Source organism: Microtetraspora malaysiensis (assembly GCF_001528665.1).
GTDB classification, from domain to species: Bacteria; Actinomycetota; Actinomycetes; order Streptosporangiales; family Streptosporangiaceae; genus Microtetraspora_A; species Microtetraspora_A malaysiensis.
Map to the genome: position 1 here is coordinate 1 of NZ_BBYJ01000023.1, position 55033 is coordinate 55033.

A 55033-nucleotide genomic window follows, 5' to 3' on the forward strand; every position below is an offset into this window, starting at 1 on the left:
ACAAGGAGCACACGATGCAGAAGTTCGCCACCCCCGCCCCGATCTCCGCCGTCCTGGACATCCCCGCCGGACGCGTCCAGTTCATCGCCGCCGACCGGGCCGACACCACCGTCGAGGTCCTGCCCGCCAGCCCCTCCAAGGGCCGTGATGTGAAGGCGGCCGAGCAGACCACGGTCGAATACGCCGACGGCGTCCTGCGGATCGAGACCTCGATGAAGCACCAGTACCTCGGCCCGACTGGGGCCATCGAGGTGACGGTCAAGCTGCCCGCCGGCTCCCGCATCGAGGCCAAGACGGCCAGCGCCGAACTCCGGACCGTCGGCCGCCTCGGCGACGTCGCCTTCGAAGGCGCATACCGCCAGATCAAGATCGATGAGACCGCAAGCCTCCGCCTCACCGCGACCGACGGCGACGTCGAGGTCGGCCGCCTGGGCGGCCCTGCGGAGATCAGCACCGCAAGGGGCGACATCCGGATCGCCGAGGCCATGGGCGGCAAGGTCGTGCTCCGCACGCAGTCCGGCGACATTTCGGTCGGCGCCGCCGCGGGCGTCTCGGCTTCCCTGGACGCCGGCACCACCCACGGCCGTATCACCAACGCCCTCAAGAACGATGGCACCGCCGAACTCGAGATCCACGCCACCACCTCCAACGGCGACATCACCGCCCGCAGCCTGTAAGAGGGGCACCCCTCAGGCGCGGCGACCCTGTCCGCTCAGTTGAATTTCGTAACAGTTCTAAAGGAGCACACCACCATGTCCATCACCCATACCGACCAGGACCGCCCGGAGCTGCAGAAGGCCATCGAGGAGATCGTCGATTCTGGTTTCACCGGGATGACGATGCGCGTGCACGATGAGCGGGGCGAGTGGGTCGGCAGTGCCGGGGTGGCCAAGCTGGGCGAGAGCGCCAAACCGCCGACCAACGGGCGGGTCCGGATCGGCAGCAACACCAAGACCTTCATCGCGACCCTGGTGCTGCAACTGGTGGCCGAGGGCAAGGTCGGGCTGGACGCCCCGGCGGACGGCTACCTGCCCGAGTTCGGGTTGGACCGGCGGATCACGGTGCGGATGCTGTTGCAGCACACCAGCGGGGTGTTCAACTTCACTGGCGAGTTCTACGACGACGGGACGGTCGTGCCGGGGATCCCCGCCACGACCGCGGGCCAGGAGTGGGTGGACAACCGGTTCACGACCTACCGGCCGGAGGAGCTGGTACGGCTGGCCTTGTCCAAGCCGGCGCGGTTCGCGCCGGGGACGGACTGGAGCTATTCCAACACCAACTACGTGCTGGCCAGGCTGCTGATCGAGAAGGTCACCGGCCGTTCGGTCGCCGAGGAGATGCAGCGGCTGATCCTGGGGCCGCTCGGGCTGACGGGCACCGTGGCGCCGACCACCCAGTCGGAGATCTCCGAGCCGCACGCCCACGCCTACTACCGGTACGAGGAGGCCGGCCAGCAGAAGACGGTCGACGTCACCCGCCAGAACCCCTCCTGGATCTCCAGCGGCGGTGACATGATCTCGACTACCCAGGACCTGCACACGTTCATCTCCGCGCTGGTGGGCGGCAAGCTCCTGCCGGCCCCGCTGCTGGCCGAGATGTGCACGCCGGAGCCCAAGGTCGGCTACGGCCTGGGAGTGTTCGTGCAGGACGCGGGCGAAAACGGCGGCACCATCATCACCCACAACGGCGGCATGGCGGGCCACGGGGCGCTGATGTACAGCACGCCCGACGGCAGCAAGACTCTGACCGCCGCGTTCAACTATGTCGACGACGCCGCACTGTCCCTGGGCGAGGCGTTCCAGAAGGCGACGCAAAGGCTCGTCAAAGAGGTGTTCGGCGGCGGACAGGCCGGGTCGGTTGGCGTGGCCGAGCCGGCTCAGTAGACAGGGTCGAGCGGCGTGGACCCGCACGAGCCAAGCCAGCTCGCTCATCCTGGCCGACGCTCGCCGGCATGCACGACCAGGTCCACTCGGACCACGCGCTGCGCGATGCCGACAAGATCAACGCCACCACCATGCTCGGCGCAGGCGGCGTGGTCTCCACCGCGCGCAACGTCAGCGCCTTCAAGCGCGCCCTCCGCCCGGGCGGGCTCCTGCTGGAGTCCCTGAACAGACTGCTCGCCGACCCGCCGCCTGGAATGCCGCCGCAGCAGCCCTCGGGCGGCCCGTGCGCGGGCAACCCCGAGTTCGCCCCAGGAGGCGGGGGCAGCGCCCCGGCTTCTTCGCCTCGACCCATACCTCCTCTGATGGCCGTCTACAGTTCGCCGTGTCCATGACACTGGCCATGGACAATGACGAGCGCACACCGCGGACCAACGCAGCACCAACGCCCTCAAATCGGTGTTCTGCCCCGCGACTTAAGCCGCACATGACACGTTGCAGGTCTTGGGCATGATCGCCGGGCCATTAGCGGGCCATCAAGGGCGGTCAACAGGGGGCAGTCACGATCCCTCGCGGACTGTCTCTCGCCCAGGTAGCGGCGGTTTCCCCTGAAGATCAGGCCGATTTGCAAGCAGGATTCAGGAGTTCGAATCTCCTAGGCTCCACCGCACGTTTCGCCACCCGGTGCCCCGCTTGTCGGTAGCGTGCTTGTAGATGATCGCGGCTCTTGTGCTGGAGTGGCCCGTGGCGATCTTGTCGTGACCCGCGCGTGTGCTGGGCCCTACGATGTCCATCACTGTTCGGGGCGGCACCCAGGGCGAGCCGGGCGGCGCCTGCCGTACCAGGTTCCTTGCCGTCTCCGTGTCACAGAGGAGATGGTCACGTTGACCAAGTATGTGATCGGGCCGGACGTGGCCCTTCGATTGGCCCATAACGAGACCGTGATCCCCGACGAACACCAGATCCTGGCTCCAACGCTTCTTCGCTCACAGATGCTGTCGCTTCTCTACCAAGCAGTTTGCTGCGGTGAGATGACCAAGAAGGACGCCGATCGCCGGCTCAATTACGTGCGAGGGCTACGGATTCGGCTGCTCGGCGACCGCGTCCTTCAGAGCACCGCGTGGAAGATCGCCGACCAACTCGGGTGGCCGGACACGTTCGCCGCCGAATACATCGCCCTGACCCTGCTGCAAGCCGACGCGTTCATCACACTCGACGCGGAGCTCGCTCGGGCCGTGCAGGAGCTGGTGACCACGGCACCCATCGAGGCCCTGTCTTAATCGGGCACCGGCACGGTCGGGGTGTAGCGCCAGGTGACCGACTCATGGCGAGATCCGGCGCTTGTTCGTTCGTCTACTCGACCGGGCCGCCTGCATTGTGCTCGAATGCTTCTCGGGCCAGTGCGGACACCGTTTTTCCTTCTTGCTCGGCTCGAGCCTTCGCGCGTTCGCGTAGTTCTTCGGGGGGCGGCCGGTCTCCACCGACCGGCTCGTCGACGACCTGTGGGGCGAGGAGCTGCCGGGAAACCCCGCCAACGCCCTTCAGGCCAAGGTCTCCCAGCTGCGCCGGGCTCTTGACCGTGACCGTGGCGCCGGGGCATCCCGGCCCTCCGCCTCGGAAACCGGCCTTCGTCAACGGCAGGCCCGCCGAACGTCCTGATGTGATGAACCCCGGTGATGACAAAGTGGTCTACTTGATCGTATGAGGCTGAAGGAGTTCTATCCGCCGATTGAGCCGCATGAGTCCGGTCTGCTCGATACCGGCGACGGCAACGAGATCTACTGGGAGGTCTGCGGGAATCCCGCCGGAAAACCCGCGGTCTTCCTGCACGGCGGTCCCGGTGGGGGCCTCCTGCCCGGCTTCCGCCGATTCTTCGATCCGGAGGCGTACCGGATCGTGCTGTTCGACCAGCGGAACTGCGGCGCCAGTCGGCCGAGCGCCGGAGACCCTGGGGTCTCGCTGGAGCGCAACACCACCCCGCACCTCGTCGCCGACATCGAACGGCTCCGTGAGCACCTCTCCATCGATAGCTGGCTGGTCTTCGGCGGAAGCTGGGGCAGTACGCTCGCCCTCTCGTACGCCCAGGCCCACCCCGGCCGCGTCACCGAACTGGTGTTGCGCGGCATCTACCTCGTCCGCCCGTCCGATGAGACCTGGAGCTTCACCCCCACCGGCGCCGCCCGCCTCTTCCCGGCGGAGTGGGCCGCGTTCCGCGACGCGGTTCCCGCCGCCGAGAGGCACGACCTGATGACCGCCTACGGCCGCCGCATCGGTGACCCGGACCCCGCGGTCCACATCCCCGCGGCCCGCGCCTGGATGGGCTGGGAGTTCTCGGCCAACACCCTGCTCCCCGTCGATCCGCCGGCGGTCGGCGATGCCGACATCCTCACCTTCGCCCGCATCACCCACCACTACATCAGCAACGGTGGTTTCCTCCCCGAGGAGGGCCTCCTGGCGGGCATCGACCGCATCCGACGCATACCCGCTGTGATCGTCAACGGCCGCTACGACATGAAGACCCCGCCCGATCAAGCGTGGGACCTGCACCAGGCGTGGCCTGAGGCCGAGTTCCATATCGTCGAGGACGCGGGCCACGGCGGCTCCGAACCGGGGATCCGGCACCGCCTGATCGACACCACCGACCGGTTCCGGCCCTGAACGCCCGTGGGGCGTCCGTGGGACGCCCGCGGAGTCGAGCAGGTGAGCCAGGATCATGGGGCCACCTCCCCTATGACCGGCACGCGGGTCGCGATGGACGTGGAGTCCAGGGCCGCCCCGTGGTCCGCGACCGGCGCGGTGTCCACAGGCTGCGTGTACTCGGCGACCATGGTGCGGAGTCGAGCCGGGCGCGATTTTGTCGGGGAACAGGTTGCGGATGTTCATGACCTCATTGCGCGGGTCCTGCAACGCGGCCATGACTCCGACGCCGACCGCCCGCCCCTGGGTGGTGAGCGTGGCGAGCGCGGCCGTGATCCGCTGACCGCAGGTCAGCCGTGAGGACGGATCAGAACTACGACGTATGGTCCCCTCCGGCGATCCGCTGGGCGGAGAGGCAGCGCGTCACCATCGCCGAGTAGCAATGCCAGGACCTCTGCCTTCTCCAGGCATACACCGGTGAAAGGAGGCCGTCAGTGCTTCACACCTGGGTCGAGACCGCAGGAGGGCCGCTAATCGTCGTCCCCAAGTCCGAGCTGGACCATTGGGCGGGCGTAGACCACAACGACGGGCCCGTAGAGACCTGGGGTGACTACGGTCGCGCGTGTGCCGCTGAGGGCTACATCGGCCTCGTCACCGTTGGGGCGCAGCAGGCCCTGGTTCTCGGTGATGAACCGGCCATGACGACCTACCTGACGACCGAACGCCTCTTCTTGCGCTGGGCCGCCGCATACTCCGAAGCCGAGCTGGTTGCGGCGGGCAGGCGAGCCCTCGCGGGGCAACGGGATTGGGACGATGACGAAGATCTGAACTGGGAGGTACGGGAGCAGGTCATACTCTTCGACTCTGCAATTCCCGGTGCTGAGCTGGAGTCTGACGAACGACTCACTATTGATCTGGAGCCTGGCCTGTACAGGGTCCGCGCCACCTACAAGAAGGACGAGGATAATTGGATGATCCTCGTCCAACTCCAGCCGACAACTTGAGCCTGGCGCACTCCGCTCCGACTGGAGACCCTCCGGTGGAACGGTGTTGGGTTGTGTGGTCGATCGGGGGCATTTTTGGGGCACATGGCTTCGGAAAACGCTGGCAGGCGACACTCTAGGACGAAGGTGTGAAGGACGATCGCAGGCTGCGTCGCCTCGTCGACGGCGACACCACATGGCTTTGGTCGGTGCGCCAGAAGCTCGACAGGAATCGGTATGACAACTGCCGTCTGACTCTGTCGCTCTGGCGGGAGGGCTCACGTTCCTGTCTGTCGATCGTCTTTCGGCCCGGCCCGGACAGGATCATTTCCAATACCTATTTCGAGGCCGGCACCGTGGTAGCGCTCCCCGAACGGGACTGGTTGAACCTCTACGAGCCTAAGACGGTTCGCAGCCTCCTGCAGATTGCAACAGCGCGCGGAGAGTTGCCCAGGGGGCCCGGCACCAAGGAAGTCGACGGATGGCATCTCTTTGAAGCTTTGATGGCTGTCCAGAACGCCGAGGCTTGAGGACGTGACCGCTGCACAGCAACGAAGTACATCAACCGGGCCGCGCAAAGGGACCCCTTAAATCGACAGGCGCCACCACACGTTACAGGCCACCACCTCTCGCCACGGTGTAGCACGATTCGATGCCCGTCGTTGAGGCGCGAAAGAAACCGCCATGTGCGGTGATGCTCGGTCCGCCGAGGTCGCCGGAGGCCGGACGTACGCCAAAGGCCCCGTACCCGGAGGATACGAAGCCTTTGACATGCCCCCGCCGCTAGATCACCACCGATGTGGCATCCGGCTCTCTCAGCAGGGGATCTTCATGCGCGAGACCTTTGTCGAGAGCGGCGGCAGGGCGTCCGTCAGGTCGACCTTGACCACGGCGGAGGAGCCGATCACCGCACCCCGCGGCTTGAAGATCGTCGCCGGCTGCTTCTTCTTCCGCAGGGACTCCAGGGTCTTGGTCGCCTCGGCGGGATCCGTGCCCTTTGCCACCATTTGCCGCTTCAAATCGTCAAATTCCTTATCGGAGATCGGCGGCGGGGCGGGCACTGTGGTGGTCTTGTCCTTGGTCGCCACTTCTCGCTCGCCTAGATAGTGGTAGGTCTGCTTGTCGAAGATGAGCTCCGACCGGACGCCGTCGTTCTCCAACGCGACGGCGATGCCCCGGCGGCCGGCGGCGTCAACCGCGTCCGGTACAAGGGTGATCCCGGGGATCTCAGCGGTGATCTGGTAGAGCGCCGCGGTGAGACCGGGGCGGAACACAGTCGAGCGGAGCAGGGTGCCGACCGCCTCCCACTCGCGGAGCTTCTCCGGCACGGCCGTGTACTTGGCCGCCTTCGCCTGAACCTGCTTGCGCAGGAATGCCACATCGGTCGGCCAGTCGCTCATCTGGGCCTCGGTGATGGCGTCCTTGGAGCCGGCGGCACAGGACGACTCGTACAGGGAGTCCTCTGTCTCCATGGTCACTCCCGGAATGGGCCGCTGCGACGGCATCGGCACGCCGGGCACCGGCTCGGCCTTGGTCGTCTGCTCCCGCGTGAGCCACTGCTTCGCCCCGTCGGCGGGAACCCACCGCTCCTCGGTGCGGCTGATGTGCGCGCCGGCGGAGCCGAAGGACCAATAGTTCATGACCCGAGTCTCGGTGTGGATGTACTGACCAGGCCCAGGACGCAGGTCCGGCTCGGCCGCGGCCGCGTGCGCGGCGACCTTCAGCAGCTGCTGGGCGTTCGCGGGCGGGGCGGCGAGGAGGCCCGCGATGCCGTCCGATCCCTGCGAGTCGCCCAGGCCGACCTGGACGACGGTCACGCCGGCGGCCATCGCCGCGGCCAGGCCGCCGGCTATCCCGATGCGCAGGCCGTACCTCCGAAGCCGGGGCACCCGCACCGTCGGCTTCCCCTGAGCCGGTGTGCGGGCCGCTTCCAGCAGCGCGGTGCGCGCGCCCGCGAGATGCTCCTGTGAGCCGGGGGGCACCTCCTCCCAGAGCCGCTTGATCTCGGTCAGGTCATTCATCGTCTTGTCCCTTTCAGTGAGTCGCATGGTTCCGGTCCAGTGCCTGACGGACCTTCTTGCGGGCGCGGTTGAGTCGCGAACGTACGGTGCCGAGGGGGATGTTCAGCGCCTGCGCGACCTCCTCGTAGGTCAGTTCGACCCAGGCCACGAGCAGCAGCACGTCACGATCTCTCGCCTTGAGCGCCGCGAGCGCGGAGACGAGCGGGAGGTTCACCGCGAGCGTCGTCACGCCGTCCTCGACGAGGCCGCCGGCCACCTCCGCCGGATGCACCCCGCTCCGTACGTACGCCCGATAGCGGGTGGTCTCGGCCCGCCGCCGTTTGCCGATCACGTTGGAGGCGATGCCGTAGAGCCACGGCCGGACATCGCCCTGCTCGACGTCGTAGCGGTGACGATGCTGGAAGGCGGCCAGGAAGGTCTCCGACACCACATCCTCGGCGGCATCGGGACCGAGCCGCCGGGCGGCGTACCGATGCAGCAGCGGCGCGTGCCGATCGAAGACGCCGGCGAAGAACTCCGGTTCCTCCCAGGACAGCTGTATCAGCGCCGTGTCGGCGAGCTGCTCATCTGTCGCGGGTAGCCCGAGCATGGATCGCTTGCTCCTTCATTCGATGCCTTTCGACGCGTGATCACGGTCGCCTGTACTTACCGCTGATTCCGGGAATGGTTCACGTCAGGTTTGCGGCCGTCGCCGGCCGGCTCGGGGTGCATCGAAAGGCGTTGCGCGGCTGGGTCCGCCAGGCCGGGATCGACGACGGCGGCAGTCCGGCACCTCCAGTACGGACGCTCAGCGGATCGCTGAGATTGGCCGGGGTCTGCTCCGTCGGCGCACGCGGAGACAGATACGACAAGGCCCTGGCAGAGAGCGTCATCGGCCAGTACAAGACGGATGGGAAGGGTGTGAATGATGCGGAGATCGCCACCATGGAATGGGTGGACCGGTACGGCAACCGGCGGCTGCACAGCCCTTGCTGGGATCTCTCGCCTGCCGATTTCGGAGCGCTCTATCGCGCGGGGATCAACCTGGCGCAGTTCAAGTGGCGGGACATTCGCCAGGAGGGGACCACCGGCTCAGCGGCCTGCCCCGGCCCGCTACCTCGGACTGGACATGGGCAGAGGCGTCTGCCACAGCGGCTTTTGAGCCGGATGGTTTTCGTGCCAGATCACGGTGCCTGCCTCGTCGTAGCCGATGAGCTGGAATCCTTCGAGGTAGATGTCACCGGGCCGCTGGTAGGTGCCGGAGAACAGCCGGACGCCGATTTTCCAGCGGTCGGCTTGTGCGTTGACGGTCACCCGCCGACCGTCTTTGAAAACCAGTGCGACCCGGACTGTCTGGGGAGTGGTGAGGCCGAACCAGCGGCCGTCACGGTCTCGGAAATCAACCGGGTATTTGTCGCCGCCCATGTCGGTCATCAGGTCCTTCGACCGGACCAGGTGCATGCCGACCTCCTGGCCGTCCAGCGTCCAGATCAGCGTCTTGTCGGGAGTCTCGTAGACGTTCGCGATGAGGCCTCCTGGCATGTGCATGGCCGAGCCGAGGGGTCTGCCGTTGGCTTCAGGCCCGACGTGGTTGGCCTCGTCTTTCACCCGCTCGATGACCCGCCCTTCGGTGTCGGTGAACTCGAATGCCGTTATGCGCGTCTCCGAGGGCATCGTTACTGTCCAGATCGACAGGGGCGCGCTCGCGGGCCGCTGGAGGGTACCCGCGATTGTGGAGCCGTCCTTGGCGATGGCCGAGACCCCGGCCACACCGTCACGGGCGCTCCCGTAATACAGCACCGTCTCCGGCGGCGGCCATGACTCTGTCGACCCCTCCGCCCAGGCCCGTTCCTCCTGTGGTCGGCTCTCGACGAGAACGTCGTTACAGCCTCCGCCACCTCCCCCGTTTCTGGACTGCGTGGCCGTACAGAACACCGCACCGGCGACACCTCGCGCGTCCGTCGTCCTGGCGAACCACAGGAGCATCGGTCGGTGTTCTGAAGGGTTGTCGAGGATCAGCCGGTCACCGAGCGGCGTCTTGTCCCGCATGACATCCGTGTAGACGTCGCCACCGCTTTCTTTGGTGGGGTGGGCGGTGACCACACCGGTGCCGATGCCATTCGGTCCGCTCCCTGCGGCCAGGAAGAACGGCAGGGCAGTCGTGGCCGCGGCCGTTGGGACGAGCGCGAGCAGCCAGAACCGTCGGCGCTGCGAACGCAGAGTGCGCCTGCGTACCTTGATCCACGCCTGTGGGCTGGCTTCGTAGGTGTGGGCGCGGGCGTCAAGTGCCGAACGCAGACGGTCTTCAAGCTCATTCATGACGTCTCCAATGCCTTGCTGAGGGCGGCGATGCCGCGGCTGGCATGCGTTTTCACCGAGCCCGGCGATACCCCCATCGCCTCGGCGATCTCACGTTCGGATAGATCCAGCCAATAGCGCAGGACAAGCACCTCGCGCTGACGGCGCGGCAGGCGGTCGAGGGCGGAAAGCAACTCACGATGCTCCTCCGCAACGAGTGCGACGTGCTCGCTGCTGGGCATCGGACTGGGTGGCCCGGTGCGATACAGCCGCGCCACACGTAGGTGACGCAGCCGTTTACGGGTCAGGTTGCAGACGGTGACTCTCAAGTAGCCGAGCGCGGCCCCGTCGTCGCGTAGTCGCCGGGAGTGCAGGCGGGCGAACGCCTCCTGGGCGATGTCCTCCGGATCATCCGCGCCGAGCAGCCCGGCAAGCCGTACCAACGACTGGTACTGGCCGGCGAACAGCTCCGCGAATGCCGAGACCTCGCTCGTCATCGCCGATGTATCTATCACGCCTTCAGGACCCTCGAATGAGCTGGTCGTTGACACGTTGAGAGAAGAAGAATGCCGGCGGCGCCGGAGATAGTGGCGACGGGGATTTCGACGTATGGCCGGACGGCTTGACCCCTACGTGGCGTCAGGCGGCACCGTGGTGGCATGAGCACGGAGGAGTACACAGTCGGCGTCGTCGCCAAGATGGCCGGAGTGTCGGTACGCACGCTGCACCACTACGACGAGATCGGCCTGCTGGAGCCGGAAGGGCGCAGTTCCACCGGTTACCGGCTCTACACCGGCGACGACGTGCGCGAGCTACAACGCATCCTGTTCTACCGGGAGCTGGACTTCGACCTGGAAGCGATCCGGGCGCTCCTGGCCGACCAGGCATCCACTGACGTCGACCGGCTCCACCAGCAGCGGCGCCTTCTCACCGAACGGATAGCACGACACCAGGCCATGGTCGCCCTCATCGACAAAGAGCTGAACGCGCGCACGCTCGGCATCACGCTCACCTCTCATGAGCGGCTGGAAGTCTTCGGAAGCTCCGTCTTGGAGGAGAACGCCGCGCGTGCCGAGGAGAGGTGGGGCGGATCCGAGTTGTGGCAGCAGCGGAAGCTCCGCGCCTCGGCCTACTCGGCCGAAGACTGGCTGGAGATCCGCGCAGAACAGTCCCGCATTCATCTACGTTTTCTCGAATCCATGAACGCGGGAATCCCAGCCACCGACCCGATCGTCATGGATGTGGCCGAAGAGCATCGGCTCCACCTCCACCGGCGTTTTCACGACTGCGACTACGGCACTCATCGATCAGTCGCCGAGTCCTACCTCGCTAATGAGCGGATCGGGCTCAATTTCGACGACGTGGCTCCGGGCCTGTCGCGTTACGTCCATGATGCGATCATCGCCAATGCCGAACGCATGATGGACGTGTAAACGCTACAGATCCGGTGCTCACCTCTGGCTCCCGCGCTCTTCAGCCCTGTCGGCTCTCCCCGCGGCGTCGCGGGCCGCCCGGTAGTCGGCGAGCGGGCTTGAGGCGCTGTGGTCACGATGTCCGAGACGGGCAGCGTGGCGTCGCATGCCTGTGTTGTGGACGCCGAATTGTCGGTCGGTCCGGCTAGCCTCTATTTCTCCAAGGGAACGGGCTAATCCGTTATTCCTTGTCGCAGACCGCAGGAGAGGAATGCTGTGGGCCTATTAGGGAGAACTGGACGCCGAATCGGGGGGCCGGTGGTCGTTATCGCCCTGGCGTCCGGCACCTTTGTGCCGGCGGCGTATGCCGCCCCGAAATCGTGGAGCACCGTGTCCGCGTCCACCGCGAACGCCGACACGCCGCCTGAGCAGGGTGATGATCCGACTCAGAACCTCGTCCAGAAGCTCACCATCCACTTCGAGCGGATTACCGCGTCGAAGTGCCCGTTGACCTTCAAAATCCACGGCTCCTTCGAGGGTCTTCCCGCCGGCCCGCAGGTCATCCAATATCGCCTCGTCGGCACCGAGGAGTGGAAGACCGTCAACGTGCCGGCCCACCACAGAGCCGTGTTCACCACCGTGCTGGAGACGCTCGACTGGGAATGGGACTGGGAGACTACGGCCAAGACCTCGGTGCAGATCGAGATCAGACAGCCGAACGGTCTGACATCCAACACTCTCTACTACTTCAAGTGCGGTTCGCCGGGGGCGGAGGAAACGTTCGGTGCGACCGCCGAGAACATCGGGCTGACCGCCAGCGGTGGCCCGCTGGTCGAACTGGTCGCCGATGCCTACCTGGACTCGGTCCAGGCCCTCTCCGGTGCGGAGGTCGCCCTCGTCAGCAGGTACGGGTTCCGGACGGACCTGAACGCGGGGCCGGTCACCTACGAGGAACTGTGGAACACCCGGCCGGCCGGGCTCGCCGTGGACGTGAACGCGATGACCGGCGCGCAGCTCAAGAAGCTGCTGGCGTATCCGAATCCCTCGGGCTGGGTGCTGACCCCGTCGGCCTCGCTTCGCTACACGCTGGAGGGCGGGGAAGTGACTGAGATCACGTTGAACGGTGCTCCGGTGACCGACACTCAGGTGATCAAGGTCGCGGCCAATTACACGCTGGTGGGCGGCTGGGAGGGCTTCCCGCAATGGGAGGGAAGCACCACCGTCTACCGCGGCGGGCCGGACGACACCGGCGCGCTGGCGTCCTACATCGTGAAGAACTCGCCGGTTGAGGCGCCGGAGGGGGATCGCGTCACCATTCGATGAGTGACACCCAGCCGGTCGGGCGGGCATAGCGCCTGACTCCGGGAAGATCGCCGGGCGGAACGCATTCCGTCCGGCGATTCGTCATCGGTCGGATGACCGCTCGCGTGAAAAGCCGGCCGGGCCGCCAGGCTCCGTCCCTCGGGGCTGACGGCCATGCCGGTCACTTCTCGGCGGGCTGGTAGACGAGGGACAGTACGCCCGTCTCGAAGGTCGTCGAGGAGGTGAGCTTCATCGGGATCTGAACGCCCTCCTCGAACAGCCGCTGGCCGGTGCCGACCACGATCGGGTGGACGAGCAGTCGGAGCTCGTCGAGCAGGCCGTGCCGCATCAGCGAGTGTACGAGGGTGGTGCTGCCGCTGATGCTGATGGTCTTGCCCGGCTCCTGCTTGAGCTTGGTGATCTCCTCGACGAAGTCGCCGCTGATCAGCGTGCAGTTCTGCCACTCGACCTTGTCGAGAGTCGAGGAGACGACGTACTTCTGGATGTTGTTGATGAAGGGGGCGAACTCGTCGTCCGCCTCGGTCTTGCCCGGCCAGTAGGCGGCCCAGTCCTGGTACATCACCCGCCCCATCATCATCGCGTCACTCTCGGACATCTGTGCGCCGATGGCCGCGCCCATCGCGTCGTCGAAGTAGGGGAAGTGCCACTTGTCCGGCGACTCGACGACGCCGTCCAGCGAAATGAAGAAAGCCGCGACGATCTTGCGCATCTTTTGGTCTCCTCTGTCTCTCGTTGTGTGACCCACCTTGGCAGCCGACAACTTCTACTGTTAAGACAAAAATTTTTTTCGGTGCGCCGTGTCCCCCCGCCCGGGGGTCCGGAGTAGGTCGTTACCTGCGCGAATGCGCCGAATAGGAACAGACGCGATCGGCTTCGCCGGCCCTGGCAGGAAGCGGCCTTCCTCGATCACGGTGCGTACGGGTCAACGTCCAGGCCTTGACGACCCCACCTTGTTGTAACAAGATCTGTTGCAAACGGGAGGTGGGATGGCGGGGAACAGCCGGCTGACGATCGCAACGCACGTGCTGACGTGGATGGCGCTCGCTCGCCGACGTGGGCAGGACCTGTTGACCTCCGAGCAGGTGGCCGCCAGCGTGAACACCAACCCTGTGATCATCCGGCGCAGCCTGGGCGACCTCCGCCGGGCGGGCCTCGTGGAGGTACGCCGGGGCGCGGGGGCAGGCTGGACCCTGGCCCGCGCGCCCGAGGAGATCACCTTGCTCGACGTCTACAACGCGGTCGAGCAGCAGCCGCTGTTCGCGATGCATCACACCGAGCCCAACCTCGAGTGCCCGGTCGGAAAGGGCATCCGTCCAGCGTTGGATCATGCCTACGACGGTGTCGAGCAGGCGCTATGTCAGGAATTGCGGCGTACCTCGATCGCCGATGTGCTGAAGCGGACTCTCCGGGAGTAGGCAATCCACAGTCAGAACCGGCCGCATCCACAGCACGCACTCAGTTGTAACAAGAATTGTTCTGAGAGGGGCAGGCGGCATGGCGCCGATCGGCGACTATCCGATCATCGAGCTACGGCAGTACGCATTGCACCCTGGCCGACGGGACGTCCTGATCGAGCTGTTCGACCGGGAGTTCGTCGAAAGCCAGGAAGCCGGTGGTATGGCGGTCATGGGGCAGTTTCGTGACCTCGATGACCCGGACCGGTTCGTCTGGCTGCGAGGGTTCGGCGACATGCCGTCTCGCGCCGAGGCGCTGGCCGGCTTCTACGGGGGGCCGGTGTGGAAGGCGCACGGCCCCGCGGCCAACGCCACGATGATCGACTCCGACAACGTACTGCTGCTGCGTCCGGCGACGACGCGCTCCGGCTTCCCCGCCACGGCCGCCGTACGGCCCCCGATCGGCGGCGCCACGCCGCCACCGTCGCTCGTCCTGGCGACGATCTACCGCCGCGACCGGCCGTTCGACGAGGCATTCACCGACTTCTTCGATCGCGAGGTCCGCACGCTGCTGACCGCGACCGGGGCGCCGCCGCTGACGTGCCTGCGGACGGAGTACGCCGAGAACACCTTCCCCGCGCTTCCGGTACGTACGGGCGAAAACGTCTTCGTGTGGTTCGCGTGTTTTCCCAGCCAGGCTCACCTCGACGAGCATCTGACCCGGCTGAACAGCTCGGACCGCTGGCGGGACCACGTGGCTCCCGTCGTGGAGCCGATGGTGCTGCAGCGGTTACGGCTGGCCCCCTCCGCCAGGTCCCTGCTGCGTTGAAACAGGGTCGACCGATCTTGACGTGGTCGTTGTCGGGCAGGCCGCGGTGCGTCAGCATGAGGCGGTGACCGAGCCATCGCCGCACTCTTCTGCCGCCGGACTCCTGGAGGTTCACCGGCTCCGCCTGGTCGAAGTCGCCGCTCCTCAGCTGTCGCGCGACGAGCGACTCGCTATGGACCGCGCCTGGGAGGAGGCGGTACGGGCGAACCCGAGCCTCTTCGACGGGCCGGTGGTGGCGTCCGCGGGGCTGACGTGGGAGGGGCCGCACAGCGTGGTCCTCTCCTGGGTGAGGACGACCTACCGGCACTACGCGCTGCGCCGGGTTCCGGGTGCGACCTCGTGGCTTCCGTCGCTGTTCGCCGCGGTTGTGCAGCCGACCGAGGACGGCCGCCTGCTGGCCGGACGGATGTCGCCGACGACGGCCAGTCCCGGCCGCTGGCAGCTACCGGGCGGATCAGTCGAACCGCCGGACGATCATGAGTCTCTCGACGTGGCGGCGCTCCGCCGGCATGCCGCCCGGGAACTGGTCGAGGAGACCGGCGTCGACACGCCACCCGACGACCTGACCCTCTGGGGCGTCACGCGCGGGAAGAGGAGGAGCGTCGGTGTCCTGTTCCTCGCTCCGTGTCAGCCGGAGGCGCTGCTGCGCGAGCGGTTCGCGGCTCTGGTGTCCGCGGAAACGGCACTGGGGCGTGAGCCGGAACTGGACCGCATCGCCCTCGTGCGCTCCCCCGCCGAGTTGGCCGACCTCGGCGGGGCGCGGGTGGACTACCTGGAGCGGGTCGTCCGCCGGTACGCGGAAGAGCGTTCCGGCGCGATGCCCGACCCGGACCGATCCCTCGATGACGGCGGATGACCCGGTTGTTTCACGTCCCCTGGACATCCGACGGCGCGGCCCGGAGCCCCGTCCCGCTCGCCGACGCCTCAGGTCGTGACGGGACGAAGGACCGGTCCGGGTTCCAGACGAGCCATTTGCGCTCGACCTCTGCCTCCAGGTCGACGCCGTGATGTCGTGCCATCACCAGGAGCTGACACAGGACGTCGGCGAGCTCCGCCCGGAACTGCGTTTCCAGTTCGTCCGCGGAGTGCCCTTTGCTCCTGGCCTGCCCCGACCGCATGAGGAACGCCTGGGTCAGCTCGCCGATCTCCTCCTGAAGTTTCAGGAGAAACCACGTGTCGTCGCGTTCTATCCCGTGTTTGGCGGCATAGAGCTTCGACACCGCTTCGACTTCTTCAGTGAGCTGCCGCAGGTACATGCCGGGGAGTGTACGGTCGCGGCGTTGCCGGCCGTGCGGGATCGCTACTCGTCGCGGCGGGCGATCAGATGCGTGAGAGCGGCCACCTGACGGTAGGGATCGGTACGGCCCGCGCGTTCCTCGCAGGCCAGCAGAGCTGCGAAATCCTCGGGGACGGGCACGTCGCGAAGTCCATTTGGTGGCCCTCCGAAGTCGCGTTGTCGACAGCTCGGCCCTTGAACGCGAAGGCGAGCGCGGTTCACCGACGAGAATGGCGATTATCCGAATTCATGCCTTCAGCTCGGAGGCCTTAGACGGGTTTACCCCGTCCCATTCATCGAGCGGGGCACAGTGCCATTTCCAGCCGACCTGACGCTCATGGCCGGGGAGGTCGGCGCGGCCGTTGGCCCAAAGCAATGTCGCCCACGGATCAGCGCCGGTGGGAGCCCACGGGAACAGGCGGCGCACGGTGGCGTCACCGAGTTCCGCTGAGGGGACGAACCCGCGACCGAGGCCGTGACCCGCGTCGGCCGTGTGAACGAGCATCTCGTCACAGGCCATGGCCGCGAAGCCGGACGCGTCGGCGCGGCCGTGGGGGTGCCATCCGCGGGACCCCGGCGGCATGCCGTCCACGACGCGGGCCAGCACTCCGGCGGCGGATCTGAGCGTGGCGGCGAGGTCGATCGCCTCAGACTCCGGACGGACCCGCATCTCCATCGTGTCGAGCGCCCGCTCGCCCGCGGCCAGGTCGATGGAATACCACAGGACGCATTCGCTCATGTGCGCCACCACCTGGGCGACCGTCCACTCCATGCCGGGGATCGAGGCCGTCCAGTCCTGGTCCACTGCCGAGTCGAGGAAACCCGCGCATTCGTCGGCCACCCGGAGCACAACTCTTCCGTCCATCCCGGCATCCTCGCATACGGCATCGGACGCTCTCCGCTGGGGGAATTGCCCACTGCGGAGCGGGGTCGAAGCATTCGTCGAGCCGTTCCGGCAGAGCGGCGTACGCTCCGGGAAAGTCGCGACGGCCCATTTCTCCACGGCATTCAGGAGCGCCGCTTTCCATGGCGAGGAAAGCGGCGTTCGCGTCGTCAACGGGGTGTCCCACCCGCAGCGGGTGATCAGCGGTTGTCGGCGATGTGGTTCGCGGCGATGTAGCCGAAGGTCATGGCGGGGCCGATGGTGGAGCCGGCGCCGGCGTAGCTGTGGCCCATGACGGCGGCACTGGCGTTCCCGGCCGCGTACAGACCGGGGATGACCGCGCCGGACGGGGAGAGCACCCGGGCCGTGGCGTCGGTGACCATGCCGCCCTTCGTGCCGAGGTCACCGGGGACGATCTTGAAAGCGTAGAACGGCGGCAGCCACAGCGGAGCCAGACAGGAGTTGGGCAGGATCGCCGGGTCGGTGTAGTAGTGGTCGTAGGCGCTGTCGCCGCGTTTGAAGTCGGAGTCCTTCCCCTTCAGCGCGAAGCTGTTGAAGCGGGTGATCGTGTTCTGCAGGGCCGCGGCGGGGACGCCCATCTTGGCGGCCAGGCCGCGATCGTGCTCGACCGGACCAGGGCGCCGTTGCTGTACCACTTGTCCGGGAACGGCAGGGTCGGCGCGAGATCCTTGAACAGGTAGCGGTTCCGGTAGTTCTGGTCGATGACCATCCAGGCGGGGATGTGCGGCGCGGTGGCGTTCTTCTCGTACATGACGTGGACCACGTCGCTGTACGGCGCGGCCTCGTTCACGAAGCGCGCCCCCTGCTGGTTGACGATGATGCTGCCCGGGAGGGTGCGCTCGGACAGGCAGAAGTACGGCTCGTCGGGCAGCGGGATCACCGGCCCCCACCAGGAGTCGTCCATCAGCGCGACCTCGGCGCCGGCCGCCAGACCGGCCGCGATGCCGTCCCCGGTGTTCGACGAGGCGCCGACGGTCCAGTCGGTGCCGATGGGCTGCCGCTGGTAGTGGTCGCGCATCTCCCCGTTGTGTTCGAAGCCGCCCGACGCGACCACGACCCCGTACTTGGCCCGGATGAGGGTCTGGGTGCCGTCGCGGGTGACCAGTACGCCGGTGACACGGCCCGCGTCCACGCGGAGATCGACGAGCGGGGTGTTCAGCCAGACGGGCACGCCGGCCTGCAGCAGTCCGGCCCGCAGCGCTCCGGCCAGCGACTGCCCCATGGTGAGCGGCTTGACGCCCCGCGCGGCGGCCTTGAGCCAGCGGTCGTACGTTTCGAGCGCGATGGCCGCGCCCTTGACGTTCACCAGGGCGAGATTGAGCCATTTGTAGTCGCCGCTGAACACCACCTGTCCGTTCGGAACCGGGATGTACGCGGGATTCAGGTTGGCCAGTTCCGCGCCGAGGAGGTTTCCGTCGAACATGTCCGGCTCGACGGATCGGCCGTTCGCCAGGCCGCCGGGTAATTCCGGGTAGTAGTCGGAATAGCCCTCCATGAAACGGAAACGCAGCGGGCTGTTCCGCATGACGAACGAGATCATCTCGGGGCCGTTGCCGAGAAACGCGGCCTGTCGATCCGCGGGGACCTCGCTGCCGACGACCGCCGACAGATAAGCCGCGGCCTTGGCCGGGGTGTCCGGCACGCCCGCGGCGAGGAGCACTTCGTTGTTCGGAATCCAGATGCCCGCTCCCGAACGGGCCGCCGAGCCGCCGAATTTGGCCGCTTTCTCGACGACCAGCGTGTTCAGCCCCCGTTTGGCCGCGACCAGCGCCGCGGTCATCCCGGCCGCGCCGGCCCCGACCACGACGACGTCGTATTCCGGCGCGTCGGCGGTGTCCGCGCGCGCGGCGACACTGCCGAGAAGCCGTGAGCCGAACGCGATCCCGGCCCCGGCGGCGGCTGCGCCGCGGAGAACCTGCCGGCGGGTCGGTTGAGAACGGTGTGCAGGCATGACGAGACCCTTCGCGTAAGAAAGCGACCGTGGCGGCACCCCACGTCCGGGTACCTGCTGGTCAAGAGCATGATCTGGCGCCGACGACCAATCATGCGCTTGGTTGGTATAGCTGTCAACGACGAACCGTGCCGATCTCGGATAGCGTCGGTTCCATGCGGCTTCACGTGGGATGTGCGATGTGGACTCATGCGTCCTGGCAGGGGCGCCTCCTGCCACATCCGCTGCCCGCCGGGGAGCGCCTGCGGGCGTACGCGACGTGGTGCAACGCGGTGGAGGGCAACACGACCTTCTACGCGGCACCGGCGAGGAGCGCGGTGGAGTCGTGGGCCGGGCAGACCGACCCCGGCTTCCGCTTCGTGATCAAACTGCCCAAGACGATCACCCACGAGCGCCGCCTCACCGGCGCCGACGAGGAGCTCCGCGCGTTTCTCGACACGATGGAGCCGCTGGGGCCGCGGACCCACGCCCTCTGGATCCAACTGCCGGGTTCGTTCGGCCCGACCGACCTCGGCGCCCTGGCGGGCTTTCTCCGCGGACTCCCCCGCTCGCACAGGTACGCCGTCGAGGTTCGCCACCGCGCGTTCTTCGACGACGCGCGATCCGCGCGGTTTCTCGAACGGGCCCTCGCCGCCGTCGACGCCGAGTGGATCCCGTTCGACACCACCGCTCTCTTCCAGCGGCCGCCGACCAGCGACGCCGAACGCGACGCGTGGACGAAGAAACCCCGGGTGCCGCGCCGTTCGTCCGCCCTCACGGAGCGTCCGATCGTCCGCTACATCGGCCGGGACGACACGGCCGGCACGGTCGAGGGCTGGGGCCACTGGATCGACACGGTCGTGGAATGGCTGCGCGAGGGCCGTTCGCCGACGGTGTTCGTCCACACCCCCGACAACGCCGACGCGCCGGTGCTCGCCCGCCGCTTCCATGACGAGGTGCGGGAGCGGCTGCCCGAGATCGAGCCGCTGCCCGAGCCCATGCCGTCCGAGCCGCTGACCCTCTTCTGAGCAGGGCGCGGACGTCGCGTTCAACCGGTTGTTCAGAGAGCGACAAGTGCAGATCGGTAGCTTCCGGGCATGGTCCAACGATCTTTCGCCCTCGCCCTGGTGGCCGTCGCCGTGCTGGCCGCTCCCACCGCCGCCTCCGCCGCTACCGGAGCCTCGCCGGCCTCGGCCGCTTCGGCGGCCTCAGGGAGCCGTGACTTCTCCTTCCGTGGGATGAACCTGAAGCTCCCGTCCGGCTGGAAGGCGCACCGGGACGGTGACCGCATCGTGGTCGTGACCGGAACGTGCGCGAATCCGGAGCCTTTCGCGCCGAACTGCCAGTCGTTCTGGGTGTTCGGTCCGAAGGCGTTCACCAACCTCCCTGTGGGGGGCGGTTCCCTCACCTATACCGGCAAGTGGCAGTTCCACCCCTTCAGCGGCGTGGTGCCCTGCCCCTTCAACGCCAAAACGAGCTGGTACCCCGGGGAGAAGCCCAGCTCGACGGGTCTGCGCCAGGTCGGCCGCAGCCACAAGGCGCTGTACACCGCCTGGCCCAACCGGTGTGTGACGAACAACGGCGCCCGGCAGACGATGCGCTTCATGCAGCGGGAGTGGTTCCTGCCCGCGTCGAAGATCCTCATCGTGGACGTCTGGAACACCCCGGAACTGTCCGGCGTGCTCAAGCGGGCCACCTGGAGCTGACCGAACCGGGCCGGGACGCGGGGATAAGGGCGGTTTGTCACACCCTGGCGGTACGGTCGCCCCATGCGGGACGACCTCGGGAACGGCCTCATCTGGTGGTCCACCGGCCGCGCCACCGTGGGACTGGTCGTACGCGACGGTGTCGTGGTCGAGGCCCCGCCGTACGCGCGGCGCTGGGCGCAGGGGCGCGCCGCCGGAGAGATCTACCGCGAGGGAGATCGGCGCGCAGGCGTCACAGTCGTCTGGATCCCGGCGGACGAGCCCGTCACGGCGCCATGAGGAAAGCGGCGCCGGGCAGGCCTTGGGGGTGACGACCGCAGGGCGCCCCGCGTGTGGGACGCCCTGCGCCGCTCGTTCACCCTGCGCCGTGCCGGAGCACCTCCGCCGCTCCGGAGCCGGCATGCCGTACGCGAGGGGTCGGCGATGTCACCCGCCGATGTGTCACCGGGCGGGGGCCGGCTCCTCCTGCTTCGTCGCCTCGGACAGGTCCACGGTGTCCCGCAGCTTGACCGGCTTGAGGAAGAGGACGGCGATGACGCCGACCACCGCGATGCCCGCGGAGATCAGGAAGATGTGCCCGGTCGCGTCGCCGTACGCCGCGCGCACGATCCCCTTGATCGGCTCGGGCAGGGCCGCGATGTTCAGGCTGCCGGTCCCGGAGCCGGTCGGCTTGACGCCGATCTTGGCCAGGCCCTCGGCGATGTTGGTCGCCACCTGGTTGGCGAGGACCGCGCCCAGGACCGAGACGCCGATGGTGCCGCCGAGCGAGCGGAAGAACGTGATGGCGCCGCTGGCCGCGCCCAGCTCGCGCAGCGGGACGGTGTTCTGGATGGCCAGGACGAGGTTCTGCATCGACATGCCCACCCCGATGCCGACCAGCATCATGAAGCCGCCGATGAGCACGAGCGATGTCTCGTGGTCGATCGTGGACAGGCACATGAAGCCGATGGTGAGCACGATGGAGCCGGCCACGATGTACGGCTTGATCCGCCCGCTCTGGGAGATGAGCCGCCCCGAGATCGTGGACGACACGAGCACGCCGAACATCATCGGGATGGTGAGCAGGCCCGCCTCGGTCGGGCTGTAGCCGCGGCCGATCTGGAAGTACTGCCCGAGGAACACCGAGCCGCCGAACATCGCCATGCCCACGGCGAGGCTGGCCAGGATGGCGAGGGCGGGGGTGCGCATCCGCACGATGTGCAGCGGAACGACCGGCTCCTTCACGCGGGACTCGACCAACACCGCGAGGGCGAGGATGATCACCGCGCCGCCGACCATGACGGCCGTCTGCCACGACAGCCAGTCGAAGGAACCACCGACGAAGGTGACCCAGATGAGCAGGAGGCTGACGCCCGCGGCGATCAGGGTGGCGCCGGCGTAGTCCACCTTGGCGTCGGGCCGCCGCACCGTCGCGATCTTCAGCGTCTTGTGCAGCAGGACGAACGCGATCAGCGTGAACGGCACGGCGATGAAGAAGCACCACCGCCAGCCGAGCCAGGAGGTGTCCGCGATCAGGCCGCCGAGCAGCGGGCCGCCGACGGTCGCGACCGCCATGACGCCGCCCAGGTAGCCGTTGTACTTGCCGCGCTCCTTCGGGGGGATCATCGCGGCGATGATGACCTGGACGAGGATCTGCAGCGCGCCCATGCCGAGCCCCTGGAAGGCGCGGAAGGCGATGAGCTGCCCGGTGTTCTGGGCGAAGCCCGAGGCCAGCGAGCCGAGCAGGAAGATCACGATCGAGACCTGCAGCAGCGTCTTCTTGCTGAACAGGTCGGCGAGCTTGCCCCAGATGGGCGTGGACGCGGTCGCCGCGAGCAGGGAGGCGGTGACGACCCAGGTGTACTGCGACTGCGTGCCGTTGAGGGCCCCGATGATCTGGGGGAGCGCCACCGACACGATGGTGCTGCTGATCATGGCGACGAACAGCACCAGGAGGAGGCCGCTGAGGGCTTCCAGGATCTGCCGGTGGGTCATCTGTGTCTGGCCTGGCGGCGAAGCGGTCTGCGCGCTCAAGAGCTGCCTCCGTAGCAGGTGGAGAGGGGATACGAGCGATCGCATAATATATGCCCACTGAGCAACTTTGCTCAGTGGGCATATATTCCCGGACGCTAGGATTGCCGGAACATGGACACGACGGTGGGGCTGCGCGAGCGCAAGAAGGCCGAGACCCGGCAGGCCGTCCACGAGGCCGCCATGCGGCTCACGATGGAGCACGGCCTGGACAACGTCACCGTCGAGGCGATCGCCGACGCGGCCAACATCTCCCGGCGTACGTTCTCGAACTACTTCGCCGGCAAGGAGGACGCCCTCCTGTACGGCGAGCAGCGCCGCATCTGGTCCCTGGTGGAGGCGTTCCGCGCCCGGCCGGCGGAGGAGTCCACGTGGCAGGCGCTGCTCAACGCGGCACGCGGCCTCTACGAGGAGGTGGGCGAGCCCAACCGCGAGCTGGCGATCCAGACGCGGCTCGTCAAGCAACACCCGTCCCTGCTGGCCAGGCAGATGGCCAACCACATCCGCGTCGAGCGGGAGCTGTCGCGGGCCATCGCCGAGCGCGAGGGGCTGGAGCCCGGCGCCTCGCGGCCGCGCGTCCTGGCGGCCGCGTACCTGATGAGCCTCCGCATCGCCGCCAACCTCTGGATCGACGCTCAGCCGGACGAGTCCCGGCGGCCCAGCCTCCTCGAACTGGCCGAAGAGGTCCTCGCCGAGTTCGCTCAGCCGTTCCGGTAACAGGAACGCGTACGCCCGGAGACACCGACGGGGCCCCGATCCCGAGTGGGATCGAGGCCCCGGCCGCGTGAGGACGCCGCGCTCACATGAAGTAACGGAGCCAGACGTAGATCCAGGCCAGCACGGTGCTGAGGATCGTGACGACGATGCCGTACTTCGTGAACTGCCAGAACGAGATCCGGTGACCGGTCCTGGCCGCGATGCCCAGCGCCACGACGTTGGCGCTCGCGGCCACTGCCGTGCCGTTGCCGCCGAAGTCGGCCCCGAGGGCGAAGGCCCACCACAGCGCCTGCCCGATGCCCGCGTCCGGCGCCTGGGCGACCAGCCCCTCGACGACCGGCGTCATGGTGGCGACGTACGGGATGTTGTCGAAGAACGCGCCGAGCACGGCCGAGCCGAACAGCAGGGAGGTCGCCGCACCGAAGAAGTTGTCGCCCACGGCGCTGATCGCCCACGTGCCCACGGCCGAGATGACCCCGGTGTGGACGAGCCCGGCGACCATGACGAACAGGCCCATGAAGAACACCAGGGTGGGCCACTCGACCTCGCGGAGCACCTCCGGGACGTCCGGGCGGGCCACCATGATCATCAGCCCGGCGCCGACCAGGGCCACGATCGAGGGCTCGATGTGGACGACCGCGTGCAGTCCGAAACCGGCGATGACGAGCCCGAGCACGACCAGGCAGCGCGCCAGCAGGCGCGGGTCGGTGATGGCCCGCCGCTCCTGCAGCGCCATCACCGACGCCACGTTGTCCGGGTTGTACCGCAACGACTTCCGGAACAGCAGGCCGGTGAGCAGCACGAACACCACGAAGATCACAACGACGATCGGCGTCATGTGGACGAGGAAGTCGTTGAACGTCAGCCCGGCCCGGCTGCCGATGATGATGTTGGGCGGATCGCCGATCAGCGTGGCCGCGCCGCCGATGTTCGAGGCGAGGACCTCCGCGATGAGGAACGGCTGGGCGGGGATGCGCAGCCGGTCGCAGACCAGGACGGTGACCGGCGCGACCAGCATGATCGTGGTGACGTTGTCCAGGAACGGCGAGGCCACCGCGGTGATGACCATCAGCATCACCATGAGCCGGTACGGCCGGCCGCGTGACTTCTTGGCCGCCCAGATGGCGAGGAAGTCAAACAACCCCGTCTGCTTGATGATCCCGACGATGATCATCATGCCGAGGAGCAGGAAGACGACGTTCCAGTCGATGCCCTCGTGCTCGGAGAAGAAGACCTTGGCCCCGGGGATCAGCCCGAGGACGGCCATCGCCCCCGCCGCGACGAGCACGACTTTGACCTTGTCCACCTTCTCCGTGGCGATGAGGAAGAACGCGACGACGAAGATGGAGAGCGCGGCGACCGAGCTCATCCGGTCCACCCCGGCGGGCCGGCCGGCGCGATGGTCGCGGCGCGGGCCGCGGGACGCGCGGTCGGTATGGATGGGCGGAGTGACGACGCTGAAGACGCGGTAGAGCGGTGCACGAGAAGGCCTCCGAACGATATGCGGGCATGCGCCACCCACCGCGCCGCCGATTCACGGCGCGGCGTGAGTCCGTACGCGAGCGGAGAACGGCCGTCAGCGGGCGGCGCGCCGGACCGAGCCGGACCGAGCCGGACCACGCCGGACCACGGGGACCGGTCGTGGGCAAGGCCCGGACACGCGCGAACGCCCCAGGGCGACGCCGTCGACGCCTGGGTGGCGGTGATTTCAGGGATTCAGGGTGAGATCAGGGGTGAACAACGTGGGGATCGCGGGTTGAGGCGGCGCGGGTCAGCCGTCCGCGTCCGAGACGGCCATGCCGGTGAGCAACCCGTCCAGCGTGATCGCCCCGGCGAGCACGCCCGAGCGGTCCACCACTGCCACCAGGGGGCTGCGCATGGACGCCATCACGGCCGCCACCTCAAGGAGCGTCGCGTCCAGGGGCACGATCACCGGCCGGAGCGACTGCGACGGCAGGCAGTCGCCCACCGTGCGGGCGCCGAGCTCCTGCCAGAAGATGTCGGCGTGCGCCTCGTCCACCGTCCGGGCGAGGGCCGGATCCTCCTGGTACGTCCGCGGGACCGCCAGACGGAGCACCTGCGTTCCGGGCAGCACCACGCGTGGGCGGCCCATGCCGTCCACGACGATGAGCCCCGGCAGCCGGCCGAGGGTCATCACCCGGACCGCCCTGGTCACCGGGTCGCCGACGGTGACCGTCGGCAGTTGTACCGCTATGTCCTGTGCCCGCGTCATCGCTCTCCTCTCTGCCATCGGCCCCGCGTCGGGGATCCGGGGCGTGGCGACGGGAGCCCGGGCACCCGCCGCCTCAAGTCTTGCCGCGGGCGGCCCCGGCCGCCATCGGGTCCAGCACCCATCCTGAGTGGGGGACGGCATGTAGAAATCGCAGATGGGAGGGCGCGGGCCCGCGCGCGGATACGCGACGGGCCGGATGGACAAACACTCCTCGCCGCCACCACGGTGGGGGTATGAGCAATCTCGCCGACCGGCAGACGGGCAGGCCGCCCCAGGTGTCCCGCTCGCGGTGGAGGGCCCCGCGCACGCTGTTCTGGCGGCTCTTCATGATCAACGGCTTGGTCTTCACCGCGGGCACGCTGATCCTCGCGGTCTCCCCGGCCACCGTCTCGTCCCCGGTCGTGCTGAAAGAGGTGCCGGTCCTGACGGTCGGGCTGGCGCTGATCCTCGGCGCGAACGCGGTGCTGCTGCGGGCGAGCCTGGCGCCGCTCGGCGCGCTGGCGACGCTGATGCAGCGGGTCGATCTGCTGCGCTCCAGCGGCGACCGGCTCGCGCTGCGCGGCACCGGCGACCTGACCCACCTGGTCGAGACCTTCAACGCCATGCTGGACCGCCTGGAGGCCGAGCACAGCACCAGCAGCGCGCACGCGCTGGCGGCGCAGGAGGCCGAGCGCGGCCGCATCGCCAGGGAACTGCACGACGAGATCGGCCAGACCCTCACGGTCGTGTTGCTCGGGCTCAAGCGCGCCATCGACCGCGCGCCGGAGGACCTGCGCGACGACCTGCACGCCGTCCAGGAGACGGTCCGCTCCAGCCTGGACGAGGTACGGCAGATCGCCCGCCGGCTGCGGCCCGGTGTCCTGGAGGATCTGGGCCTGCTCAGCGCTCTCAGCTCGCTGGCGACGGACGTCGCCCAGGTCAGCAAGCTGTCGGTGGCGCGCAGGACGGATCCCGACCTGCCCGCCCTGTCCGGGGACGTAGAGCTCGTCATCTACCGGATCACCCAGGAGAGCCTGACGAACGTGACCCGGCACGCCGGGGCCACCCGGGTGGAGTTGTCGCTGACGGCCGAGCCCGGCGCCGTGGTCCTGCGCGTCGCCGACAATGGCCGGGGCGGGGTGCTCCAGGAGGGCGCGGGCATCCGGGGCATGCGCGAGCGGGCGCTGCTCGTCGGCGCGTCGCTGACCGTCACATCGCCTCCCGGAGAAGGCACGGAGATACGGCTCGTCGTCCCCGTCTCGATGGAAAAAACGACAGAAATCACGGCGAAACGGAGTTGACCCGGTGGACACGCCCACGACCCGGATCCTGCTGGCGGACGACCATGCGCTGGTCCGCCAGGGCCTTCGGCTGATCATCGACGCGGAGCCCGACCTCACGGTTGTCGCGGAGGCTGCCGACGGCGCCGAGGCGGTCGAACGCGCCTCCGAGGAGGAGGTCGACCTGGCGATCCTGGACATCGCGATGCCGCGGATGACCGGCATCCAGGCGGCGCGCGAGATTTCCCGGCGCGCCCCCGGCATCCGCATCCTGATGCTGTCGATGTACGACAACGAGCAGTACTTCTTCGAGTCGCTCAAGGCGGGCGCGTCCGGCTACGTGCTGAAGTCGGTCGCCGACCGCGACCTGCTGGAGGCGTGCCGGGCGGCCATGCGCGGAGAGCCGTTCCTCTATCCGGGCGCGGTCGCCGCGCTGATCCGCGACTACCTGCAGCGCGACCGGCAGGGCGAGGCCATGCCGGACAGCATCCTTACGCCGCGCGAAGAGGAGATCGTCAAGCTGATCGCCGAGGGGCACTCCTCCAAGGAGATCGCGGAGACCCTCGTCATCAGCGTGAAGACCGTCGACCGGCACCGCGCCAACATCCTGCAGAAGCTCGGCATGCGCGACCGGCTCGAACTGACCAAGTACGCCATCCGGGCCGGGCTGGTCGAGCCCTGAGGGGGCGAAAAACCGAGAACAAGACGACGACAAACCGAGGGGAGCGCTGATATCCTCAACCCTCTATGCCTTTGGGCGGCAAACAAAACACCCAACGATAGGATCGTACCAAAACTATGGCGAGTGGTCAAGTCGCGCAAGCGCTCCAGGAAGAACAGTCCTACGTCTCCATGCTCTACGACCGGCTCGACACCGTGCGGGGCCGCGCCGAGGCGGCGCTGACCACGGTCCTGGCCCGCGGCGGGTCCGGCGGCACCCGCCAGGCACGCATCGAGCGCGAGGTCTCCGCGGACGAGCGGTTCCGGCGCGTCACGCAGCTCTCCGGCGTCGAACGCGGCCTGTGCTTCGGCCGGATCGACGACTCCGGCGGCGAGACCTACTACATCGGCCGGATCGGGCTGCGCGACGACGAACACGACTCCGTCCTCATCGACTGGCGGGCCCCCGCGGCCCGGCCGTTCTACGTCGCCAGCCCCAGCGACCCGGGCGCCCTCGTCCGCCGCCGGCACATCCACACCCGCGGCCGCGCCGTCACCGGGCTGGACGACGAGGTCTTCGACCTCGACCGGATGGACGACCGCGACCGCAACAACCTCGTCGGCGAGGCGGCCCTGATGGCGGCGCTGCGCCGCGGCCGCACCGGGCGGATGGGCGACGTCGTCGCCACGATCCAGACCGAGCAGGACCGGGTGATCCGGTCCGGCCTGGGCGGGGCGCTCGTGGTCCAGGGAGGGCCGGGCACCGGCAAGACCGTCGCCGCCCTCCACCGGGCGGCCTACCTCCTCTACGCGCACCGCACCACGCTGGAGCGCCGAGGCGTGCTCGTGGTCGGCCCGAACGCCATGTTCAGCCGCTACATCAGCCAGGTGCTGCCCTCGCTCGGCGAGACCGAGGTCGTCCTGTCCAGCGTCGGCGAGCTCCACCGCGGCGTCCACGCCACCGTGGACGACGCTCCGGCCGTCGCCGCGGTCAAGGGCGACCTGCGGACGGCCGAGGTGATCGAGGCCGCCGTACGCGACCGTCAGCGCGTCCCGGACGGCGACCTGGAGGTCCTGATCGACGTCCGCACGTCCATCCGCGGCGGAGTCGAGGTCGTCGTCGAGCGGATGGCTCTGCGCCTCGACCACGACGCCTGCGTGCGCGCCCGCGACCGGGCCCGTGCCCTCGGCCGGCCGCACAACATGGCTCGCCGGACCTTCGTCAACAAGGTGCTCATGGGCCTCGCCGTGGATGAGGCCAGGCAACTCGACCGGCCGTACGACGAGGAGGACCTGCGCTACGCGCGCGAGGCGCTCTGGGGGCAGGCGTCGGTGCGGGCGGCGCTGGAGGAGCTGTGGCCATACCTGACGCCGGAACGGCTGGTCGGTGAGCTCCTCTCGGATCCGGACCGGCTGCGCGCCGCGACGGCCGGCCTGCTTCGCGACGAGGAGCGTGACGTGCTGCTCCGCCCGGCCGGCTCCCCCTGGACGATCGGGGACGTGCCCCTGCTCGACGAGGCCGCCGAGCTCCTCGGCGAGGACGACGCCGAAGCCAAGGCGCGCGAGCGGGCGGCGGCCGAGGAACGCGACGACGAGGAGGCCTACGCCAGGGGCGTGCTGGAGATCGCCGACCTCACCGAGCTGATGGACGCCACCGCCCTCGCCGCCCGGCACCACGACGGCGGTCCGGTCGTGACCACCGCCCAGCGGGCGCTGGCCGACCGCTCCTGGGCGTACGGACACGTGATCGTCGACGAGGCGCAGGAGCTGTCCGCGATGGCCTGGCGCGCCGTCATGCGCCGGATCCCGGCCCGGTCCCTCACCGTGGTCGGCGACATCGCCCAGACCGGATCCGCCGCCGGAGCCCGCTCCTGGGCCGAGATGCTCGACCCGTACGTCGCGGGCCGTTGGCGCGAGGAGCGGCTGCTGGTGAACTACCGGACGCCCGTGGAGATCATGGACGTCGCCGCCGACGTGCTGAAGGCGGTCGCCCCGGAGCAGGAGCCTCCCGTCTCAGTACGGGACGGCGAGGCGCGCCCGCGTGCCGTGCCGTACGAGAGGACGGACCTGCGCGCCCTGGTCGAGGAGGAGCTGGAGGCGATCGGGGACGGCCGGCTCGCGGTGCTCACCCCCGACGCCCGGCACTCGGAGATCGCCGCGCTCTTCCCCCCGGAGGGCGACGACCCGCTGGAGGCGCCGGTCGCCGTGCTCACCGTGAACCGGTGCAAGGGCCTGGAGTTCGACGCGGTGGTGGTCGTCCGGCCCGCCGAGATCCTCACGCAGTCCCCCAAAGGCGGCCAGGACCTGTACGTCGCGATCACCAGGGCCACCCGGCGGCTCACCGTGCTGCACGACGGCGACCTGCCCGGCATACTCGCCCGGCTGGACCGCGACGACCAGCGGACGACGGGCTGAACCGGGGCGCCGCGCGGAACGCCCGGCGCGGTCCGGGAAACGAGAACGGGCCGCGCGCCCTGAGGCGCCGGCCCGCGGGTGGCAGCGGCCGGCGCCGGAGCGCCGGCCGTACGCACTATTGGATCTTGCCCGCGATCTCGTCGGCCTTGCCGCCGGCCTTCGTGGCGGCCTGCTGTGCCTTGCCACCGGCCCTGGCACCGGCCTGCTCGACCTTCTCGTCGGCCCACCTGGTGGTCTCGGCCGTGGTCTCCCTCGTGCTCTCGGCCCACCGGCCGGACTTGTTCCGGTACATCAGCGCGCCGGCCACGCCGATCGCCAGACCGGCGAACAGCATCAGCATCGGCCAGCGGCGCCGGGGCCGGGCGAAGGATTCGGGTTCGACCCGCCGGGCCGCTTCGTGGAGGAACGAGCTCACGCGAGGGGCGATCTGGTCCTCGACGGTGCACGCGGCCTGCTCCAGCCTCGGCGCCATCCACACGCGGGCGTCGGTGATTCGGGTCGCGGTGACATCGCGCGCGTTCCCGACCATCGGGGGCACCTTGCCCATCATGGGCGTCACCTTGTCCGTGATTGGACTCATTTTGGTGACCACCGGACGCATCTGGACCTGCATGCGGCCCTTTATGCGGCCCAGTCCCCCCTGCGGCACCTCTACCTTGACGCGGTTCCTTCTGAGTGTCAGGGACACGACAAACCTCCCCGTTGTTGGGGCCCCGTGACGACCCTCTTCCCGTGTCAAAGCGGCTCAATCATGACGCCGCCTCCCCGGGCGGGGTCGATACGCTGTTCACCGAAGTTCAACGGACAACCGAAACCTGCACGAAAAGGGGGCGGCCCTCGTGGCTGAGAACCTCATCGCGAACCTTCGCACCAATCACGGCACCATCCGGATCAAGCTCTTCCCGTTCCTGGCACCGAAGACCGTGCGCAACTTCGTCGAGCTGGCCGAAGGCACCCGGGAGTGGACCCACCCCGCGACCGGCGAGAAGACCACCGCCAAGCTGTACGACGGCACGATCTTCCACCGCGTCATCAACGGGTTCATGATCCAGGGCGGCGACCCGCTCGGCCAGGGCATCGGCGGCCCCGGCTACGACTTCGACGACGAGATCCACCCGGAGAACATCTTCAACCGGCCCTACCTGCTCGCCATGGCCAACGCCGGCAAGCGCTTCGGCAAGGGCACCAACGGCTCGCAGTTCTTCATCACGGTCGGCCCCACGCCGCACCTCAACCAGGGCCACACCATCTTCGGCGAGGTCATCGAGGGCACCGAGGTCGTCGACTCCATCGCCAAGACCCCGACCGGCCGGCAGGACCGGCCCGTCAACGACGTGGTGATCGAGGAAGTCACCATCGAGCGTTCGTGAAAAACGGCTTATAGGCTGGGGGGTCGTGGACACGCCCTTCGGAAGGACCCCATGACCTCCCAGCCACCGCCGATGCACCCGGGGGCGGAAGCCGCACCGACCTGCTACCGCCACCCGGAGCGCGAGACCTACGTGCGATGCCAGCGCTGCGAGCGCTCCATCTGCCCTGACTGCATGCGCGACGCCGCCGTCGGCCACCAGTGCGTCGAATGCGTTGAGCAGGGCAACCGCAGCGTCCGGCCCGCCCGCGCGATGTTCGGCGGGGCCGTGGTCACCAAACCGCGTGTGACCTGGGCCCTGCTGATCATCAACGTGCTCGCCTACCTCGCCGAGATCGCCGACCCCGAAGGGGTCATCGCGCGCTTCGCGACGTGGTCCTACGGGATCTACCAAGGCGAGTGGTGGCGCCTCATCACCGGAGCGTTCCTGCACGCCCCGCTGACGTCCAGCTGGTCCCTGTCCCACATCCTCTTCAACATGTGGGCGCTGTACGCCATCGGCCCCGAGCTGGAACGGCGGCTCGGCTCCCTCCGCTTCGCCGCGCTGTACCTGCTCTCCGCGCTCGGAGGATCGGTCGCCGTCTACCTCTTCGGCGAACTGGCCGTCGGCGCGTCCGGCGCGATCTACGGCATGTTCGGCGCGCTCTTCGTGGTGTCCAGGAAGCTCGGCTTCGACGCCCGCGGCGTCCTCTGGCTGATCGGGATCAACGTCGTCCTGACCTTCGTCGTCTCCGGGATCAGCTGGCAGGGCCACCTCGGCGGCCTGGTGACCGGCACCATCGTCGCGGCCGCCTTCGTCTACGCGCCGCGCCGATCCCGGAACGCCGTCCAGCTCTCCGCCGTCGCCGCTTTGCTCGCGATCATGGCGGTGATCCTGCTGACCTTCCCGCCGTACGGCGTAATCGCGTGATCTCGTCCACAGGTGTGGATAATCCTGTGGACAACGATCGTCGTCAGCGCCAGCGTGTGGACAGGATCACACCGAAGATGATTGCACCGAAACCGATCAGCAGGTTCCAGTTGCCGAGGGCCCCCAGACCCGGCATGTCCGGCGCGATGTAATACACCGCGATCCAGGCGACCCCGAGGATCCAGCACACGACCATGAGCGGAGCGAGCCACCGGGGGCTGACCTTCACCGTCTGCGCCTTCTGCGGCGGCGTGTAGACGGCCTTCTTACGGATCTTGGACTTCGGCACGGCAGTTCCCTCGTTAGTGGGCGCAGTTCCGAGTAAGGATAGTCTGCATGGTCGACCGACCGCGATTCCCCGTTCGTGTCCTCGTGGTGGACAACCACGACAGCTTCGTCCACACCATCGTGCAGTATCTGCGCGAACTCGGAGCCGACTGCGATGTCCGGCCCCGCGACGACGTCACTGTGGACGACGCCGACCGGTACGACGGCGTGCTCGTCTCCCCCGGCCCCGGCACCCCGGAAGCCGCCGGAGTCAGCGTCCCCATGGTCCGCCACTGCGCGGAACGCGGCCTCCCCCTGCTCGGCGTCTGCCTCGGCCACCAGGCCATCGCCGTCGCGTACGGCGGCACCGTCGGCCGCGCCCCCGAACTCATGCACGGCCGCACCAGCCAGATCGACCACGACGGGAAAGGCGTCTTCACCGGCATCCCCTCACCGGTCACCATGACGCGCTACCACTCCCTCGCCGTGATCGACGTGCCGCTCGCGCTCGAGGTCAGCGCCACCACGCCCGAGGGCGTCGTCATGGGCCTGCGCCACCGCGACGCCCCCATCGAGGGCATCCAGTTCCACCCCGAGTCCATCCTGTCCGAGCACGGCCACCGGCTCCTCGGCAACTGGCTCAGCCAGATCGTGTAACGCTTTCACCCTCGGACACGACTAACAGACGAGGGCTTCCGCCATTGCCCCCGAGTGGCGGAAGCCTTCTCCATGTTCCTGGGGCAATGGCAGCCATTGCCCGCAGGCAGAAAAAGAGGCCCGCTCTGCCGAGCGGGCCTCTTCTCGTGCTACGCGATGCCGGACGGCGTCAGTTGCCGAACGGGTTGTCGCCGTCGGGCAGGTCGATGCCGCCGCCGTCGTCCATGCCGCCGTTGTCCGTCGGCGGCTCGGTGACCTGGTCGCTCGGTGTGTCGTTCGGCTGCGGCTGCTGCTGGTTGGGGCCGGTGGAGATCGTCAGCGTGATCGTCGTACCGGACTGGAGCCTGGCCCCCACGTCCGGACTCTGCGAGATCACGGTCCCTGTGGGAGCTACGTCGCTCGCCTGCTTCACGACCTTGACGAAGAAGCCGGCGCCTTCCAGCGTCGCCTTGGCGTCCTTGAGGGTGAGGCCGAGCACGCTGGGGACCTCGATGGCCTCCTTCGGCAGGTAGAGCCGCACCGAGCTGTTCTTGGCGACCTGCTTCCCCGCCTTGGGACTGGTCTCGAAGATCTTGCCCTGCGGCTGGCTGGACGGCTTGTCGACCCTGCTGGCCTTGAGACCCAACGCGTCCAGCTCGACCTTGGCCTCCTCGAACGTCTTGCCGATGAGGTTGGGGACCTCGACCTGCTCAGGCCCCTTGGAGACGGTGACGGTGACCGCCGAGTTCGGGGCGACCTCGGTGCCGCCGATCGGGTCAGTGCTGATCACCGAGCCCTTCTCGGCGTCGTCGCTGAACTCCTCCTCGATGGTGGCCTTGAGGCCCTGGTCCTGCAGGGCCTTCTCGGCCGCCTGCTTGGTCTGGCCCACCACGATCGGAACCTTGATGGTGCCGCCGGTGCCCGAGTCACCCGAGCTCAGGAACTTGTACCCGATGCCGACGAACGCGCCGATCACCAGCAGCGGGACCAGGATCCACGCGGCGGTCTTCAGCCCGGTGTTCCCGCTCTTGCTGCGCCTGCGCCCGTCGTACCGTCCGCCGTCGCGCTCCTCGGGCCCGTAGTCGTACTGCGGGATCGCCCGGGTGCCCTGCGGCGCGCCCATCTGGCCGCCCGCGCTGGTCATGGTGCGGGTGCGGTCGGCCGGGCCGAACGAGCCGTGGTGGGTGGCCATCGCCATCGTCTGCGGGTCGACCGGCATGCCGGACATCACGCGCTGGATGTCCGCGCGCATCTCGGACGCGCTCTGGTAGCGGTTGGCCGGGTCCTTGGCCATGGCCTTGAGGACGATCGCGTCGGCCCACTGGGGGATCTCGTGGTCGATGCCGGACGGCGGGATCGGGTCCTCACGCACGTGCTGGTACGCGATCGCGACCGGGGAGTCGCCGGTGAAGGGCGGCTGCCCGGTCAGCAGCTCGTACAGCACGCAGCCGGTGGAGTAGATGTCGCTGCGGGCGTCCACGCGTTCGCCGCGGGCCTGCTCCGGCGAAAGGTACTGCGCGGTGCCGATCACCTGGGCGGTCTGCGTCATGGTGGCCTCGGACGAGGCCATCGCCCGGGCGATGCCGAAGTCCATGACCTTGACTTCGCCGCTGAGCGTCAACATGATGTTCGCCGGCTTGATGTCCCGGTGGACGATGCCGCCGCGGTGGCTGTAGTCCAGCGCCCGCAGGATGCCGTCGACCAGCTCCATCGCCCGCTCGGGCAGCAGCCGCCGGTCCGCGCGCAGCAGGTCGCGCAGCGTCCGCCCGTCCACAAATTCCATCACGATGTACGGCACGTGCGTGTTGTCCATCGTGTCCTCGCCCGTGTCGTACACGGCGATGATGGACGGATGGTTCAGCGAGGCCGCCGACTGGGCTTCCCGGCGGAACCTGGCCTGGAAAGTGGGGTCCCTGGCAAGGTCCGAGCGGAGCGTCTTAATCGCGACAATACGGTCCAGCCGGATGTCCCGGGCGCGATACACCTCGGCCATGCCGCCGCGCCCGACGACACCGTCGAGTTCATAGCGACCACCGAGAAGCCGAGGCTGAGTCATTTCCTGCACTGTCCCTTGCCGTTCATCTTGGGGTGCCGCCGGTGTCCATCATCGACCCCTTTTCGCATCACGTCTCCGTATTAGACGAGTTAGCGGGAGTTGGGGAGGGTGCGGAAGGTTGAATCTCACTTGGCGTCGGGGTGGGTGTGGGGGTGGGTGTCGGGGTTCTCTGCGGGGTCTGTGTCGGGGATGGCGTCGGCTTCCGGGTGGGCGAAGCCGACGTACTTACCGTAGCTGACGCGGAAGGGGTCGGCCGGGGTGACGTCGGCCGTGGACGGGGCGGCGGCGCCACCGGTGCCACTGACCTGGACGGACGCGGCGCGGGGGGTTGGACCGTCGGAGTCGGGTCGGTGACCAAGGTCGCGCGCTCCTCCGGCGGATGCGGCGCCTGCATGCCGCGTACCACGAGGGCGCCGAGGCCGACGGCCGCCGCGCACCCCGCCGTGGCGAAGACCACGGTCGTGACCCGCCTGCGACGGCGCCTCACCGGTGCGGTGGTACGCCGGGGCGCCTGCGGCTCGGTGGCCGGGCGTCTCGGACCGGCCGAGGTGGCGGGCGCGGCCGGCCGAGAAGCCGGAGAGGCGCCCAACTGTGGGGTTGCGGGGCCGCGCGCGGAGGAGGCGCCGGAAGCCCCGCCCACCGCGAACCACGAAGGGTCGGTCAGCGTCCCCAGCATGACGGTGTGCGCGTCGGTCAGCGACTCGCGGATCGCGATGGCACGCTCGGCCAGCTCGCGCGTACCGGCCGGGCGCGCCTGCGGGTCCTTCGCCAGCATGGCGAGAACCAGCTCGCGTACGGGCGCCGGCACCGAGGCGGGCAGCGGCGGCGGCGCGTCGTACAGGTGGTGCAGGGCGATCGCGACCTGGGTCTCGCCGTCGAAGGGCGGACGCCCGGCCAGGCACTCGTACGCGACGACGCCGAGAGAATAGATGTCGGTGGCCGGGGTCAGCCGCTCGCCGGACGCCTGCTCGGGACTGACGTACTGCGCGGTGCCGAGCACGACACCGCTCTGGGTCACCGGGGCGGCCTCCAGCGCCCGCGCGATGCCGAAGTCGGTCACCTTGACGGTCCCGGCCTCGGTGATCAGCAGGTTGCCCGGCTTGATGTCGCGGTGGATGATCCCCGCCCGGTGCGCGGAGTGCAGCGCCTTGGCCACCTGTCCGACCACGTCGAGCGTGATCTCCGGGCTGAGCGTGCCATGGCGGCCCAGAAGGCCCGACAGCGGCTCGCCCGACACCAGCTCCATGATGAGGTAGGCGACCCCGTCGCTCTCGCCGTAGTCGAAGACCTGGGCGACCCCCGGGTCGGTCAGCCCCGCGGTGATGCGCGCCTCGTTCCGGAACCGCTCACGGAAGGCCGGGTCGGCGGCCATGTGCTGCCGCAGCAGCTTCACCGCCACCTCGCGGCCGAGAAGCTGGTCCGTGGCCTGCCACACCTCGCCCATGCCGCCCGCGGCGATGCGGGACCTCAGGCGATAACGGCCGCCTAGAACGGGGTTGCCCGATGTCACTGACCGAGCACCGCCTGCATGACGTCGTGCGCGATCGGGGCCGCGATGGCGCCGCCGGTCGCGTCGTTGCCCGCGCTGCCGGACTCGACGAAGACCGCGACCGCGACCTTCGGGTCCTCGGCGGGGGCGAACGAGATGAACCACGCGTGCGACGGCTTGCCGGGGGCGGTCTCCGCGGTTCCGGTCTTACCGGCGACCGTGGTGTTCGGCAGGCCGGCGGCCCGGCCGGTGCCGTTCCGCACCACGTTGATCATCATCGTGGTGAGCTCGGCCGCGACCTCGGGCGTCACCGCCTCGCTCATCTCTTCGGGGTTGGTGGTGTCGATCTCGCCGCCGTCCGGGCCGGTGATCTTGTTGACCAGGTACGGCTTCATGACCGTGCCCCGGTTCGCGATGCCGGCCGCGACCATCGCCATCTGCAGCGGGGTCATCTGGTTGCTGCGCTGGCCGATGGCGGTCATGGCGAGGGCGGCTTTGCCCTCGTCCGGGCCGATGTCGCTCTTCGTGACGCCCAGCGGGATGCTCAGCGGGGTGCCGATGCCGAACTTCTCGGCCTGCTCCTTGAGCTTGTCGTACCCCATCGCCATCGCGACGTCGGCGAACGGGGTGTTGCAGGAGATCGTGTACGCGGACAGCAGCGACGCGCGGCCGCCGCAGGACTCGCCGTGGTAGTTCGGCAGCGAGATGTTGGTGTCGGGCAGCGGCAGCGCGTCCGGCGCGTTCACCATCGTGTTCACGTCGCGCGACTGGTCGTCCATCAGGAACGCCGCCGACGTGACCGTCTTGAACGTCGAGCCCGGCGCGTACGTGAGGCCGATCGCCCGGTTGAGCAGCGGCTTGTTCGTCTTGTCCGCGTCGAGCTTGTTGTACGCCTTGTTGACCGTGTCCTTGTTGGCCACCGCGAGCGGGTTCGGGTCGTACGACGGCACGGACACCATCGTGAGCACCGCGCCCGTCTTCGGGTTGAGCGCCACGACCGCGCCCCGCTTCCCGGTGTTCGCCAGGTCCTTGTACGCGACCTTCTGCGCCTTGGCGTTCAGCGTGAGGTCGACGTTGGCGCCCTTGTGCGGCTTGCCGCTGACCAGGTCGATGGCGCGGCGCACCACCAGGTCGGGGTGGCTGCCGTCGAGGTAGCGCCCCTCGGCCCCCTCGATGCCCGAGGAGCTCTCCGGCGCGAAGAAGCCGACGACGTGTGCGAAGGGCTTGCCCTCGGGGTACTCCCGCTCGAACCGGAATTTGCGATTGCCGGTGTCCACGCTCTTGGCCAGGGTGACCTTGCCGTTGTCCGCGGTGATCCACCCACGGTCGACGGCGTACCGCGCGTAGAAGGACCGCTGGTTTCGGGGATCCGTGCGCAGGCCGTCCGCCTGCACGGCACCGAGATAGGTCACGTTGGCCATGAGCAGGGCGAACATCACGAAGCAGGCGACCGCGACGCGCTTGAGTGGGCTGTTCATCGCTGCATCACCTGGGTGAGTCCTTCGTCCTGGATCGCCTGCGGCGGCGGCTTGCGCGCCGCGTCTGACATGCGTACCAGCAGCGCGATAAGCATCCAGTTAGCGAGCAGGGCCGAGCCGCCCGCCGACATGAACGGGGTGACCAGGCCGGTCAGCGGGATCAGCCGGGTCACACCGCCGACGATGATGAACACCTGCCAGGCCAGGATGAAGGACAGGCCGCCCGCGAGGAGCTTGGAGAACGGGTCGCGGGCCGCGAACGCAGTGCGTAGCCCTCGCTGGACGATCAGCGCGTAGACCATGAGGAGGGCCATCAGGCCGGTGAGGCCGAGCTCCTCGCCGGTGGCGCTGAAAATGAAGTCGGAGAACGACAGCGGGATCTCTCTCGGGTATCCCTGGCCGAGTCCGGTGCCGAGGATGCCGCCGGAGCCGATCGCGAACAGGCCCTGCATGAGCTGGAAGGTGCTGCCGAAATCGCGGTAGTACATCTCCTGCGAGCTGGCGTTCAGCCAGCCGTCGAAGCGGGCCTCGACGTGGCTGAAGACCTGCCCGGCCAGCACGGCGCCGCCGATGAACAGCAGGGCGCCGATGAGCACCCACGAGGTGCGCTGGGTCGCGATGTACAGCATCGCGATGAAGGCGCCGAACAGCAGCAGCGAGCTGCCGAGGTCCTTCTGCATGACGAGGACGCCCAGGCTGACGGCCCACGTGATGAGGACGGGGCCGAGGTCGCGGGCGCGCGGCAGGTCGATGAAGAGCAGGCGGCGCCCGGCGAGGGCGAGCACGTCCCGCTTGGCGACGAGGTAGCCGGCGAAGAAGACGACCAGCGCGATCTTGGCGAACTCGGACGGCTGGATGGAGAAGGGGCCGATGCCCACCCAGATGCGGGCGCCGTTGATCTCCTTGCCGATGAACGGCAGCAGCGGGAGCAGCAGCAACGCGAGCCCGGCGAAGCCCGCCGTGTATGTGAGGCGCTGCAAGGCGCGATGGTCCTTCAACACGATCAATGTCGCGGAGAACATCACGACGCCGAGCGCCGTCCACATGAGCTGGGTGGTGGCCGAGGCGCCGCCCTGGCCGGTCTGCTCGATCCGGTAGATCATCACCAGGCCGAGGCCGTTGACCAGGGTCACCAGCGGGAGAATCAGAGGGTCGGCCCATGGTGCCCACTTGGCGAGCACGAGATAGGCCGCGAGCATGAGCGCGCCCAGGCCGAGGCCGTAGGTCAGCATGCCGGCGGGGACCGCGCCGTCGATGCCGAGACCCGCACTGGCGTACGCGCACATGACGACGACCACGGCGAAGGCGAGCATGGCGAGCTGCGCCCCACGCCGCTTCGCGGTCATGGGGACGGGGGTGGCTTCCGCTGAACTCACTTACCGGATCCCGGTGACGGTGACGGTGACGGGGTCGTGTGCGGTGGGGCCTCGTCGCCGAAGTTCTTTATGGTCTTTATCCCGGCCGCGAGATCGTCGACCGGGATCCCGCTGCGTATCTGGTCCTGCTGGGCCGCGCTGAGCGAGGAGACCGGAATGTCGTCGGTGTAGGCGACCTTCTTGAAGGAGACGGGGCCCAGTTCCGCGTCGACGCCGCGGAAGACCACGAGCTGGTCTCCGTCGGCGCCGACGTAGTACTGGTCCTGAGTCCACTCATAGCCGAAATAGCCGCCGAGCCCGAGCACGGCGGCGACAATCACGAACGAGGTGACCCGAAAGGGCCAGACTCGACGTTTCTTGGCCCGGCGGCCGGAGGCCTGGGCCTCCGGCGCTGGGTTGTCGTCGAGATCCTCGTCCACGATGACCGGGTGGGGCACGGTGGCGGTGGAGGCCCGGCCGGGCGGAGCGTCCGGCGGGCCCGATCGCAGCCGTCCCGAGCCGGCCGCCCCGACCACGGCCGCCGCGTACATCGGCGGCTGAGCGTCGTCCACCTCGATCACGTCGGCGACCACGCAGGTGATGTTGTCCGGCCCGCCGCCCCTGTTGGCCAGGTCGATGAGCTGCCGGACGACGTCCTCGGGGTCGGCCACCGTGCTGAGGGTGTGGTGCAGGGTCTCGGCGCTGACCACCGCGGACAGGCCGTCCGAACACAGCAGGTACCGGTCGCCCACCTGGGCCTCCCGGTCCTGCAGGTCGGGATCGACCTCGCCGCTGCCGTCGAGCGCGCGCAGCAGGATCGAGCGTTGCGGATGGTTGGCGGCCTCTTCCAGCGTGATGCGGCCGTCGTCCACCAGCGACTGCACGAGCGTGTGGTCGTGGGTGATCTGGTACAGCTCCTCGTTGCGCAGCATGTACGCGCGTGAGTCACCGACGTGGATCAGGGCGAACCTCGCGCCGCTCCAAAGCATCGCGGTCAGCGTGGTGCCCATGCCTTTGAGGCTCGGGTCCCGGGCGACCATCGCGTGCAGTTGACGGTTCGCCTCCCGGACTGCCGCGTCGATGTCGCTGAGCAGGTCACCCCCGAAGGCGTCCCTGGAGTGATCGAGGGACGACATGGCGGCGATGGCGACCGAGCTGGCCACCTCGCCGTGTGCGTGCCCGCCCATGCCGTCGGCGACGGCCAGCAGGCGTCCGCTCGCGTACGCCGAGTCCTCGTTCCCTTCGCGGAGGAGGCCGACGTCCGAGCGGGCAGCGTAACGGAGTGCGATTGTCATTTGCGCAATTCGATGACGGTCTTGCCGATGCGAATCGGAACTCCGAGAGGCACCGGCGTCGGGCGGGTCACTTTGGAGCGGTCAAGGTACGTGCCGTTGGTCGAACCGAGGTCTTCCACGATCCACTGGCCGTCCTGTGGGAAGAGCCGGGCATGCCGGCTCGAAGCGTAGTCGTCGCTCAGCACCAGCGTGGCGTCTGTCGCCCGGCCGATGCTGATCGGCGTCTCCGTAAGGTCGATGACGGTCCCTTGAAGGGGGCCACCCGTGACGACCATCTGACGTGGTTCCCCCCTCTTGGGTTTGGACACTGGTTTCGGTGCCTTGGTTGGTTTCCGTGCCGGCGCGGGGGCCGTGCGTGCACCGAACAAGTCTGTCCGGATCACGCCGACCGCGGCAATCACAAAGAACCACAGCAACGCCAGGAAGGCGAGCCGGATCAGCAGCAGCGTGAGCTCGGACATGGACCGTCTGTCTACCTCTAATCTCGCCGGAACACCAGGGTCGTGCGCCCCAGTGTCACCCTCGTCCCGTCCTGCATCTCGATCCTGCGGATCGGCTGGCCGTTGACGAAGGTGCCGTTCGTGGACCCCAGATCGACGAGCACGACCTGCTGCCCTTCAACACGTAGTTCGGCATGATGCCGTGATACGCCCGGATCGACCAGTCGAAGATCACAATCGGTGCCGCGGCCGAGCAGCGTCACCGGTGTGGTCAGCTCGTACGAACGCTGGCCCTGCGGGTCGTCCTGGGTGGAAACGAGCAGCCGGGGGCGGCCGCCGAACATCCCCGATCGCGGCGAAGGCATGTCGCTGACCGGCTGACGGATCTCGTCCTGCTCCACCGTCGCGCCACGGATGACGCCCGACCGGATCCTGAACAGCCCGACCGCGAGGTCGTCGGCGGTCTCGAAACGCACCCGGACAGGTCCTACGAATGAGTACCCCTGCTCCTTGGCGTACTCCCTGGCGAGGTTTGCCAGCTCGTGGCCGATGCTGTCGGCGTACACCTCCAGCCGCTCGCTGTCGGTCGTGGACAGCTCCACCACGAAGTCGTTCGGTACGAGCGTGCGACCCTGGGCGACGATCGCGGCCCGCTCGTCCATCTCTCGCTGGACGGCGCTGGCGACCTCGACCGGCTGAAGGTCAGACTTGAACGCCCGTGCAAAGGCCCCCTCAACCAAGCCTTCGAGCCTGCGCTCGAAGCGCTGAAGGACTCCCACCGGGTACCTCCTTCCTCCATCGTCTAGAGGGATCGTATCCGGGTTCGGTAGTAACGGCGGATACGTGCTAACCTTTCCAGGCACCCAGCGATGGGGCACCCGCTAGGGCAAGTGGCGGAATGGCAGACGCGCACGGTTCAGGTCCGTGTGTCCGAAAGGACGTGGGGGTTCAACTCCCCCCTTGCCCACCAAACGACAGACCTTGGTCGGTCGGAAGCCAAGCTTCCCACCCCAGGGTCTTTTCGTTTTTTCCGGGGTCTCGTTGGTCTAACGGAAACGAGTCTCACGGATTTCGGTTCAGGCACGAGGCCGGGGCGGACCGCCGCCGGGGCCGACATCGCCGTCTTGAGCCCGGCACCGCCGTCTACGCGAGCATCCGGGCCGGTCTCCTCCACGTGCCGGGAGACGCGCGACCCCGGCCCGACGCGGGCTGATCGAACTCTCTGGAGCGCGGCCTTCGATCCACTGGTAATTGGATGATCAGTGTTCTTTGCCATGTGTCTCACTATGCGGTCGAAGATGTCTTGTTTGGTGAGATAGTCCTTATGCTGCCGTCATGAGGACTCCGAACCGCTGGACCATGCTGGGCCTCGGCGTGGCCGCCCAGGCGGCGGGCTGCGTGTTCATGTACGGCCTGCCGTTCCTCCTGCCGGCCTTCCAGGAGGAGAAGGGGCTGACGCTGGCCGAGGCGGGGCTGCTCGTGGGCGCTCCGAGCGCGGGCATGCTGTTCACGCTGATCGCCTGGGGCTGGGTCGCCGACCGGTACGGCGAGCGGCTCGCGATGACCGCCGGTCTCGGCCTGGCGGGCGGATTCCTCGTCGCCGCCGCGTTCGCCGCCCATCCCGGCGTGCTGGCGGCGCTGCTGGCGCTCGCCGGCGCGTCGGGGGCGTCCGCGAACGCGTCCAGCGGGCGGGTGGTCCTCGGCTGGTTCCCCAAGGAACGGCGCGGTTTCGCCATGGGCTGGCGGCAGGCGGCGCAGCCGCTCGGCGTCGCGGTGGCCGGGCTGGTCACCCCCGCCGTGGCGCACGTCACCGCCGCGCTCCTCGTCATGGCCGCGATCTGCCTGGTCACGGCGGTCACCGTCGGCCTGATGGTGGTGGACCCGCCCCGGCCGCCCGTGGCGCCGGGGACGCGGACCTCGTCGCCGTACACGGTGGCGGCCCTGTGGCGGGTGCACGGCGCGAGCATGCTGCTCGTCGTCCCGCAGTTCGTTACGGCGGGGTTCGCCGTCACCTACCTGGTGTCCGAGCGGCACTGGGATCTCGGCACCGCGGCGAGGGTGGTGGCGGTGGCCCAGTTCGCCGGCGCGGCCGGGCGCCTGCTGTGCGGCCGCTGGTCGGATCTGGTCGGCAGCCGGGTGGGCCCGATGCGGCGGCTGGCTCTGGTCAACGGGGCGGTGATGACTCTCCTGGCGGGGGCTGTACAGGCCGGAAACGGCCTCAGCGCCGCTCTTCTGCTGGCGGCCCTGGTGATCTCGATGAGCGGCAACGGACTGGCCTTCACGGCCGTCTCAGAGCTCGCGGGGACGTTCTGGGCCGGCCGCGCGCTGGGCGCGCAGAACACCGCGCAGAACCTCGTCGCGGCCGCGACCCCGGGGGTGATGGGACTGTTCATCTCCGGTTCCGGGTTCGCGGCCGCTTTCGCGGTGGCGGGGGCGCTCGCCGTCGCCGCCGCCGCGGCGACGCCGTCAGGGCACTAGGAGGTCAGGAGCTGGCCGATGAGGGCGGGCAGGCTGACCACTCCGATGACTATGCCGCTCTCGTCGGTCACCAGGCCGATCTGGGCATGGGCCTCCTGAAGAACGGCGACCGCGTCGGAGATGCTGGTGCTCGGGGCGAGCCGCGGAACGGGCGTGGCCAGCTCCTCGGGACGCCGTCCCGGCTGCATGAGCGTGTCGCGCACGTGCAGCACGCCCACGACGGACTCCGGCGAGACGACCAGCATCCGCAGGTCGCCGGTGGCCGCCACGGTGTCCCGTACGACCTGGTCGTCGGCGCCGGCGGGGACGGTGGCGGCGTGCTCGATCGGCACCATGAGCCGCTCCACCGGCTGCAGGTGGACACGCAGCGCGCGGGTGAGCAGGTTGTGCTCGTCCCGGTCGAGCATGCCCATCCGGCCCGACTCGGCGACGAGCAGGGCGAGCTGGTGCGGCGTGCGGGTGGTGGCGAGCTCGTCCTTCGGGTGGACCTTGAACAGGCGGAGCAACCCGTTGGTCATGGCGTTCAGCGCCGCGAGGATCGGGCGGACCAGCCACGCGAAGCCGCGGAACGGCAGCGCCAGGCCCATCGCCGTCTTCTCGGGGTGGGTGAGCGCCCAGGACTTGGGCGCCATCTCCCCCACGACCATGTGCAGGAAGGTCACCAGCGCGAGGGCTATCACGTACGCGACGGGCGTGCGCGCGGTCGCGGGCAGCAGGACGAGGACCGGTTCGAGCAGATGCTCGATGGCCGGCTCGGCCACCATGCCGAGCCCGAGCGAGCACAGCGTGATGCCGAGCTGCGCGCCGGCCAGCATGATCGAGAGCTCGCGGGAGCCGCGTACGGCCATGCGTGCGGTGATCTTGGTGAGCCGGCCGCCGGAGGAGGCGAGCTCCTCAAGCCGGTGCCGCTTGGCCGACACGACCGCGAACTCGGCGGCGACGAAGAAGCCGTTGGCCACGAGGAGGACGACGCCGAGGAGGATTGCCGCTATCTCGTTCACGCGGACCGATCCCCCTGAAGCAGGGCCGAGAACAGGCCGGGGGCGTAGTCCCTGTGGTGGCGCCGGGGGGCGTGCTCCGGCTCGGGATCCTCCTCCACCTCGGGGGGAGTCTCGTCCTGGAGCGATAGCCGCACCCAGCCGGGGACCCGGCGCTGCAGCGACAGGACGGTGATCACGGCGAGCCTCTCGTCCATCTCCGCGAAGGGGTCGGCCTCCTGCTCGACCGGGACGGTGATCTCGTCGCCCGGCTCGGTCATCCGGCCGAGGGACGCGAGGACCAGGCCGGCCACGGTCTCGTAGTCCTCGCTCTCGGGGAGCTGGACGCCCGTGGCCCGCCCGACCTCGTCGAGCCGGAGAGCGGCGGGCACATTCCAGGAGCCGTCCGCGTTGGGGATCACGCCGAGAGGCTCAGGGTCGTTCTCGTCCACCAGCTCGCCGACGAGCTCCTCGGCGAGGTCCTCGACGGAGACGATCCCGGCCAGGCCGCCGTACTCGTCGATGACGCAGGCGAACCTCTCGTCCGCGGCGCGCAGCCGCTGAAGCAGCGCGGGCAGCGGCAGCGTCGCGGGCACGAGCACCGGCGCGCGCGTGATCGCGGTCACCGGGGCGTCGTCGGACAGGCCGGCCTTGAGCAGCTCGGAGAGGCCGGTGACGCCCACGACGTCGTCGCCGTCGGTGCCGAGCACGGGGTAGCGCGAGTGTCCGTGGTCGCGTACGGCGTCGAGCAGGTCGCGAACGCGGCGGCCGGAGCGGAGCGAGATGACGCGCGGCCGGGGGACCATCACGTCCTCGGCCGTGCGGTCGCCGAAGGAGAGCGCACGTTCGAGCAGCTCGGCCAGGCGGGGCGGCAGCTCGCCCGAGGCGGCGGACTCGGCCACGATGCGGGACAGCTCCTCGGGGGTGGCGCCGTGTTCCAGCTCCTCGACGGGCTCGATGCCGGCGAGCCGTACGAGCCGGGTCGCGGCCGAGTCGAACAGGTGGATCAGGGGGCCGGCGACCTTCAGATAGACCAGCGTCGGGCGGGCCAGGAACTTCGCGACGGGTTCCGGCCGGGCGATGCCCAGGTTCTTCGGCGCGAGCTCGCCGATGACCATCTGGACGATCGTGGCGATGACGATGCCCAGCGCCACGGACAGGCCGGGCACCACGGCGGCCGGGACGCCCGCGTTCTCCAGGGGGTCGCGGACGACGTCGGAGATGGCCGGCTGGGCGAGGAAGCCGACCAGAAGGGTGGTGACGGTGATCCCGAGCTGGGCGCCGGAGAGCATGAACGAGAGGCGACCGGTCACCTCGAAAGCGCGCTGGGCGGCCGCGTCGTCTTTCTGCTCGCGGAGGACCGTCCGGTCCGCCGCGACGAACGCGAACTCCTGCGCGACGAAGAATCCGGTCAGGAGGGTGAGGACCAGTACGGCCAAGAGGCCGAGGGCAATGCTCATCGGGCGCCTGCCCGGGGGCGGTAAGATCCCGTGCCTGAGCACGGGCAGGTACTCCACGAGTCCGAAGCGGACACGACCGTCCTTTCGTGTAGGGGTCTACCACCGTAACGGCTGAATGTGCCGAAGTGTTTCCCCCAATGCCTTTATTGAGCTCTTAGGGCTCGTCTGGGTACGTTCCAGGGGAAACCTTGGTGCCGCGCCCGCGCTCTCTTGGGTTTACGGCGTGGATTCCGGCAGTAACGCTGAGCGGCAGGGGAGAAGACGTGGGCCAGGACGACGACCCGACGAGGGCCATGCGCACGCCCGGCACCGCCCGGCCGCCCGTCCCCGGCATCCCGCCCGGCGGCCGTCCGGCGCAGCCTGTGGGAGGAGCGGGGACGCCGTTCGGCCAGGAACCGCCGCAGGCGTCGTCGTCCGCCTCGCGCGGCCGCGTGTACGGCAAGCCTCGAGCGGGAACGAGCGCGGTCCGCCCGCTGCGCGGCGGCGGGGGCGAGGGTGGCGGCGGAGGCGACCGCACGGTCGTCGAGGGCCGCCCCAGGAAGCCCAGGCGGATCGGCCGGACCGTCGTCAAGGTCGTCGCGGGCCTGCTGGTGGTGCTCATCATCGCCGCCGTAGCCATGTATTTCATGATCAGTTCCAAGCTGCGGCCGGTGGAGTCGCTGTCCGACTACTCGGGCCGGCCCGCGGCCACGCCCGGCCAGGACTGGCTCCTCGTCGGCTCGGACAGCCGCGAGGGCCTGACCCGGGCCCAGCGCAAGAAGCTGGCCACCGGCAAGGCGGTCGGCAAGCGCACCGACACGATGATGCTGCTGCACATCCCCGAGGGGGACGGGCGGCCCACCCTGGTCAGTCTTCCCCGCGACTCGTACGTCCCGATCGAGGGGCACGGCAGCGACAAGCTCAACGCCGCGTACGCCTTCGGAGGGCCGGAGCTGCTCACCAAGACGGTCGAGCGGGTCACCGGCATCAGGATCGACCACTACATGGAGATCGGGTTCGGCGGGTTCGTCGGCATCGTCGACGCGATCGGCGGGGTCAACATCTGCGTGAAGCAGAACATCAAGGACCCCAAGGCCGGCATCAACCTGAAGAAGGGCTGCCAGGACATGGACGGGGGCACCGCCCTCGGCTACGTCCGCACCCGGGCGACCGGCGCGATCCCGGACTTCGAGCGGACCCAGCGGCAGCGCCAGTTCTTCTCGGCTGTGGTGCAGAAGGCGGCGAGCCCGGGCACCCTCCTCAACCCGTTCACGTCCGTGCCGCTGGGCCTGAGCGCCGCCGAGTCGGTGGCCCTCGACCCGGGGAGCGGCCTGTTCGACCTGCTTTCGGTCGGCCTCGCGATGAAGGACGGCCCGATCGCCACCGGCGTCCCGACCAGCGGCTTCCCCACGATCAACGGCGCCGCGGTCGTCAAGTGGGACACCGCGAAGGCCAACCGCCTCTTCGGGGCGCTGGCCCAGGACAAGCCCGCGCCGAAGGACACCATCACCAAGTAGCCGCCGGGCCCCGCGAGGGGCCCGGACCGGCGTCGCGCCGCGAGGCGGAGCGGGGCGGTCAGCTGGTGGCGGCCACGGCCGCGGCGATGGCTCCCGCGGCGACGGCGGCGTGGATGGACGCGATCGTCGTCCGCACCGCCGCGCCCGCCCACTCGCCCTCGGCGATCTCCTTGATCCGCCGCCGCGGGGCGTCGGGGAACGCCTTGCGGTCGAGCTTGGCCGCGTGCAGCACGGCGATGAGGACGCCGGTGCGCTCGTCCGGCGTCGCGCCGTCGAAGACGCTTCGGACCCGCTGCCGGAGCTCACGCTCGGGCGCGGGGTCGAGCTCGGGATAGCGGGTCGAGGGGAAGATCCCGAGGACCTTCGTCTGCTCCTCGGACAGGACGCCGCGCTCGGCGAGGCGGGACAGCAGGCGGCCCCGGAGCTTACGGGAGTCGAGCTTGCCCACCCACCACTCGGGCTTGCGCCGCCTGGTCTCCCCGGCGATGCGGGCGAGGGCCGCGTCCAGCTCGGCGTCGCCCAGCGGGGCGGCGTCCTTCGCCACGACGGCCTTGCCGTCGAGATCGATGCGGTTGTTCACCGCCAGTTCGGCCAGTACGGCGCCGGCGACCGCCGCGTCCAGCTCGATCGAGCCGATCTGCGGCTTGCCGGTGTCCTCGCGGTAGGCGAGGAGGAGGATTTCCTCGGCGATCGTCATCATCACGTCTCGACCCTACGAGCCGGCCTGACCGGACGCGCGTCCGGACATTCCGGACAGCGGGCCGGGCCCGGTGGCGGTCGGTCCCGCTGCGGATATCGGTAAGAATGACCACTTATGGGGATTTCTCAGGAACTGCACGTCATCGGTCGTCCGCTGCTGGAGGCCCAGCTCGCGCATCCCACCGTGCGCGGCATCGCCGGCGGGGACCTGCCCGACGAGGTCTTCCGCTCGTGGCTGGAGCAGGACTACCTGTACCTCCTCGACTACGTCCGGGTCTTCTCCCGGCTGGCGTGGCAGGCCCCCGACGCCCACCTCAGCACGCTGGTCGACCTCGCGTACTCGACCTGGCACGAGGAGCTGGACCTGCACCGGTCGCTCTCCGCCGGGTTCGGTGCGGACCTTGGCGGCGCCAAGAAGGGGCCCGCCTGCGCCGCGTACACGTCGTTCCTGCTGGAGTCGGCCGCCGACTACGGCAACGGCCTGGCCGCGCTCTATCCGTGCATGTGGGGGTATTCGTCCCTGGGGCGGATCCTGGCCGAGAACCCGCCGGCCGAGCCGCGGTACAAGGCGTGGGTGGACACCTACGCCGACCCCGCCTTCGCCGCGCTCTCGGAGCGCATCGCGCAGATGATCGACGACGTGCGGCCGGAGCGCGCCGAGGAGTTCTTCCTTGAGGGGATGCGGCACGAGCTGGCCTTCTGGGACGTGCCGTGACGCCTGTCCACAGCCTGTGGACAGATGGTGGGTGACGCCCGGGGGCGGCAGCTAATGTGAGGGCATGCCGGAGCTTCCCGAGGTGGAGGCGCTCGCCGAGTTCCTCCGCGAGCGCGCCGTGGGCCGTGTGATCGCCGCTGTGGACGTGGTCGCCTTCCAGGCGTTGAAGACCGTCGACCCGCCGGTCACCGCGCTGGGCGGGCTGACCGTGACCGGGGTCGCCCGGCACGGCAAGTTCCTCGACCTCGACTGCGACGGCACGCATCTCGTCACGCACCTCGCCCGCGGCGGATGGCTGCGCTGGAGGGACGACCTCACGGGCGCGAAGCCGGTCCGCCCGGGCAAGGGCCCGCTCGCGGTCCGGGTGCGGCTCGCCCCCGACGGCGACGGCAGGGCCCCCGGGTTCGAGCTCACCGAGGCGGGCACGCAGAAGCGGCTCGCGGTCTACGTGGTGCGCGATCCCGGCGACATCCCCGGGATCGCGAGCCTGGGGCCCGACCCACTGGCCGCCGACTTCACGCCCGAGGCGCTCGGGGCGATCCTGGCCGGCAGCCGCACGCAGATCAAGGGTCTGCTCCGCGACCAGAAGGTGATCGCGGGCATCGGCAACGCGTACTCCGACGAGGTGCTGCACGTGGCCCGGATGTCGCCGTTCAAGATCGCGGGAACGCTGACGGAGGCGCAGGTCGCCGAGCTGCACGAAGCGATCGTGACCACGCTGCGCGACGCCGTCGAGAGGGCCAGGGGGCTGGCCGCGAAGGACCTCAAGGCGGAGAAGAAGTCGGGTCTGCGCGTGCACGGGCGCGCCGGCGAGAAGTGCGAGGTGTGCGGCGACACGATCAGAGAGGTGTCGTTCGCCGACTCCTCCCTGCAGTACTGCCCGACCTGCCAGACCGGCGGCAAGCCGCTCGCCGACCGCCGCCTGTCCAAGCTGCTGAAATAGCGACGCGGGGCCGTCGGGCGCGGAGAAGTCGGGGAGCGGGTCAGGGTTCTCCCTGATTGCCGCGGCGCCGTCCCGGGTAAAGATGGAGGCGCCCCGCGACCGGCGCGCGGGTGCGGGACACACCATGGGCACACCACGCGGGGCACACCGACTGGGGACGGAATGGCGAGCACGAGTGTCATCGACGACTACGTGACCGGGCTGGGCCGTTCCCTGCGCGGGCCCCTGCGGGCCAAGCGCGACCTGCTCGCCGAGGCGCGCGACGGCCTGGTCGACGCCACCGAGGCGCTGGAGGCGGACGGCCTGCTCCGGCCGGACGCCGAGCGGCTGGCGGTCGAGGAGTTCGGCCCGATCGCCCAGATCGCCCCCGCGTACCAGGAGGAACTCGCGGTCGGGCAGGGACGCCGGACGGCGCTGCTGCTGTTCCTCTGCGTTCCCTTCACCGCGCTCATGTGGAGCATGATCTGGCGGATCTTCCCGGTGGATCCGGTAACGGAGATGGCCCGGTGGCCGGGCTGGTTCCGTCCAGTGTCCCGGATCGTCGACTACACCCAGCTCGCCGTCGGCGTGCTGGCCGCGGTGGCGCTCCTCGCCTTCGGGCCGGCGCGGCGCAGGCTCGCCCGGCCCTGGCTGGTGACCCGCGCGCTGGGCGTCCTCGTCTGGGTGGAGGTGCCCCTGGTGGGCGCGCTGTCCCTCCTGCTGTCCATGTCGGCGTCGTTCGACGGCTTCTCGTCGTACCCGCCCGGCGTCGTGGCGACGCTGCTCAGTTGGGCGTTCATGCTGTGGCAGCTCTCCAGCGCGACCCGCTGCCTGATCTTCACGCCGCGCTCGGCCGCCTGATCGGGGCCCGGCCGGTCAGCGGGTGCGGGGCCCGGCCGGTCACCGGGTGCGCGGCTCCAGGACGCTGCCGATCGCGGCGGTGAACTCGCGCCAGGCCGACCGTTCGTCCGCGAGAGCCGTACGGCCCGTGCCGGTGAGCCGGTATGTGCGGCGTTTGCGCCCGCCGACGGTCGCCCACTCGCCGGCGAGGTAGCCGGCGCGCTCCAGCCTCCGCAGCGCGGGATAGACGGTGCCGGTCGGGACGGAGAGCGCTCCACCGCTGCGGTCCTGGAGTGCCTCGATGATCGCGTACCCGTGCAGGGGCTCGTGTTCGAGCACGGAGAGCAGCAGAGCGTCCATGTGCCCATGGAGCGCGTTGGTGTTCACGGCCTCACCCTAATCCCTGTGTCGTTCTTGTCATCCTACATGTAGGCTCTCTATATGTAGGAAGGCATAACAAGGGGAGTGAGAACATGAATGTGCTCGATCTGGCACGAGCGCAGTTCGCGGTGACGGGGGTCCTGCACTTCCTGTTCGTCGTGCTCACTCTGGGCCTGGCCCCCCTTGTTGCGATCATCCAGACGCGGCATGTCATCACCGGAAAGCCGGTCTTCGAGCGGATGGCCCGCTTCTGGGGTCAGATCTACGTGATCAACTACGCGCTGGGCGTCTTCACCGGCCTGGTGATGGAGTTCCAGTTCGGGCTGAGCTGGAGCGGGCTCTCCCGGTACGCGGGAGACGTCTTCGGCGCGCCGCTCGCGGTCGAGACGATGGGGGCCTTCTTCCTGGAGTCCACCTTCCTCGGCCTGTGGATCTTCGGCTGGGGCCGACTGCCCCGATGGCTCCACCTGGCCTGCATCTGGCTGGTCACCCTGACGGCGTACGCGTCCGCGTTCTGGGTCTTGGTCGCGAACTCGTTCCTGCAGAACCCGGCGGGGGCCGAAGTGCGCGGCGACCACCTCGTGCTGACCGACTTCGGCGCGCTGCTCACCAACCCCACGCTGGTGTTCGCGCTGCCCCACGTGCTCGGCGCGGGGCTGTTCACCGGCAGCTCCGTCATCATCGGGGCCAGCGCGTACCAGCTCTTCCGCCGCACCCGCGAGAGGGAGTTCTTCGTCCGCTCGCTGCGCGTCGGCGTAGTGGGGGCGCTCGTCGGCACCCTGGTCGCGGTGGGCTTCGGTTTCGCCCAGTTCGGCCCGGTCGGGCAGGTCCAGCCAGGCAAGTTCGACGGGAACGTGGTCGTCGGAACGTCGCTGGGCTTCATGATCCTCATCGGCGAGCTGGCCGTGTTCGGTGTGCTGTTCGTCCTGACCCCGCTGCTCTTCCGCGACTGGCTGGCCCGCTGGCGGTGGATCCACCCGCTGCTCATGCTCATGACCCCGATGCCGTTCATCGCGGCGATCCTCGGCTGGCTGGTCCGCGAGATCGGCCGCCAGCCGTGGATCGTGTACGGCCGGCTGACCGTGAAGGACGCCATGTCCCCCGGGCTCACCCCCGGCATGATCACCGCGTCCTTCGTCGCCTTCACCGCCGTGCTCGGCCTGCTCGCCGTGATCGACTACGTGCTCATCGCCCGCACGGTACGGCGCGGCCCGGCCGCGGCGACCCTCGGCGACCCCGGGCGGCCCGACCCCGCCGCGTCCGCCCCCGCGCTGACCCTTTAGCCCCCGCGCTGACCCTTTAGCCCCCGCCCCCTAGGCCGCCTTTCTAGGAGAGCACGATGGACATCCTCTGGCTCGGCGTGTTCGCGCTGCTGCTGATCGGCTATTTCGCCCTGGAGGGCTTCGACATCGGGATCGGGATGTTGCTGCCCGTGCTGGGCCGTACCAGGGAGGAACGGGACCGGCTGGTGGCGGGCATGGCGCCGTTCGTTCTGGCCGGTGAGGTGTGGCTGGTCGCGGTGGCGGGCGTGCTGTTCGGCGCGTTCCCCCACCTGGAGGGCGAGACGCTGTTCGCCCTGTACCCCCTGGTCGTCGGGCTGCTCGTGTCCTGGGTGATCCGCGACGCCGGGCTGTGGTTCCGGCGCAGGCTCGACGGCCGGGCCTGGCGGGCGTTCTGGGACGGCGCCCTCTGCGTCGGCTCGTACGGGCTGGCCCTCACCTGGGGGCTGGCCCTGGCCGCCCTCGTCCAGGGCGGTCCGGTGCTCACCCCACTCGGGGTGGGCTACGCGGCGGTGGTCGTCGGGGTGTTCGCGATCCACGGGCGCAGGTTCGCCGCGTGGCGGGCGGGCGGGCCGGGCCGTACCGGCTGGGCGCTGCTCGGCTCCGCGGCCCTGGCGGCGGTGCCGGTGGCGGTGCCGCTGGTCGTCGCCGCCCCGTGGCTGCTCGACCATGTCGCCCCGTCGAGCACGCTGGGCGTGCTCACGCTGGTGCTCCTGCCCTGCGTGCCGGTCATGGTCGCGGCCCAGGTATGGGTGTGGCGCGCCTTCGGCCGCCGCGCCCGGACAGGCGTCGGCGCCCGGGTCCCGTCGTTCTTCTGACCGCGTGCGCTCGTGCCGTCCTGGCGAGCTCGCACGTCGCGCCCGGATTCATCCGGGAGCTCCCGGATGGCGGAGCGTGCCCTTCAACGCGGCACAGCTGGAAAAATGGACAGTATGACGTTCCCTGAGATCGACGTGAAATCCCTGCCGGACGGGGCGTACCTGCTCGACGTTCGCGAGCCGGACGAATGGCGGGCCGGGCACGCGCCGAACGCGTGTCACATCCCCCTTGGTGAGTTGCAGGGCCGAGTCGGCGAGCTGCCGGACGGTACGATCTATGTGATCTGCCGGCTCGGTGGTCGCTCCGCCCACGCGGCAGCCTGGCTCAACCACATCGGACGCGAGGCGATCAACGTGGACGGCGGCATGCAGTCGTGGGCCACCGCCGGCCTCCCCATGGTGAACGACGACGGGGGAACGCCGTTCGTGGCCTGAGCTGTGTTTAATTGCCGCGCCTCCGGCGCGGCGGGCTCGGGGCGCGTTCAGTCGATGTCTTCCCTCGTCACTGTGTCTATTTGCGCTCGCTTCGCTCGCGCGGCTCGGGGCGCCTTCAGTCGATGTCTTCCCTCGTCACTCGGGGTCGCTCGTCCCTCGCTCCCCACTCGCTCCTCAGTCCAGACACCGCCGCGCCCCTCGCGGGGTCGCTCCTCAGTCCGGACACCGCCGCGCCCCTCGCGGAGTCGCTCCTCAGTCCGGACACCGCCGCGCCCCTCGCGGAGCCGCTCGTTCCTCGCTCCGGGCGTTCCTCGGCTACTTCACCGCCGCGCCCCGAGCGTGATGGTTGGGCGCCGCGATGATTGATGGTGCTCGCGCGGGCATTGGACATTTCGCCCATCAATGTCATAATCCGGGGCGACAACTCGATAGCGCGGGAGCTCGGGCGTAACCGGGCTGAGAGGGCGGCTCCTTGACGAGGCGCGCCGCCGACCGCATGAACCTGTCCGGATAATGCCGGCGTAGGGAGCGTGTGATGGCGCCTGCCGTCTTCGACGATGTGGAAGCCCCCCTCACCCTTGAGGAGGAGGCTCCGAAAACCCTCGGAGTGCTCGACCAGGGCGCCTTCTGGGCCAATCTCGGCGTCAGCCTTCTCGGCTTCTCGGGGGCGCTGTTCCTCCTCGACCCGCTGGGCGGCAAGCCGCTGACCTTCACCGGGGCCATCCTGGCGGCGGTCGTCGGCAGCCTGATCGGCACCGCCATGGTCGGGCTCGCCGCCATCCCCGGGGCGCGCACCGGGCAGCCCGCGATGGTGCTGCTCAGGGGGCTGTTCGGCGCGCGGCTGTCATACGCGCCGACCGTGCTCAACATCGTCCAGCTTCTCGGATGGGGGGCGTTCGAGCTCTGGGTGGTCGCCACCGGCGCTGAGGCGATCTTCGGCGACGCGGTGCCGTACGAGGTCTGGGTGGTGGTGGCCGGGGCACTGACCATCGCGCTGACGATCCGTCCTCTCGGCGCGCTCCGGCTGCTCAGGCGGTACGTCACGGTCGGCGTGATCGTCTCGATGGTGTGGCTGTCGGTCGCGCTGTTCAGCCGCGGGCCGTCGCTGGACGCGGGGTCGTGGGACGCGTTCGCGCCCGCCGTGGACTACGTGATCGCGCTGTCGGTCTCGTGGGTGCCGGTCGCGGCCGACTACGCCCGGCACTCGCGGTCGAGCTCGGGCGCCTTCACGGGCATCGTCGGCGGCTACACCGTGGCCCAGGTGGCCTGCCTGGCGCTCGGCATCGCGGCCCTGGCCCTGGTCGGGAACGACGCCGACAAGGTCTGGGAGCCGTTCGTCGCGGCGCCGCTCGGCGCGCTCTTCTTCGGCAT

General features: G+C 69.1%; 56 protein-coding genes, 1 tRNA gene and 1 riboswitch (1 of these 58 cut by a window edge). Of the genes, 32 read left to right on the forward strand and 25 right to left on the reverse strand.

Annotated elements, in window-relative coordinates; translation table 11 throughout:
- Positions 1-14 precede the first annotated feature (14 nt).
- From AWQ71_RS27680 to AWQ71_RS27710, 7 genes are all read left to right on the forward strand, one after another.
- Positions 15-677: a DUF4097 family beta strand repeat-containing protein gene (locus AWQ71_RS27680; RefSeq protein ID WP_067138462.1), complete on the forward strand. Its 663-nt coding sequence runs from the start codon at positions 15-17 to the stop codon at positions 675-677.
- A 75-nt stretch (positions 678-752) separates the two neighbouring features.
- The gene (locus AWQ71_RS27685; RefSeq protein WP_067138223.1) at positions 753-1883 is read left to right on the forward strand and encodes a serine hydrolase domain-containing protein; all 1131 of its coding nucleotides are present in this window, start codon (positions 753-755) and stop codon (positions 1881-1883) included.
- Positions 1884-1951: 68 nt separating this feature from the next.
- A complete protein-coding gene (locus AWQ71_RS27690) occupies positions 1952-2275 on the forward strand; it encodes a hypothetical protein (protein WP_067138226.1) in 324 nt (107 codons plus the stop codon).
- 489 nt (positions 2276-2764) lie between these two features.
- Positions 2765-3160 carry a type II toxin-antitoxin system VapC family toxin gene (locus AWQ71_RS27695; protein ID WP_067138464.1) on the forward strand — a complete coding sequence of 132 codons (396 nt, stop codon included), beginning with the start codon at positions 2765-2767 and terminating at the stop codon, positions 3158-3160.
- Positions 3161-3587: 427 nt separating this feature from the next.
- Complete coding sequence (pip, locus tag AWQ71_RS27700) at positions 3588-4538, forward strand: prolyl aminopeptidase (RefSeq protein WP_218001997.1); 951 nt, start codon at positions 3588-3590, stop codon at positions 4536-4538.
- 473 nt (positions 4539-5011) lie between these two features.
- Positions 5012-5521 (forward strand): Imm21 family immunity protein, encoded by a 510-nt coding sequence (locus AWQ71_RS27705; RefSeq protein ID WP_067138229.1) that lies wholly within the window; start codon positions 5012-5014, stop codon positions 5519-5521.
- A gap of 128 nt (positions 5522-5649) precedes the next feature.
- Entirely contained in the window at positions 5650-6030 is a 381-nt protein-coding gene (locus tag AWQ71_RS27710) for a hypothetical protein (RefSeq protein WP_067138230.1), read from the forward strand.
- 285 nt (positions 6031-6315) lie between these two features.
- Here AWQ71_RS27710 and AWQ71_RS27715 read toward each other — a convergent pair whose 3' ends face one another.
- The 4 genes from AWQ71_RS27715 to AWQ71_RS27730 form a co-directional block, all read right to left on the reverse strand.
- Positions 6316-7521: a CU044_5270 family protein gene (locus AWQ71_RS27715; protein ID WP_067138234.1), complete on the reverse strand. Its 1206-nt coding sequence runs from the start codon at positions 7519-7521 to the stop codon at positions 6316-6318.
- Positions 7522-7534: 13 nt separating this feature from the next.
- Positions 7535-8110 (reverse strand): RNA polymerase sigma factor, encoded by a 576-nt coding sequence (locus tag AWQ71_RS27720; RefSeq protein WP_067138236.1) that lies wholly within the window; start codon positions 8108-8110, stop codon positions 7535-7537.
- A gap of 503 nt (positions 8111-8613) precedes the next feature.
- On the reverse strand, positions 8614-9819 hold the full coding sequence (locus AWQ71_RS27725) for a hypothetical protein (protein WP_067138237.1): 1206 nt from the start codon (positions 9817-9819) through the stop codon (positions 8614-8616).
- Entirely contained in the window at positions 9816-10295 is a 480-nt protein-coding gene (locus tag AWQ71_RS27730; RefSeq protein ID WP_067138238.1) for a SigE family RNA polymerase sigma factor, read from the reverse strand. Before AWQ71_RS27730 ends, AWQ71_RS27725 begins: the two co-directional genes overlap by 4 nt.
- A 162-nt stretch (positions 10296-10457) precedes the next feature.
- Between AWQ71_RS27730 and AWQ71_RS27735 the strand changes: the two genes are divergently transcribed.
- Together AWQ71_RS27735 and AWQ71_RS27740 are read left to right on the forward strand one after the other, a co-directional pair.
- Positions 10458-11231, forward strand: coding sequence for a MerR family transcriptional regulator (locus AWQ71_RS27735; protein ID WP_067138242.1), 774 nt, complete (start codon positions 10458-10460; stop codon positions 11229-11231).
- 369 nt (positions 11232-11600) lie between these two features.
- Positions 11601-12533 (forward strand): 5'-nucleotidase C-terminal domain-containing protein, encoded by a 933-nt coding sequence (locus AWQ71_RS27740; protein ID WP_169806645.1) that lies wholly within the window; start codon positions 11601-11603, stop codon positions 12531-12533.
- 160 nt (positions 12534-12693) lie between these two features.
- Here the strand turns inward: AWQ71_RS27740 and AWQ71_RS27745 are convergent, their stop codons facing one another.
- The gene (locus AWQ71_RS27745; protein WP_067138246.1) at positions 12694-13242 is read right to left on the reverse strand and encodes a dihydrofolate reductase family protein; all 549 of its coding nucleotides are present in this window, start codon (positions 13240-13242) and stop codon (positions 12694-12696) included.
- Between the two features lie 277 nt (positions 13243-13519).
- On the opposite strand from AWQ71_RS27745, the gene AWQ71_RS27750 reads away from it, so the two are divergent.
- The 3 genes from AWQ71_RS27750 to AWQ71_RS27760 all read left to right on the forward strand — a co-directional run bounded on the left by AWQ71_RS27750 (position 13520) and on the right by AWQ71_RS27760 (position 15612).
- Complete coding sequence (locus AWQ71_RS27750; RefSeq protein WP_067138248.1) at positions 13520-13948, forward strand: Rrf2 family transcriptional regulator; 429 nt, start codon at positions 13520-13522, stop codon at positions 13946-13948.
- A gap of 79 nt (positions 13949-14027) precedes the next feature.
- The gene (locus AWQ71_RS27755; protein ID WP_067138249.1) at positions 14028-14756 is read left to right on the forward strand and encodes an NIPSNAP family protein; all 729 of its coding nucleotides are present in this window, start codon (positions 14028-14030) and stop codon (positions 14754-14756) included.
- A gap of 64 nt (positions 14757-14820) precedes the next feature.
- The gene (locus AWQ71_RS27760) at positions 14821-15612 is read left to right on the forward strand and encodes an NUDIX hydrolase (RefSeq protein WP_067138466.1); all 792 of its coding nucleotides are present in this window, start codon (positions 14821-14823) and stop codon (positions 15610-15612) included.
- Between the two features lie 10 nt (positions 15613-15622).
- Here AWQ71_RS27760 and AWQ71_RS27765 read toward each other — a convergent pair whose 3' ends face one another.
- The 4 genes from AWQ71_RS27765 to AWQ71_RS27775 all read right to left on the reverse strand — a co-directional run bounded on the left by AWQ71_RS27765 (position 15623) and on the right by AWQ71_RS27775 (position 18887).
- Entirely contained in the window at positions 15623-16012 is a 390-nt protein-coding gene (locus AWQ71_RS27765; RefSeq protein ID WP_067138250.1) for a nucleoside triphosphate pyrophosphohydrolase family protein, read from the reverse strand.
- A gap of 267 nt (positions 16013-16279) precedes the next feature.
- A complete protein-coding gene (locus tag AWQ71_RS27770; RefSeq protein ID WP_067138252.1) occupies positions 16280-16897 on the reverse strand; it encodes a maleylpyruvate isomerase N-terminal domain-containing protein in 618 nt (205 codons plus the stop codon).
- Positions 16898-17115: 218 nt separating this feature from the next.
- Positions 17116-17514 (reverse strand): FAD-binding protein, encoded by a 399-nt coding sequence (locus AWQ71_RS44690; protein ID WP_218001990.1) that lies wholly within the window; start codon positions 17512-17514, stop codon positions 17116-17118.
- A complete protein-coding gene (locus tag AWQ71_RS27775; RefSeq protein ID WP_218001991.1) occupies positions 17454-18887 on the reverse strand; it encodes an FAD-dependent oxidoreductase in 1434 nt (477 codons plus the stop codon). The genes AWQ71_RS44690 and AWQ71_RS27775 overlap by 61 nt, the downstream gene beginning before the upstream one ends.
- A 155-nt stretch (positions 18888-19042) precedes the next feature.
- On the opposite strand from AWQ71_RS27775, the gene AWQ71_RS27780 reads away from it, so the two are divergent.
- The 3 genes from AWQ71_RS27780 to AWQ71_RS27790 all read left to right on the forward strand — a co-directional run bounded on the left by AWQ71_RS27780 (position 19043) and on the right by AWQ71_RS27790 (position 20851).
- Positions 19043-19894: a DUF72 domain-containing protein gene (locus AWQ71_RS27780; RefSeq protein WP_067138254.1), complete on the forward strand. Its 852-nt coding sequence runs from the start codon at positions 19043-19045 to the stop codon at positions 19892-19894.
- Between the two features lie 69 nt (positions 19895-19963).
- A complete protein-coding gene (locus AWQ71_RS27785) occupies positions 19964-20572 on the forward strand; it encodes a hypothetical protein (protein WP_157570614.1) in 609 nt (202 codons plus the stop codon).
- Positions 20573-20635: 63 nt separating this feature from the next.
- Positions 20636-20851, forward strand: a complete 216-nt coding sequence (locus AWQ71_RS27790) for a hypothetical protein (RefSeq protein WP_067138258.1) — start codon at positions 20636-20638, stop codon at positions 20849-20851.
- Positions 20852-21013: 162 nt separating this feature from the next.
- Here the strand turns inward: AWQ71_RS27790 and AWQ71_RS27795 are convergent, their stop codons facing one another.
- On the reverse strand, positions 21014-22546 hold the full coding sequence (locus AWQ71_RS27795; protein ID WP_084259369.1) for an MDR family MFS transporter: 1533 nt from the start codon (positions 22544-22546) through the stop codon (positions 21014-21016).
- 150 nt (positions 22547-22696) lie between these two features.
- On the opposite strand from AWQ71_RS27795, the gene AWQ71_RS27800 reads away from it, so the two are divergent.
- The gene (locus AWQ71_RS27800; RefSeq protein ID WP_067138262.1) at positions 22697-23299 is read left to right on the forward strand and encodes a TetR/AcrR family transcriptional regulator; all 603 of its coding nucleotides are present in this window, start codon (positions 22697-22699) and stop codon (positions 23297-23299) included.
- Between the two features lie 82 nt (positions 23300-23381).
- Here the strand turns inward: AWQ71_RS27800 and AWQ71_RS27805 are convergent, their stop codons facing one another.
- A complete protein-coding gene (locus AWQ71_RS27805) occupies positions 23382-24668 on the reverse strand; it encodes an ArsB/NhaD family transporter (RefSeq protein WP_067138264.1) in 1287 nt (428 codons plus the stop codon).
- A 402-nt stretch (positions 24669-25070) separates the two neighbouring features.
- Positions 25071-25532: a CBS domain-containing protein gene (locus AWQ71_RS27810; protein ID WP_084259370.1), complete on the reverse strand. Its 462-nt coding sequence runs from the start codon at positions 25530-25532 to the stop codon at positions 25071-25073.
- A 233-nt stretch (positions 25533-25765) separates the two neighbouring features.
- Between AWQ71_RS27810 and AWQ71_RS27815 the strand changes: the two genes are divergently transcribed.
- The 3 genes from AWQ71_RS27815 to AWQ71_RS27825 all read left to right on the forward strand — a co-directional run bounded on the left by AWQ71_RS27815 (position 25766) and on the right by AWQ71_RS27825 (position 29866).
- Positions 25766-26812 carry a HAMP domain-containing sensor histidine kinase gene (locus AWQ71_RS27815; RefSeq protein WP_084259371.1) on the forward strand — a complete coding sequence of 349 codons (1047 nt, stop codon included), beginning with the start codon at positions 25766-25768 and terminating at the stop codon, positions 26810-26812.
- A 4-nt stretch (positions 26813-26816) separates the two neighbouring features.
- Entirely contained in the window at positions 26817-27473 is a 657-nt protein-coding gene (locus AWQ71_RS27820) for a response regulator (RefSeq protein ID WP_067138268.1), read from the forward strand.
- Between the two features lie 116 nt (positions 27474-27589).
- The gene (locus AWQ71_RS27825) at positions 27590-29866 is read left to right on the forward strand and encodes a HelD family protein (RefSeq protein ID WP_067138270.1); all 2277 of its coding nucleotides are present in this window, start codon (positions 27590-27592) and stop codon (positions 29864-29866) included.
- A 115-nt stretch (positions 29867-29981) separates the two neighbouring features.
- Here the strand turns inward: AWQ71_RS27825 and AWQ71_RS27830 are convergent, their stop codons facing one another.
- A complete protein-coding gene (locus AWQ71_RS27830; RefSeq protein WP_157570615.1) occupies positions 29982-30446 on the reverse strand; it encodes a YtxH domain-containing protein in 465 nt (154 codons plus the stop codon).
- A gap of 259 nt (positions 30447-30705) precedes the next feature.
- On the opposite strand from AWQ71_RS27830, the gene AWQ71_RS27835 reads away from it, so the two are divergent.
- Entirely contained in the window at positions 30706-31236 is a 531-nt protein-coding gene (locus AWQ71_RS27835) for a peptidylprolyl isomerase (protein WP_067138274.1), read from the forward strand.
- A 51-nt stretch (positions 31237-31287) separates the two neighbouring features.
- The gene (locus tag AWQ71_RS27840) at positions 31288-32145 is read left to right on the forward strand and encodes a rhomboid family intramembrane serine protease (protein WP_067138276.1); all 858 of its coding nucleotides are present in this window, start codon (positions 31288-31290) and stop codon (positions 32143-32145) included.
- 43 nt (positions 32146-32188) lie between these two features.
- Here AWQ71_RS27840 and AWQ71_RS27845 read toward each other — a convergent pair whose 3' ends face one another.
- Complete coding sequence (locus AWQ71_RS27845; RefSeq protein ID WP_067138278.1) at positions 32189-32434, reverse strand: cell division protein CrgA; 246 nt, start codon at positions 32432-32434, stop codon at positions 32189-32191.
- 47 nt (positions 32435-32481) lie between these two features.
- Between AWQ71_RS27845 and AWQ71_RS27850 the strand changes: the two genes are divergently transcribed.
- Entirely contained in the window at positions 32482-33069 is a 588-nt protein-coding gene (locus AWQ71_RS27850; RefSeq protein ID WP_084259372.1) for an anthranilate synthase component II, read from the forward strand.
- Between the two features lie 169 nt (positions 33070-33238).
- Here AWQ71_RS27850 and pknB read toward each other — a convergent pair whose 3' ends face one another.
- From pknB to AWQ71_RS27885, 7 genes are all read right to left on the reverse strand, one after another.
- The gene (gene pknB, locus AWQ71_RS27855) at positions 33239-35104 is read right to left on the reverse strand and encodes a Stk1 family PASTA domain-containing Ser/Thr kinase (RefSeq protein WP_067138280.1); all 1866 of its coding nucleotides are present in this window, start codon (positions 35102-35104) and stop codon (positions 33239-33241) included.
- A 67-nt stretch (positions 35105-35171) separates the two neighbouring features.
- On the reverse strand, positions 35172-36614 hold the full coding sequence (locus tag AWQ71_RS27860) for a serine/threonine-protein kinase (RefSeq protein ID WP_067138282.1): 1443 nt from the start codon (positions 36612-36614) through the stop codon (positions 35172-35174).
- Positions 36611-38071 (reverse strand): peptidoglycan D,D-transpeptidase FtsI family protein, encoded by a 1461-nt coding sequence (locus AWQ71_RS27865; RefSeq protein WP_067138284.1) that lies wholly within the window; start codon positions 38069-38071, stop codon positions 36611-36613. Before AWQ71_RS27865 ends, AWQ71_RS27860 begins: the two co-directional genes overlap by 4 nt.
- The gene (locus AWQ71_RS27870) at positions 38068-39417 is read right to left on the reverse strand and encodes an FtsW/RodA/SpoVE family cell cycle protein (protein WP_067138286.1); all 1350 of its coding nucleotides are present in this window, start codon (positions 39415-39417) and stop codon (positions 38068-38070) included. The genes AWQ71_RS27865 and AWQ71_RS27870 overlap by 4 nt, the downstream gene beginning before the upstream one ends.
- Before the next feature lie 26 nt (positions 39418-39443).
- Positions 39444-40721 carry a Stp1/IreP family PP2C-type Ser/Thr phosphatase gene (locus AWQ71_RS27875; protein WP_067138289.1) on the reverse strand — a complete coding sequence of 426 codons (1278 nt, stop codon included), beginning with the start codon at positions 40719-40721 and terminating at the stop codon, positions 39444-39446.
- Positions 40718-41182: an FHA domain-containing protein FhaB/FipA gene (locus AWQ71_RS27880; RefSeq protein WP_067138291.1), complete on the reverse strand. Its 465-nt coding sequence runs from the start codon at positions 41180-41182 to the stop codon at positions 40718-40720. The genes AWQ71_RS27875 and AWQ71_RS27880 overlap by 4 nt, the downstream gene beginning before the upstream one ends.
- Before the next feature lie 17 nt (positions 41183-41199).
- Positions 41200-41940 carry an FHA domain-containing protein gene (locus AWQ71_RS27885; protein WP_067138293.1) on the reverse strand — a complete coding sequence of 247 codons (741 nt, stop codon included), beginning with the start codon at positions 41938-41940 and terminating at the stop codon, positions 41200-41202.
- A gap of 105 nt (positions 41941-42045) precedes the next feature.
- On the opposite strand from AWQ71_RS27885, the gene AWQ71_RS27890 reads away from it, so the two are divergent.
- Together AWQ71_RS27890 and AWQ71_RS27895 are read left to right on the forward strand one after the other, a co-directional pair.
- Positions 42046-42131, forward strand: a tRNA-Leu gene (locus AWQ71_RS27890).
- A gap of 365 nt (positions 42132-42496) precedes the next feature.
- Positions 42497-43639, forward strand: coding sequence for an MFS transporter (locus tag AWQ71_RS27895; protein WP_067138295.1), 1143 nt, complete (start codon positions 42497-42499; stop codon positions 43637-43639).
- Here the strand turns inward: AWQ71_RS27895 and AWQ71_RS27900 are convergent.
- Complete coding sequence (locus AWQ71_RS27900) at positions 43636-44640, reverse strand: hemolysin family protein (protein ID WP_067138297.1); 1005 nt, start codon at positions 44638-44640, stop codon at positions 43636-43638. The two genes, AWQ71_RS27895 and AWQ71_RS27900, sit on opposite strands and share 4 nt — an antisense overlap.
- Positions 44637-46076 carry a hemolysin family protein gene (locus AWQ71_RS27905; RefSeq protein ID WP_084259374.1) on the reverse strand — a complete coding sequence of 480 codons (1440 nt, stop codon included), beginning with the start codon at positions 46074-46076 and terminating at the stop codon, positions 44637-44639. The genes AWQ71_RS27900 and AWQ71_RS27905 overlap by 4 nt, the downstream gene beginning before the upstream one ends.
- 263 nt (positions 46077-46339) lie before the next feature.
- Between AWQ71_RS27905 and AWQ71_RS27910 the strand changes: the two genes are divergently transcribed.
- Entirely contained in the window at positions 46340-47572 is a 1233-nt protein-coding gene (locus AWQ71_RS27910; RefSeq protein ID WP_245658510.1) for an LCP family protein, read from the forward strand.
- A 58-nt stretch (positions 47573-47630) separates the two neighbouring features.
- Here the strand turns inward: AWQ71_RS27910 and AWQ71_RS27915 are convergent, their stop codons facing one another.
- Positions 47631-48272 carry a GOLPH3/VPS74 family protein gene (locus AWQ71_RS27915; protein WP_245658532.1) on the reverse strand — a complete coding sequence of 214 codons (642 nt, stop codon included), beginning with the start codon at positions 48270-48272 and terminating at the stop codon, positions 47631-47633.
- A 114-nt stretch (positions 48273-48386) separates the two neighbouring features.
- Here AWQ71_RS27915 and AWQ71_RS27920 point away from each other — a divergent pair, with 114 nt between their 5' ends.
- The 3 genes from AWQ71_RS27920 to AWQ71_RS27930 all read left to right on the forward strand — a co-directional run bounded on the left by AWQ71_RS27920 (position 48387) and on the right by AWQ71_RS27930 (position 50769).
- Complete coding sequence (locus tag AWQ71_RS27920) at positions 48387-48986, forward strand: TenA family protein (protein WP_067138299.1); 600 nt, start codon at positions 48387-48389, stop codon at positions 48984-48986.
- 64 nt (positions 48987-49050) lie between these two features.
- Positions 49051-49929 (forward strand): Fpg/Nei family DNA glycosylase, encoded by an 879-nt coding sequence (locus tag AWQ71_RS27925; RefSeq protein ID WP_067138301.1) that lies wholly within the window; start codon positions 49051-49053, stop codon positions 49927-49929.
- 162 nt (positions 49930-50091) lie between these two features.
- Positions 50092-50769, forward strand: coding sequence for a permease prefix domain 1-containing protein (locus tag AWQ71_RS27930; protein WP_067138303.1), 678 nt, complete (start codon positions 50092-50094; stop codon positions 50767-50769).
- A gap of 39 nt (positions 50770-50808) precedes the next feature.
- Here AWQ71_RS27930 and AWQ71_RS27935 read toward each other — a convergent pair whose 3' ends face one another.
- Complete coding sequence (locus AWQ71_RS27935) at positions 50809-51135, reverse strand: helix-turn-helix transcriptional regulator (protein ID WP_067138305.1); 327 nt, start codon at positions 51133-51135, stop codon at positions 50809-50811.
- Positions 51136-51221: 86 nt separating this feature from the next.
- On the opposite strand from AWQ71_RS27935, the gene AWQ71_RS27940 reads away from it, so the two are divergent.
- The 4 genes from AWQ71_RS27940 to AWQ71_RS27955 all read left to right on the forward strand — a co-directional run.
- Positions 51222-52412, forward strand: coding sequence for a cytochrome ubiquinol oxidase subunit I (locus AWQ71_RS27940; RefSeq protein ID WP_067138307.1), 1191 nt, complete (start codon positions 51222-51224; stop codon positions 52410-52412).
- Positions 52413-52468: 56 nt separating this feature from the next.
- A complete protein-coding gene (locus tag AWQ71_RS27945; protein ID WP_067138309.1) occupies positions 52469-53227 on the forward strand; it encodes a cytochrome d ubiquinol oxidase subunit II in 759 nt (252 codons plus the stop codon).
- A 105-nt stretch (positions 53228-53332) separates the two neighbouring features.
- On the forward strand, positions 53333-53662 hold the full coding sequence (locus tag AWQ71_RS27950) for a rhodanese-like domain-containing protein (protein ID WP_067138311.1): 330 nt from the start codon (positions 53333-53335) through the stop codon (positions 53660-53662).
- 423 nt (positions 53663-54085) lie between these two features.
- Positions 54086-54207: riboswitch (TPP riboswitch) on the forward strand.
- Positions 54198-55033, forward strand: the 5' portion of a protein-coding gene (locus tag AWQ71_RS27955) for a purine-cytosine permease family protein (protein ID WP_067138313.1). The gene runs 514 nt beyond the window's last position; 836 of the gene's 1350 nt are visible here — the first part of the coding sequence; it begins with the start codon at positions 54198-54200; the stop codon falls past the right edge of the window. It overlaps the preceding riboswitch by 10 nt.

What these genes read in the sequence shown, in the direction of transcription:
- AWQ71_RS44690 (WP_218001990.1), bottom strand. Translation starts at nt 17,514, where the DNA reads ATGGGCGTCCCCGCCGCGGCCCTGCAGAACACGATCACCCGCTTCAAC.
- AWQ71_RS27880 (WP_067138291.1), bottom strand. Translation starts at nt 41,182, where the DNA reads ATGTCCGAGCTCACGCTGCTGCTGATCCGGCTCGCCTTCCTGGCGTTG.
- AWQ71_RS27945 (WP_067138309.1), top strand. Translation starts at nt 52,469, where the DNA reads ATGGACATCCTCTGGCTCGGCGTGTTCGCGCTGCTGCTGATCGGCTAT.
- AWQ71_RS27850 (WP_084259372.1), top strand. Translation starts at nt 32,482, where the DNA reads ATGGTCGACCGACCGCGATTCCCCGTTCGTGTCCTCGTGGTGGACAAC.
- AWQ71_RS27790 (WP_067138258.1), top strand. Translation starts at nt 20,636, where the DNA reads ATGCGGGACGACCTCGGGAACGGCCTCATCTGGTGGTCCACCGGCCGC.
- AWQ71_RS27865 (WP_067138284.1), bottom strand. Translation starts at nt 38,071, where the DNA reads ATGAACAGCCCACTCAAGCGCGTCGCGGTCGCCTGCTTCGTGATGTTC.
- AWQ71_RS27680 (WP_067138462.1), top strand. Translation starts at nt 15, where the DNA reads ATGCAGAAGTTCGCCACCCCCGCCCCGATCTCCGCCGTCCTGGACATC.
- AWQ71_RS27930 (WP_067138303.1), top strand. Translation starts at nt 50,092, where the DNA reads ATGGCGAGCACGAGTGTCATCGACGACTACGTGACCGGGCTGGGCCGT.
- AWQ71_RS27825 (WP_067138270.1), top strand. Translation starts at nt 27,590, where the DNA reads ATGGCGAGTGGTCAAGTCGCGCAAGCGCTCCAGGAAGAACAGTCCTAC.
- AWQ71_RS27785 (WP_157570614.1), top strand. Translation starts at nt 19,964, where the DNA reads ATGGTCCAACGATCTTTCGCCCTCGCCCTGGTGGCCGTCGCCGTGCTG.
- AWQ71_RS27805 (WP_067138264.1), bottom strand. Translation starts at nt 24,668, where the DNA reads ATGAGCTCGGTCGCCGCGCTCTCCATCTTCGTCGTCGCGTTCTTCCTC.
- AWQ71_RS27870 (WP_067138286.1), bottom strand. Translation starts at nt 39,417, where the DNA reads ATGACCGCGAAGCGGCGTGGGGCGCAGCTCGCCATGCTCGCCTTCGCC.
- AWQ71_RS27715 (WP_067138234.1), bottom strand. Translation starts at nt 7,521, where the DNA reads ATGAATGACCTGACCGAGATCAAGCGGCTCTGGGAGGAGGTGCCCCCC.
- AWQ71_RS27905 (WP_084259374.1), bottom strand. Translation starts at nt 46,076, where the DNA reads ATGAGCATTGCCCTCGGCCTCTTGGCCGTACTGGTCCTCACCCTCCTG.
- AWQ71_RS27750 (WP_067138248.1), top strand. Translation starts at nt 13,520, where the DNA reads ATGGCGGGGAACAGCCGGCTGACGATCGCAACGCACGTGCTGACGTGG.
- AWQ71_RS27755 (WP_067138249.1), top strand. Translation starts at nt 14,028, where the DNA reads ATGGCGCCGATCGGCGACTATCCGATCATCGAGCTACGGCAGTACGCA.
- AWQ71_RS27725 (WP_067138237.1), bottom strand. Translation starts at nt 9,819, where the DNA reads ATGAATGAGCTTGAAGACCGTCTGCGTTCGGCACTTGACGCCCGCGCC.
- AWQ71_RS27830 (WP_157570615.1), bottom strand. Translation starts at nt 30,446, where the DNA reads ATGAGTCCAATCACGGACAAGGTGACGCCCATGATGGGCAAGGTGCCC.
- AWQ71_RS27915 (WP_245658532.1), bottom strand. Translation starts at nt 48,272, where the DNA reads ATGATGACGATCGCCGAGGAAATCCTCCTCCTCGCCTACCGCGAGGAC.
- AWQ71_RS27920 (WP_067138299.1), top strand. Translation starts at nt 48,387, where the DNA reads ATGGGGATTTCTCAGGAACTGCACGTCATCGGTCGTCCGCTGCTGGAG.
- AWQ71_RS27810 (WP_084259370.1), bottom strand. Translation starts at nt 25,532, where the DNA reads ATGACGCGGGCACAGGACATAGCGGTACAACTGCCGACGGTCACCGTC.
- AWQ71_RS27780 (WP_067138254.1), top strand. Translation starts at nt 19,043, where the DNA reads ATGCGGCTTCACGTGGGATGTGCGATGTGGACTCATGCGTCCTGGCAG.
- AWQ71_RS27815 (WP_084259371.1), top strand. Translation starts at nt 25,766, where the DNA reads ATGAGCAATCTCGCCGACCGGCAGACGGGCAGGCCGCCCCAGGTGTCC.
- AWQ71_RS27745 (WP_067138246.1), bottom strand. Translation starts at nt 13,242, where the DNA reads ATGCGCAAGATCGTCGCGGCTTTCTTCATTTCGCTGGACGGCGTCGTC.
- AWQ71_RS27800 (WP_067138262.1), top strand. Translation starts at nt 22,697, where the DNA reads ATGGACACGACGGTGGGGCTGCGCGAGCGCAAGAAGGCCGAGACCCGG.
- AWQ71_RS27840 (WP_067138276.1), top strand. Translation starts at nt 31,288, where the DNA reads ATGACCTCCCAGCCACCGCCGATGCACCCGGGGGCGGAAGCCGCACCG.
- AWQ71_RS27730 (WP_067138238.1), bottom strand. Translation starts at nt 10,295, where the DNA reads ATGACGAGCGAGGTCTCGGCATTCGCGGAGCTGTTCGCCGGCCAGTAC.
- AWQ71_RS27720 (WP_067138236.1), bottom strand. Translation starts at nt 8,110, where the DNA reads ATGCTCGGGCTACCCGCGACAGATGAGCAGCTCGCCGACACGGCGCTG.
- AWQ71_RS27895 (WP_067138295.1), top strand. Translation starts at nt 42,497, where the DNA reads ATGAGGACTCCGAACCGCTGGACCATGCTGGGCCTCGGCGTGGCCGCC.
- AWQ71_RS27690 (WP_067138226.1), top strand. Translation starts at nt 1,952, where the DNA reads ATGCACGACCAGGTCCACTCGGACCACGCGCTGCGCGATGCCGACAAG.
- pknB (WP_067138280.1), bottom strand. Translation starts at nt 35,104, where the DNA reads ATGACTCAGCCTCGGCTTCTCGGTGGTCGCTATGAACTCGACGGTGTC.
- AWQ71_RS27685 (WP_067138223.1), top strand. Translation starts at nt 753, where the DNA reads ATGTCCATCACCCATACCGACCAGGACCGCCCGGAGCTGCAGAAGGCC.
- AWQ71_RS27735 (WP_067138242.1), top strand. Translation starts at nt 10,458, where the DNA reads ATGAGCACGGAGGAGTACACAGTCGGCGTCGTCGCCAAGATGGCCGGA.
- AWQ71_RS27765 (WP_067138250.1), bottom strand. Translation starts at nt 16,012, where the DNA reads ATGTACCTGCGGCAGCTCACTGAAGAAGTCGAAGCGGTGTCGAAGCTC.
- AWQ71_RS27775 (WP_218001991.1), bottom strand. Translation starts at nt 18,887, where the DNA reads ATGCCTGCACACCGTTCTCAACCGACCCGCCGGCAGGTTCTCCGCGGC.
- AWQ71_RS27925 (WP_067138301.1), top strand. Translation starts at nt 49,051, where the DNA reads ATGCCGGAGCTTCCCGAGGTGGAGGCGCTCGCCGAGTTCCTCCGCGAG.
- AWQ71_RS27795 (WP_084259369.1), bottom strand. Translation starts at nt 22,546, where the DNA reads ATGACCCACCGGCAGATCCTGGAAGCCCTCAGCGGCCTCCTCCTGGTG.
- AWQ71_RS27875 (WP_067138289.1), bottom strand. Translation starts at nt 40,721, where the DNA reads ATGACAATCGCACTCCGTTACGCTGCCCGCTCGGACGTCGGCCTCCTC.
- AWQ71_RS27770 (WP_067138252.1), bottom strand. Translation starts at nt 16,897, where the DNA reads ATGGACGGAAGAGTTGTGCTCCGGGTGGCCGACGAATGCGCGGGTTTC.
- AWQ71_RS27940 (WP_067138307.1), top strand. Translation starts at nt 51,222, where the DNA reads ATGAATGTGCTCGATCTGGCACGAGCGCAGTTCGCGGTGACGGGGGTC.
- AWQ71_RS27950 (WP_067138311.1), top strand. Translation starts at nt 53,333, where the DNA reads ATGGACAGTATGACGTTCCCTGAGATCGACGTGAAATCCCTGCCGGAC.